General features: G+C 66.6%; 36 protein-coding genes. 23 read left to right on the forward strand and 13 right to left on the reverse strand.

The window, feature by feature from the left end; translation table 11 throughout:
* Positions 1-632 (reverse strand): GntR family transcriptional regulator (locus ASE31_RS23855; protein ID WP_057204360.1); only part of this gene is annotated, 632 nt, incomplete at its 3' end.
* A 118-nt stretch (positions 633-750) separates the two neighbouring features.
* Between ASE31_RS23855 and scpA the strand changes: the two genes are divergently transcribed.
* The 12 genes from scpA (at position 751) to ASE31_RS31905 (ending at position 12,752) form a co-directional block, all read left to right on the forward strand.
* Positions 751-2,922 (forward strand): methylmalonyl-CoA mutase, encoded by a 2,172-nt coding sequence (scpA, locus tag ASE31_RS23860; protein WP_057204362.1) that lies wholly within the window; start codon positions 751-753, stop codon positions 2,920-2,922.
* A gap of 37 nt (positions 2,923-2,959) precedes the next feature.
* Positions 2,960-3,424, forward strand: a complete 465-nt coding sequence (locus tag ASE31_RS23865) for a GNAT family N-acetyltransferase (RefSeq protein WP_057204364.1) — start codon at positions 2,960-2,962, stop codon at positions 3,422-3,424.
* Positions 3,421-4,467, forward strand: coding sequence for a methylmalonyl Co-A mutase-associated GTPase MeaB (meaB, locus tag ASE31_RS23870; RefSeq protein ID WP_057204366.1), 1,047 nt, complete (start codon positions 3,421-3,423; stop codon positions 4,465-4,467). The genes ASE31_RS23865 and meaB overlap by 4 nt, the downstream gene beginning before the upstream one ends.
* Positions 4,468-4,503: 36 nt before the next feature.
* The gene (locus tag ASE31_RS23875) at positions 4,504-6,036 is read left to right on the forward strand and encodes an acyl-CoA carboxylase subunit beta (RefSeq protein ID WP_057204367.1); all 1,533 of its coding nucleotides are present in this window, start codon (positions 4,504-4,506) and stop codon (positions 6,034-6,036) included.
* 155 nt (positions 6,037-6,191) lie between these two features.
* Complete coding sequence (locus ASE31_RS23880) at positions 6,192-8,240, forward strand: acetyl/propionyl/methylcrotonyl-CoA carboxylase subunit alpha (protein WP_057204369.1); 2,049 nt, start codon at positions 6,192-6,194, stop codon at positions 8,238-8,240.
* Positions 8,241-8,259: 19 nt separating this feature from the next.
* A complete protein-coding gene (locus tag ASE31_RS33175; protein WP_369819488.1) occupies positions 8,260-8,409 on the forward strand; it encodes a hypothetical protein in 150 nt (49 codons plus the stop codon).
* Positions 8,388-9,059, forward strand: coding sequence for a YdcF family protein (locus tag ASE31_RS23885; protein WP_369819489.1), 672 nt, complete (start codon positions 8,388-8,390; stop codon positions 9,057-9,059). The genes ASE31_RS33175 and ASE31_RS23885 overlap by 22 nt, the downstream gene beginning before the upstream one ends.
* A 30-nt stretch (positions 9,060-9,089) precedes the next feature.
* Positions 9,090-9,563 carry a VOC family protein gene (locus tag ASE31_RS23890; RefSeq protein WP_057204372.1) on the forward strand — a complete coding sequence of 158 codons (474 nt, stop codon included), beginning with the start codon at positions 9,090-9,092 and terminating at the stop codon, positions 9,561-9,563.
* Between the two features lie 23 nt (positions 9,564-9,586).
* On the forward strand, positions 9,587-9,931 hold the full coding sequence (locus ASE31_RS23895; RefSeq protein WP_235514745.1) for a hypothetical protein: 345 nt from the start codon (positions 9,587-9,589) through the stop codon (positions 9,929-9,931).
* A gap of 94 nt (positions 9,932-10,025) precedes the next feature.
* Positions 10,026-10,415: a hypothetical protein gene (locus ASE31_RS23900; protein ID WP_057204375.1), complete on the forward strand. Its 390-nt coding sequence runs from the start codon at positions 10,026-10,028 to the stop codon at positions 10,413-10,415.
* Positions 10,416-10,746: 331 nt separating this feature from the next.
* Complete coding sequence (bioB, locus tag ASE31_RS23905; protein WP_057204377.1) at positions 10,747-11,781, forward strand: biotin synthase BioB; 1,035 nt, start codon at positions 10,747-10,749, stop codon at positions 11,779-11,781.
* 329 nt (positions 11,782-12,110) lie between these two features.
* Positions 12,111-12,752 (forward strand): hypothetical protein, encoded by a 642-nt coding sequence (locus ASE31_RS31905; RefSeq protein ID WP_157412634.1) that lies wholly within the window; start codon positions 12,111-12,113, stop codon positions 12,750-12,752.
* Positions 12,753-12,877: 125 nt separating this feature from the next.
* On the opposite strand, the gene ASE31_RS23910 is transcribed toward ASE31_RS31905, so the two are convergent.
* The 7 genes from ASE31_RS23910 to ASE31_RS23940 all read right to left on the reverse strand — a co-directional run bounded on the left by ASE31_RS23910 (position 12,878) and on the right by ASE31_RS23940 (position 21,798).
* Positions 12,878-13,810, reverse strand: a complete 933-nt coding sequence (locus ASE31_RS23910; protein ID WP_057204379.1) for a response regulator — start codon at positions 13,808-13,810, stop codon at positions 12,878-12,880.
* Positions 13,811-13,813: 3 nt separating this feature from the next.
* Entirely contained in the window at positions 13,814-15,004 is a 1,191-nt protein-coding gene (locus tag ASE31_RS23915; RefSeq protein WP_057204381.1) for a two-component system response regulator, read from the reverse strand.
* A complete protein-coding gene (locus ASE31_RS23920) occupies positions 15,001-18,027 on the reverse strand; it encodes a response regulator (protein ID WP_082604337.1) in 3,027 nt (1,008 codons plus the stop codon). The genes ASE31_RS23915 and ASE31_RS23920 overlap by 4 nt, the downstream gene beginning before the upstream one ends.
* Positions 18,028-18,200: 173 nt before the next feature.
* Positions 18,201-18,551 (reverse strand): molybdopterin-dependent oxidoreductase, encoded by a 351-nt coding sequence (locus tag ASE31_RS23925; RefSeq protein WP_369819490.1) that lies wholly within the window; start codon positions 18,549-18,551, stop codon positions 18,201-18,203.
* A 297-nt stretch (positions 18,552-18,848) separates the two neighbouring features.
* Complete coding sequence (locus tag ASE31_RS23930; RefSeq protein ID WP_057204385.1) at positions 18,849-20,051, reverse strand: CaiB/BaiF CoA-transferase family protein; 1,203 nt, start codon at positions 20,049-20,051, stop codon at positions 18,849-18,851.
* Positions 20,044-20,979 (reverse strand): hydroxymethylglutaryl-CoA lyase, encoded by a 936-nt coding sequence (locus ASE31_RS23935; protein ID WP_057204387.1) that lies wholly within the window; start codon positions 20,977-20,979, stop codon positions 20,044-20,046. Before ASE31_RS23935 ends, ASE31_RS23930 begins: the two co-directional genes overlap by 8 nt.
* Before the next feature lie 156 nt (positions 20,980-21,135).
* Positions 21,136-21,798: a TetR/AcrR family transcriptional regulator gene (locus ASE31_RS23940; RefSeq protein ID WP_200961161.1), complete on the reverse strand. Its 663-nt coding sequence runs from the start codon at positions 21,796-21,798 to the stop codon at positions 21,136-21,138.
* Between the two features lie 195 nt (positions 21,799-21,993).
* On the opposite strand from ASE31_RS23940, the gene ASE31_RS23945 reads away from it, so the two are divergent.
* From ASE31_RS23945 to ASE31_RS23960, 4 genes are read left to right on the forward strand one after another with little or no spacing between them, the layout of a single operon-like run.
* Positions 21,994-22,800 (forward strand): SDR family NAD(P)-dependent oxidoreductase, encoded by an 807-nt coding sequence (locus ASE31_RS23945; RefSeq protein ID WP_057204391.1) that lies wholly within the window; start codon positions 21,994-21,996, stop codon positions 22,798-22,800.
* Positions 22,801-22,823: 23 nt separating this feature from the next.
* Positions 22,824-23,960, forward strand: a complete 1,137-nt coding sequence (locus ASE31_RS23950; RefSeq protein WP_057204393.1) for a DUF5938 domain-containing protein — start codon at positions 22,824-22,826, stop codon at positions 23,958-23,960.
* Between the two features lie 12 nt (positions 23,961-23,972).
* Positions 23,973-25,517, forward strand: a complete 1,545-nt coding sequence (locus ASE31_RS23955) for an AMP-binding protein (RefSeq protein WP_057204395.1) — start codon at positions 23,973-23,975, stop codon at positions 25,515-25,517.
* Positions 25,518-25,528: 11 nt separating this feature from the next.
* The gene (locus ASE31_RS23960) at positions 25,529-26,713 is read left to right on the forward strand and encodes a lipid-transfer protein (RefSeq protein WP_057204397.1); all 1,185 of its coding nucleotides are present in this window, start codon (positions 25,529-25,531) and stop codon (positions 26,711-26,713) included.
* Positions 26,714-26,719: 6 nt separating this feature from the next.
* Here ASE31_RS23960 and ASE31_RS23965 read toward each other — a convergent pair whose 3' ends face one another.
* On the reverse strand, positions 26,720-27,142 hold the full coding sequence (locus ASE31_RS23965) for a Fur family transcriptional regulator (RefSeq protein WP_057204399.1): 423 nt from the start codon (positions 27,140-27,142) through the stop codon (positions 26,720-26,722).
* A 311-nt stretch (positions 27,143-27,453) separates the two neighbouring features.
* On the opposite strand from ASE31_RS23965, the gene ASE31_RS23970 reads away from it, so the two are divergent.
* Complete coding sequence (locus ASE31_RS23970; RefSeq protein WP_057204401.1) at positions 27,454-27,669, forward strand: hypothetical protein; 216 nt, start codon at positions 27,454-27,456, stop codon at positions 27,667-27,669.
* 12 nt (positions 27,670-27,681) lie between these two features.
* On the forward strand, positions 27,682-28,713 hold the full coding sequence (locus ASE31_RS23975; protein WP_057204403.1) for an SDR family oxidoreductase: 1,032 nt from the start codon (positions 27,682-27,684) through the stop codon (positions 28,711-28,713).
* A gap of 8 nt (positions 28,714-28,721) precedes the next feature.
* Here ASE31_RS23975 and ASE31_RS23980 read toward each other — a convergent pair whose 3' ends face one another.
* The 4 genes from ASE31_RS23980 to msrB form a co-directional block, all read right to left on the reverse strand.
* Positions 28,722-29,702 carry a tripartite tricarboxylate transporter substrate binding protein gene (locus ASE31_RS23980; protein ID WP_082604338.1) on the reverse strand — a complete coding sequence of 327 codons (981 nt, stop codon included), beginning with the start codon at positions 29,700-29,702 and terminating at the stop codon, positions 28,722-28,724.
* A gap of 131 nt (positions 29,703-29,833) precedes the next feature.
* Positions 29,834-30,571 carry a peptide-methionine (S)-S-oxide reductase MsrA gene (gene msrA / locus ASE31_RS23985; RefSeq protein ID WP_057204407.1) on the reverse strand — a complete coding sequence of 246 codons (738 nt, stop codon included), beginning with the start codon at positions 30,569-30,571 and terminating at the stop codon, positions 29,834-29,836.
* A gap of 59 nt (positions 30,572-30,630) precedes the next feature.
* Positions 30,631-32,460 (reverse strand): cytochrome c biogenesis protein DipZ, encoded by a 1,830-nt coding sequence (locus tag ASE31_RS23990; protein ID WP_057204408.1) that lies wholly within the window; start codon positions 32,458-32,460, stop codon positions 30,631-30,633.
* Between the two features lie 11 nt (positions 32,461-32,471).
* Complete coding sequence (msrB, locus tag ASE31_RS23995) at positions 32,472-32,975, reverse strand: peptide-methionine (R)-S-oxide reductase MsrB (protein ID WP_057204410.1); 504 nt, start codon at positions 32,973-32,975, stop codon at positions 32,472-32,474.
* Positions 32,976-33,118: 143 nt separating this feature from the next.
* Here msrB and ASE31_RS24000 point away from each other — a divergent pair, with 143 nt between their 5' ends.
* The 5 genes from ASE31_RS24000 (at position 33,119) to ASE31_RS24020 (ending at position 41,017) form a co-directional block, all read left to right on the forward strand.
* A complete protein-coding gene (locus ASE31_RS24000; protein ID WP_057204412.1) occupies positions 33,119-33,844 on the forward strand; it encodes a response regulator transcription factor in 726 nt (241 codons plus the stop codon).
* Positions 33,841-35,373, forward strand: a complete 1,533-nt coding sequence (locus ASE31_RS24005; protein ID WP_057204414.1) for a HAMP domain-containing sensor histidine kinase — start codon at positions 33,841-33,843, stop codon at positions 35,371-35,373. Before ASE31_RS24000 ends, ASE31_RS24005 begins: the two co-directional genes overlap by 4 nt.
* Positions 35,374-35,508: 135 nt before the next feature.
* Positions 35,509-38,892, forward strand: a complete 3,384-nt coding sequence (locus ASE31_RS24010) for an EAL domain-containing protein (RefSeq protein WP_057204416.1) — start codon at positions 35,509-35,511, stop codon at positions 38,890-38,892.
* A 186-nt stretch (positions 38,893-39,078) separates the two neighbouring features.
* Positions 39,079-40,263: a DUF3182 family protein gene (locus ASE31_RS24015; RefSeq protein ID WP_057204418.1), complete on the forward strand. Its 1,185-nt coding sequence runs from the start codon at positions 39,079-39,081 to the stop codon at positions 40,261-40,263.
* Positions 40,247-41,017 carry a S9 family peptidase gene (locus ASE31_RS24020; RefSeq protein ID WP_057204420.1) on the forward strand — a complete coding sequence of 257 codons (771 nt, stop codon included), beginning with the start codon at positions 40,247-40,249 and terminating at the stop codon, positions 41,015-41,017. Before ASE31_RS24015 ends, ASE31_RS24020 begins: the two co-directional genes overlap by 17 nt.
* Positions 41,018-41,062: the final 45 nt, after the last annotated feature.

Below are 41,062 nucleotides of genomic sequence, written 5' to 3' on the forward strand. Positions count from 1 at the left end.
GCCGCTGCTTCCAGCCCCTGGGCGAAGTGGGCCTGCATGGCCTGGGCCGTGGCGGCGCCATCGCGCCGGGCCAGGGCGGCCATTACCGCACGGTGTTCGCTCAGCGAATCCTCGATGCGCCCCTGCTTGAGCAGCGAGTTGTGGCGGTTGAGCTTCATCACCTTGCGCAGGTCGGCCACCATCTGGCTGCGCCAGCGGTTGTCGGCCAGCTCCAGCACCCGCATGTGAAAGCGCTCGTTCACGGCAAAGAAGCGCTCGCGCTCGCCGGCTGCGGCCTCCAGCTCGGCATGCAGAGCCTGCAACTCGTGCAACTGGGCCGGGGTGGCGGTGGTGGCTACCACCGCAGCGGCGTCGCTCTCCAGCAGGCTGAGCAGGTGGTAGACGTCGCGCAGGTCCTTGTCCGACATCTCGGTCACATAGGCGCCACGGCGCACCTTCATCGTGACCAGGCCTTCGGCGGCCAGCACCTTGAGCGCCTCGCGCAGGGGCGTGCGGCTGATGCCGAATTCCTCGGCGATCTTGAGCTCATCGATCCAGCTGCCGGGCTCCAGCTCGCGGCGGAAGATGCGCTGGCGCAGTTGCTCAGCCACTTCTTCGTACAGGGCGCGGGGCGTGAGGGTCAATGCAGACATGGGTGGATTGTAAGCTGCGAAGAATATTTTGAATCAATAATTATGAATGATGTAAACTTGCCGCCACATCGGGAACAGCCCTGACAACGTCCAACGCTTCCTCGGAGACCGCTTCGCCATGAGTGCCACGCCCCCCAACAGCCCCCCTGAATTCGCTGCCTCCTCGCTCGAGGACTGGGCGAAAGCCGCTGCCAAGTCGGCGCCGGGTGGCGATGTCAATGCGCTGAACTGGGTCACCCCCGACGGCATCACCGTCAAGCCGCTGTACACGGCGGCCGATACGGCCGACCTGCAGTACGCCAACACCTTGCCGGGCTTCGAGCCCTACCTGCGCGGCCCCCAGGCCACCATGTACGCGGTGCGGCCCTGGACCATCCGCCAGTACGCGGGCTTTTCCACGGCCGAGGAATCCAACGCCTTCTACCGCAAGGCGCTGGCCGCCGGCGGGCAGGGCGTGAGCGTGGCCTTCGACCTGGCCACCCACCGCGGCTACGACAGCGACCACCCGCGCGTCACCGGCGACGTGGGCAAGGCCGGCGTGGCCATCGATTCGGTGGAGGACATGAAGATCCTGTTCGACCAGATCCCGCTGGACAAGGTGTCCGTCTCGATGACCATGAACGGCGCCGTGCTGCCGGTGCTGGCCGGCTATGTGGTGGCGGCGGAAGAGCAGGGTGTGTCGCAGGACCAACTGAGCGGAACCATTCAGAACGACATTCTGAAAGAGTTCATGGTGCGCAACACCTACATCTACCCGCCCAAGCCGAGCATGCGCATCATCGGCGACATCATCGGCTACACGGCACGCAACATGCCGAAGTTCAACTCCATCTCCATCTCCGGCTACCACATGCAGGAGGCGGGCGCCAACCAGGCGCTGGAGCTGGCCTTCACGCTGGCCGATGGCAAGGAGTACGTGAAGACGGCCATCGCCTCGGGCCTGGACGTGGACGAGTTCGCCGGCCGGCTGTCGTTCTTCTGGGCCATCGGCATGAACTTCTACCTCGAAGTGGCCAAGATGCGCGCGGCGCGCCTGCTGTGGTGCCGCATCATGAAGGAGACGGGCGCCAAGAACCCCAAGAGCCTGATGCTGCGCACCCACTGCCAGACCAGCGGCTGGAGCCTGACCGAGCAGGACCCCTACAACAACATCGTGCGCACCACCATCGAGGCCATGGCGGCGGTGTTCGGCGGCACGCAGAGCCTGCACACCAATGCGCTCGACGAGGCCATAGCGCTGCCCACCGAGTTCTCCTCGCGCATCGCGCGCAACACGCAGCTCATCATCCAGGAAGAGACGCACATCACCAACGTGGTCGACCCCTGGGCCGGCAGCTACATGATGGAAAAGCTCACGCAGGACATGATGGATGCCGCCTGGAAGATCATCGAAGAGGTCGAGGCCATGGGCGGCATGACGCAGGCCGTGGACAGCGGCTGGGCCAAGCTCAAGATCGAGGCCGCCGCCGCCGAGAAGCAGGCGCGCATCGACAGCGGCAAGGACGTGATCGTCGGCGTCAACAAGTACAAGCTCAAGAAGGAAGACCCGGTCGACATCCTGCAGATCGACAACGTGATGGTGCGCGACGGCCAGATCGCGCGCCTCAAGGACATCCGCGCCAAGCGCGACACGGCCAAGGTGCAGGAGGCGCTCGACGTGCTCACCTCGGCTGCCGAAACCGGCGAGGGCAACCTGCTGGACCTGGCCATCAAGGCCGTGCGCCTGCGCGCCACGGTGGGCGAGGTGTCGGACGCGCTCGAAAAGATCTACGGGCGCCACCGCGCCGATACGCAAAAGGTGACCGGTGTGTACGCTGCCGCCTATGACTCGGCCGAGGGCTGGGACAAGCTCAAGAGCGAGATCAGCGATTTTGCCGAGGCCGAAGGCCGCCGCCCGCGCGTGATGATCGCCAAGCTCGGCCAGGACGGCCACGACCGCGGCGCCAAGGTGGTGGCCACGGCCTTTGCCGACCTGGGCTTCGACGTGGACATGGGCCCGCTGTTCCAGACCCCCGAGGAATGCGCGCGCCAGGCCATCGAGAACGACGTGCACGCCGTGGGCGTGAGCACGCTGGCCGCCGGCCACAAGACCCTGGTGCCGGCCATCATCCAGTCGCTCAAGGACCAGGGGGCGGACGACATCATCGTCTTCGTCGGCGGCGTGATCCCGGCGCAGGACTACGATTTTCTGTACGAGGCAGGCGTCAAGGGCGTCTACGGACCGGGCACGCCCATCCCGGCCAGCGCCAAGGACGTGCTCGAACAGATCCGCAAGGCCATTGCCGCATGAGCGTGCGCCAGACCAGGGGCCGTACGGAGATCGACCGATGAGCGCGTCCGTGTTCGTGCTGCACCCCGTTGCCGAAGACGACTTCGAGCCCATGCTGGCGCTGCGCACCGCCGCCATGCGTGAAAGCCTGGAGCGCGTGGGCCGCTACACGCCCGAGCGCTCGCGTGAGCGCCTGCGCGCTGCCTTCACCCCGGAGCACATGCAGCATCTGGCCTCGCCCGGTGGCCAGCGCATGGGCTTTGTCACCGTGCTGCCCGAGGGGGCGGGAACCCTGCGGCTGCAGCATCTGTACCTGCACCCCGACTGGCAGGGCAGCGGCATCGGCGCGGCGGTGCTGGCCAGCGTGCAAGACCGTGCGCGCCGCGAAGGCGCCGTGCTGCGCGTGACGGCGCTCAAGCACAGCAATGCCAACCGCTTCTACCTGCGCCACGGCTTCGTGCAGACCGGCGACGAGGATGTGGACGTGCACTACGAGTGGCGGGCCGGGGAGGCTGTGGAATGAACGTGCCCCTGCCTTTGGCCGACCTGAAGCCTCCTTCCAGCACATGGTTCGATGGCATTCTGCACGGCACCCAGCCCGTGCAGCGCCGCGCCATGGCCAAGGCCATCACCCTGCTCGAATCCACCCGTGCCGACCACCGCGCGCAGGGAGACGAATTGCTCACCGCTCTGCTGCCGTACACGGGCAAGGCCTTCCGCCTGGGCATCAGCGGCGTGCCGGGGGTGGGCAAGTCCACCTTCATCGAGGCGCTGGGGCTGTTCCTCATCGGCCGGGGCCACCGCGTGGCGGTGCTCACCATCGACCCGTCGAGCACCGTCTCGGGCGGCTCCATTCTGGGCGACAAGACGCGCATGGAGCAGTTGTCGATGCGCGAGGAGGCCTACATCCGCCCCAGCCCGTCGAGCGGCACGCTGGGCGGCGTGGCCGAAAAGACGCGCGAGGCCATGCTGGTCTGCGAGGCCGCAGGCTACGACGTGGTGATGGTCGAGACCGTGGGCGTGGGCCAGAGCGAGATCGCCGTGGCCGGCATGACCGACATGTTCGTGCTGCTGCAGTTGCCCAATGCGGGCGACGACCTGCAGGCCATCAAGAAGGGGGTGATGGAAATCGCCGACCTGGTGGCCATCAACAAGGCCGACATCGACAAGAATGCCGCCACCCGGGCCCAGGCGCAGATCACCTCCAGCCTACGCCTCCTGGGCATGCACGGCAACCCCGACCATGCCACGCACGGGGCCCTGTGGCAGCCGCGCGTGGTGCAGATCAGCGCGCTGCTGGGGCAGGGCGTGGACGGCTTCTGGGATGCCGTCACCCAGTTCCGCACCCAGCAGACCGACAACGGCCGCCTGGCCCTGCGCCGCGAAAAGCAGTCGCTGGCCTGGATGTGGGAGCGCATCGACGCCGGGCTCAAGCAGGCGTTTCGCCAGCATCCGCAGGTGCGCGGCCTGCTGCCCGCGCTGCAGACCGACGTGGCCGCGGGGCGCATCGCGGCATCCACTGCTGCGCGCACCCTGCTGGCAGCATCCCATACCCCTACACCCTAGATAGACAACCACAGCCATTTCACCGAAAGAGCGACCATGCAAGACATCCTGGAGCAACTGGAGAAGAAGCGCGCCCTGGCGCGCCTGGGCGGCGGGCAAAAGCGCATCGATGCGCAGCACGCCAAGGGCAAGCTCACGGCGCGCGAGCGCATTGAGCTGCTGCTGGACGACAACACCTTCGAAGAGTGGGACATGTTCGTCGAGCACCGCTGCACCGACTTCGGCATGGAGGACAACAAGATCCCCGGCGACGGCGTGGTCACCGGCTACGGCATGATCAATGGCCGCCTGGTGTTCGTCTTCAGCCAGGACTTCACCGTCTTCGGCGGCGCGCTGAGCGAGACGCATGCCGAAAAGATCTGCAAGGTGATGGACCAGGCCATGAAGGTCGGCGCCCCGGTGATCGGCATCAACGACTCGGGCGGCGCGCGCATCCAGGAGGGCGTGGCCTCCCTGGGCGGCTATGCCGACGTGTTCCAGAAGAACGTGCTGGCCAGCGGCGTGATCCCGCAGATCAGCATGATCATGGGCCCCTGCGCCGGCGGCGCCGTGTACTCGCCGGCCATGACGGACTTCATCTTCATGGTCAAGGATTCGAGCTACATGTTCGTGACCGGCCCCGAGGTGGTCAAGACCGTGACGCACGAGGAAGTCACCGCCGAGGAATTGGGCGGCGCCGGCACCCACACCACGCGCAGCGGCGTGGCCGACATGGCCTTCGAGAACGACGTGGAGGCGCTGATGATGCTGCGCCGCCTTTACAACTACCTGCCGCTGAACAACCGCGAAAAGGCGCCCGTGCGCCCGAGCAACGACCCGGCCGACCGCATGGACCGCAGCCTGGACACCCTGGTGCCCGAGAACGCCAACAAGCCCTACGACATGAAGGAGCTGATCGCCAAGGTGGTGGACGACGGCGACTTCTTCGAGCTGCAGCCCGACTACGCCAAGAACATCGTGATCGGCCTGGCGCGCATGGAAGGCCAGACCGTGGGCATCGTCGCCAACCAGCCGCTGGTGCTGGCAGGCTGCCTGGACATCAAGAGCTCCATCAAGGCCGCGCGCTTCGTGCGCTTTTGCGATGCCTTCAACATCCCCGTGGTCACCTTCGTGGACGTGCCCGGCTTCATGCCCGGCACCAGCCAGGAGTACGGCGGCATCATCAAGCACGGCGCCAAGCTGCTGTATGCGTATGCCGAGTGCACCGTGCCCAAGATCACCGTCATCACGCGCAAGGCCTATGGCGGCGCCTACGACGTGATGAGCTCCAAGCACCTGCGCGGCGACGTGAACCTGGCCTGGCCCAACGCCGAAATCGCCGTGATGGGCGCCAAGGGCGCGGTGGAGATCATCTTCCGCGAGGACAAGAACGACCCGGTGAAGCTGGCTGCGCGCGAAGCCGAGTACAAGGAGCGCTTTGCCAACCCCTTCGTGGCCAGCGCGCGCGGCTTCATCGACGACGTGATCCTGCCGCACGAAACGCGCAAGCGCATCTGCCGCAGCCTGGTCATGCTGCGCGACAAGAAGCTTGAGAACCCATGGCGCAAGCACGGCAACATTCCTCTCTGAGCGGCACTGCCACAGCCCTTGAGGCGTCGTTGCCGAGCCTGGTCGTAGCGCTGCTACTGCCTGCGGCCCGGCGCCTCTCCTCAACCGCTTCGCTGGGCTGTGCCAGCACCTAACCCAACCAGTTCCGGGTCGTACTTTTAGAAAAGAAGATCGCTATGTTTACCAAAATATTGATCGCCAACCGGGGCGAAATCGCGTGCCGGGTCATTGCCACCGCGAAGAAAATCGGCATCGCCACCGTGGCCGTGTACTCCGACGCCGACAAGGAGGCCCGCCACGTGAAGCTGGCCGACGAGGCCGTGCACATCGGCGCGGCACCAAGCCGCGAGAGCTACCTGCTGGCCGACAGGATCATTGCGGCGGCCAAACAGACCGGCGCGCAGGCCATCCACCCGGGCTACGGTTTCCTGTCGGAGAACGAGGCCTTCGCCAAGCGCTGCGAGGACGAGGGCATCGCCTTCATCGGCCCGAAGGCGCATTCGATTGCGGCCATGGGCGACAAGATTGCCTCCAAGAAGTTGGCCAACGAGGCCAAGGTCAACACCATCCCGGGCTACAACGACGCCATCAGCGGCCCCGAGCAGGCGGTGGAGATCGCCAAGGGCATCGGCTACCCCGTCATGATCAAGGCCTCGGCCGGCGGCGGCGGCAAGGGCCTGCGCGTGGCCTTCAACGACAAGGAGGCCTTCGAAGGCTTCACCAGCTGCCAGAACGAGGCACGCAACAGCTTTGGCGACGACCGCATCTTCATCGAGAAGTTCGTGCAGCAGCCGCGCCACATCGAGATCCAGGTGCTGGGCGACAGCCAGGGCAACGTGATCTACCTGAATGAGCGCGAGTGCTCCATCCAGCGCCGCCACCAGAAGGTGATCGAAGAGGCGCCATCGCCCTTCATCACCGATGCCACGCGCAAGGCCATGGGCGAGCAAGCGGTGCAGCTGGCCAAGGCCGTGAAGTACCAGAGCGCCGGCACGGTGGAGTTCGTGGTCGGCAAGGACCAGGACTTCTACTTTTTGGAGATGAACACCCGCCTGCAGGTGGAGCACCCGGTGACCGAGTGCATCACCGGCCTGGACCTGGTGGAGCTGATGATCCGCGTGGCCGCTGGCGAGCCGCTGCCGCTGACCCAGGCCGACGTGAAGCGCGACGGCTGGGCCATCGAGTGCCGCATCAACGCCGAAGACCCGTTCCGCAACTTCCTGCCCAGCACGGGGCGCCTGGTGCGCTTTCAGCCGCCGGAAGAATCGATGTTCCAGTCCGACACGGCCAAAAAGCTGGGCGTGCGCGTAGACACCGGCGTGTACGAGGGCGGCGAGATCCCGATGTTCTACGACTCGATGATCGCCAAGCTCATCGTGCACGGCACCGACCGCGACGATGCCATCCACAAGATGCGCGCGGCGCTCAACGGCTTCGTGATCCGCGGCATCAGCAGCAACATCCCCTTCCAGGCAGCGCTGCTGGCGCACCCCAAATTCGTCTCGGGCGACTTCAACACCGGCTTCATCGCCGAGAACTACAGCCAGGGCTTTGCGGCGGAAGACGTGCCGCACGAAGACCCGCTGTTCCTGGTGGCGCTGGCTGCCTACATGAACCGCCGCTACCGCGCGCGCGCCTCGGGCATCAGCGGCCAACTGGCGGGCCACGAGGTGAAGGTGGGCGAGCAGTTCGTCGTGGTCACGCTGGGCGCCGAAGGCAAGAACATCCACCACGAAGTGTCGGTGACGGACTTCGAGGACAAGTCCGGCTCCAGCGCGGTGATGGTGGAAGACAAGAGCTACAAGATCAGCAGCTCGGCCACGCTGGGCCAGGTGCGCGTGCAGGGGCAGTGCAATGGCCTGGGCTTCACCGCCCAGGTCGAGCGCGGCCCGGGCAAGAACCCGCTGGCGCTGCGCATCGCGCACAACGGCACGCAGATCGATGCACTGGTGCTTTCGCCTCTGGGTGCGCGCCTGCACCAGCTCATGCCCTTCAAGGCGCCGCCGGACCTGAGCCGCTTCTTGCTCTCGCCCATGCCCGGCCTGCTGGTGGACGTGGCCGTGCAGCCCGGCCAGAAGGTGCAGGCCGGCGAGAAGCTGGCCGTGATCGAGGCCATGAAGATGGAGAACATCCTCTTTGCCGCGCAGGATGGCGTGGTGGGCAAGATCGTCGCCGGCAAGGGCGAATCGCTGGCCGTGGACCAGGTCATCCTGGAATTCGTGTGAACCCAGGGCGCGCATAACCGTGTTCGTGACGGTGGATGAGTGGTCGAGCAGACCACGCGAGCGCTGGCCGCTGCTGCGCCTGGCCTGCCTGCTGGCGGGCGCCGTGCTGCTGGCCGATGGCCTGGTGCTGATGTCCATGGGCTTGCATTGGGGCTGGCCCTGTGCCTGATCGCCTGGGGCTGGCACCCGCTGCAGGCCCGATTGGGTCGGGCAGGGTGGACGCGGCGCGCGTGGCGCGCGGGCTGGCTGCTGTTTCTGGCCTGGGTTGCCAGCGTCGCCCTGTTCTGGAATGCGCTGGCCGGCCAAGTGCAGGCTTTCAACGCTGCGGCGGGCGATGTGCCCCTGAAGGCTATCATCGTGCTGGGCAGCGGCACGCCCAACGGCCAGCCCTCGCCGGCCTTGCGGGCGCGGCTGGACAAGGCGCGCGAGCTGGCCGCCGCCCATCCCGCCGCCTGGGTCGTGGTGTCGGGCGGGGTGGATTTCGGCGAAACCGCGAGCGAAGGCCGCATCATGGGCGACTACCTGCGCGCCCAGGGCATGGCCGCCGAGCGCATCCTGCAGGAAGAGCGCAGTACCAGCACCGAGCTGAACCTGCGCTACAGCCTGCCGCTGCTGCAGGCCAAGGGCCTGGGACTCACCAGCCCCATGGCCGTGGTCACCAGCGACTTCCACACCGTGCGTGCCCAGCGCATCGCCCGCAAGATCGGTTACACGCAATCCGTGGTGGCGGGGGCCCCCACGCCGCTCTACCTGCGCTACAACGCCTGGCTGCGCGAATACTTTGCCACGGCCAGCAGCTGGATCCTCGGTGAAGTCTGAAACCATTCCCTTGTTCTTGAAAGATCTGCCATGAATACCGCCGTCTCCCGCCCCTTCAAAGTCCTGGGCATCCAGCAGGTCGCCATCGGCGGCACCGACAAGGCGCGCATGAAGACCCTGTGGGTTGACATGCTGGGCCTCACGCAGACGGGCACCTTCCAGAGCGAGCGCGAGAACGTGGACGAGGACATTCTGGCCATGGGGCAGGGCGCCTGGAAGGTCGAGGTGGACCTCATGCAACCGCTCGACATCGACAAGAAGCCCGCCGTGCACACCACGCCGCTCAACCACATCGGTCTGTGGATCGACGACCTGCCAAAAGCGGTGGAATGGCTCACCGCCAAGGGCGTGCGCTTTGCGCCGGGCGGCATCCGCAAGGGGGCTGCGGGCTTTGACATCACCTTCTTGCACCCCAAGAGCAACGACGAGTTCCCGATTGCGGGCGAGGGCGTGCTGATCGAGCTGGTGCAGGCGCCGGCCGAAGTGATCGCCGCACTGGGCTGAGCCCGCTGCAGCCGATGGCCTTCATGGGGCGAGCCCGGAGCGCAGCAGCGCTGCTGTTTGCGCTGGCAAGTCCCACCCTCTGGGCCTCAGGTGGCACAGGCACCTCCCCACTCGACTGGGGGCACGCTGGCGAAACGCTGGAATACCGCTCCTGCGGCTGCGCCGACAGCTGCTGGGTGGCCGAGGTGAAGAACCGCCGCACCCGGCAGACCCTGGCGCGGCTGCGCTGCGACTGCGAACGCCTGTTCTCGCAGACGGGCGCACGCGGCCCCGAGGTGGAGCGCGCCCCGAGCTGCGCTGCCTTCGAGGGCACGGCGGACAAGCCGGGCGCCATCCGCCAGGCGCTGGAGAAACTGCTCAAGCGCTGACCCAGCAGTGCGCCCATGACCTGGCGGGTCATGGATCCACATGCCGATGAGGGATACAACGGGGACATTCCGTCCCTTTCTGGAGTTGTGCCCCATGCGTATCCTCACCACCTTGGCCTTGCTGGTCGTGGGCGTCATCCATCTGATCCCCTTGTCGGGCGTACTCGGGCATGAACACCTCGCCCGTCTGTATGGGGCCGCGCCCTCCGACCCCAGCGCCCTGATCCTGATGCGCCACCGTGCCGTGCTGTTCGGCATCGTGGGTGGCGTGTGCGTGCTGGCCGCGTTCAAGCCCGCTTTGCAGTGGCTGGCGCTGGTCCTCGGGGGCTTCAGCGTCGTTTCCTTTCTCTGGCTGGCCTGGTCCACCGGCGGGTTCAACGCCCACCTGCAGCGCGTGGTCCTGGCCGATGTGCTGGCTTTGCTGTGCCTGGTGGCCGGTGCGGGCGCTCTGGCGCTGGCCGAACGTGCGCCAGGAACGCGCTAACTTGCACTAACGTCGAGGCACGCGGCGTGCCCTGCCATGGGTGTTGGATGCCGAAGCTGAACATAGGCGGCAAGTTCTGACAACGCATTTCCGAGTGCCTTCAATATGCAACCTACATCTGCCAATTGCTGGCTTCGCCGCTCTTCATGCATGGGTAAATGAGCGAGGTTGTTCGCGAGAATTCAGTGGCACTTTTTGTGACCCATGAGGGTGCATTTGAACCAAAACCTCATTCAAAATCATGGTGATAGCAACATGAGGCTTCGCTCCCGCAGGTACAGGGGTGGCGCCTTGTGTGGCATCTGATCCGCTTGATGAAAGGACCGAACCCATGGTGAACACCGCACTTTCCACCCCCCAGCCGATCCAGCTGCACCGACCCGTCTCCGCACCGGTGGTGCGTGGCGAATGGACAGTCGCGGCCATCCAGGCACTGCTCGACAAACCCTTGATGGACCTGCTGTTCGAGGCCCAGACCGTGCACCGCCAGCACTGGCCCCAGGGCGACATCGAGCTGGCCACGCTGCTCTCGGTAAAAACCGGCGGCTGCCCCGAAAACTGCGGCTACTGCCCGCAGGCGGCCGAGTTCGACACCGGCGTGAAGGCCGAGAAGCTGATGGCGGTGGACGAAGTGCTGCGCGCCGCCCAGGCCGCCAAGGACGCGGGCGCCACGCGCTTTTGCATGGGGGCCGCCTGGCGCGCCCCCAAGGACCGCGACATCGAAAAGGTGAGCGAGCTGATCGGCGCCGTCAAGGGCCTGGGCCTGCAGACCTGCGCCACCCTGGGCATGCTCGAATCGCACCAGGCCCTGGCGCTCAAGGACGCGGGGCTGGACTACTACAACCATAACCTCGACACCGCCCCCGAGTACTACACCGACGTGGTCAGTACCCGCGCCTACCAAGACCGGCTCGATACCTTGCAGCATGTGCGCAGTGCCGGCATCAGCGTGTGCTGCGGCGGCATCGTGGGCATGGGCGAGGCGCCCGTTCACCGCGCCGGGCTCATTGCCCAGTTGGCCAACCTCAACCCCTACCCCGAGTCCGTGCCCATCAACAGCCTGGTGCGCGTGCCCGGCACGCCGCTGGCCGACAGCGAGCCCATCGACCCGCTCGATTTCGTGCGCATGATCGCCGTGGCCCGCATCACCATGCCCCGGGCCCGCGTGCGCCTGTCGGCCGGGCGCCAACAGATGGGCGAGGCGGTGCAGGCGATGTGCTTCCTGGCGGGGGCCAATTCGATCTTCTATGGCGACAAGCTGCTGGTGACGGGGAACCCGGATGTGGAGGCTGATGAGCAGTTGCTGCGCAAGCTGGGCCTTTGCGCAACCGGCCAAGCATGCGCCAGGGAGCTGGAGCTCAACTGAATTTGAAGTCTGGCGACGGCGCGAGAGCGGAATCGTTTGGTTTCAAACTCACCCGTTTAGGTGAACCTCTGAAGCACCTGCTTCAACCCGTAGACAGCTAGCATCTCCCTAATAAGAGCGACTGTCGTGAGGGAGCGTGATGGACGAATTTCGGGAGGATACTGCGCACGCGGCTGGCGAGCCTCTACATAAGGCAGTGCATCCGCGAGACCGCAACCGCCATGCCGAAGTGCCCATCGCGCAAGTCATGATCGTCTCCAAACAGCGCGAACATGATGTTGAAGCCGTCTGAGATTATTATGACTCCAACCTTTTCTGATCGGTGCTACATGAGTCTTAAGATCAAAGTGGTATTTTCCAATTTTTTAATTTTCATATCGGCGTTTTGCTGCTTTCATATCGAGACAAGATCCGTACACGCTGGAATTCCGACATCCCCGCAAATCACTATCGAAGAAAGTTTGAGAAATGACACTGATTTCATTTTTCAGGGGCATTTCAAGCGCATTGTTTGGATAGACAAAAGTTTATACTACAAACTTTGGAAAAGAGGTGAGCCTATACCTATGGAGGAATTGGTCTTGCATGAGGAAAACGACGACGGTAGATCTGGCGCCTCCTTTGTCGAGGTGGTTGGGGTTAAATTGCTGTCCGTTCATCCAAATAACAAAAATGCCAAATCATATCAATGCGACCATGAGAAAATATACATACTCCGATCATTAGATGATGAACCGGTGGGACGATATCTTAGAAAACTCATAGGCAAGGATGTTATTTTGCGTCTGTCGCCAGAAACAAGTTACGCGGTTGGTTCTGCCAATTTCCCACAGCCATTTTTTCGAACAGCCGGTCGACAATTCAATTGGTTTGATGGAATGCCTCTGCCTATCGAGGAAAAGCCGACGATTGAAAGTATTTATAAAAAACTTGGCTACATTTCATCGGCAAATATCACTTGCAGCAAATAGGATTTTTTGCCATTGCGCCCATGCAATGCATGGCACTATGCCCAGCTCATGAAATAGTGCATGCACCACGCATGTTGGTCTTCGCCGCCTTTGAAGGGGGCAGTTGAGCATCTATTTCATTACCTTCACCCGCCCCGCAGGCCTTTTACCTCCGCCCGCAACCGCTCCACCTCCGCCTGCAGCCGGCTGTTCTCGTGCATCTGGTCAAAATCCTTCTGCAGCTGCTTGCGGTGCTCCACGTAGTACATGAGGTTGCTGACCCGCAGGCGCAGCAGCTCGGGCTCGATGGGCTTGAAGACGTAGTCGATGGCGCCCAGGCTCAGGCCCTGGTGGCGTGAGGCTTCGTCGGTCATCGCGGTGACGAAGATGATGGGCGTGCATTCCGAGGCATGGTGTTCGCGCAGGCGGCGCGCCACCTCGAAGCCGTCCATGCCGGGCATCATCACGTCGAGCAATATCAGGTCCGGCGGCGCGTCGGACTGGCAGATGGACAGGGCCTTCTCGCCGTTGTGCGCGATCTTGACCTTGAAGCGGTCGCGGAACAGGCCGGCGATCAGCTGCAGGTTGTCGGGCGTATCGTCCACCACCAGGATGGTCGCGCGCTCGGGTTCAGTGGAAAGTTCGGGGGGGGACTCCAGTGCAGGCGGGGGCGCCAGCGCGGAGACCAGGGATTGGGCGTCACGCTGCATCACGCGCTGCATGCGCTCGATGAGCCGGCGCACGGTAAAGGGCTTGACCAGCAGGTCGCCAATGCCCAGGCGGATGGCTCGGGCGGCCGAATCCCGGTCCAGCCCGCCCGACATCAGGATGAAGGGCAGGCCCGCCAGCTTGGGGTCGGCGCGCATGGCTTCGAGCACGGTGAGGCCGTCCATGCCCTGCATGTCCAGGTCGCAGATCACCACGTGCACGGGTTCGGCACGCAGCATCTGCAGGGCGCGTGTGCCGTCACGGGCCTGCAGTACCTGGCCGAAACCGAAAGTCTGCAGCTGGCTGGCCAGGGCCTGGCGCATGGCGCTGGCGCCTTCGGCCAGCAGCACGGTGGTCTTGGAAGGATGCATGTCTCAGGATGGGGTGTCTTGTGCGGTCAGTTCGATGTGCTCGGCGGGCAGATCCGTGGCCATGCGGTCTACCTGGGCGTGCAGTGCCTGCTCGCCATCGGCAAAGCGCTGGGCGATTTGTCGGAACTCTTCGGACAGCGCCAGGAAGGCGTCCACCATGTCGGGGTCGAAATGGCTGCCTCGGCCGTCGCGGATGATTTCCACGGCCACCTCGTGGGGAAACGCCTCCTTGTAGACGCGCACGGAGATCAGCGCGTCGTACACATCGGCCACGGCCATCAAGCGTGCGGACAGGGGAATGGTGTTGCCCACCAGCCCCTCGGGGTAGCCCGAGCCGTCCCACTTTTCCTGGTGGCTGTAGGCGATCTCCTTGGCGTAGCGGAAGAAGGGGTTGGTCTGCGAAGCCTCGCGCTCCGCAGCCACGATGGCGTCGCGTCCCAGCGTGGTGTGGGTCTTCATGATTTCGAACTCTTCGGGCGTGAGCTTGCCCGGTTTGAGCAGAATGCGGTCCGGGATGCCCACCTTGCCGATGTCGTGCAGCGGCGCCGACTTGAAGATCATCTCGATGGCCGCCTCGGTGAGCTCGTCCTGGAAGCGCGGGTGGTGCTGCAGCTTGCGTGCCAGCACTTCCACGTAGTGCTGGGTGCGGCGGATGTGGTTGCCGGTCTCATTGTCGCGCGTTTCCGCCAGCGAGGCCATGGCGCGAATGGTGCCGTCCTGCAGCTCCACTACCTCGCGCGTGCGCCGGGCCACTTCTTCCTCCAGGTACTGGTTCTGGCGCGCCAGCAGGTCGCGGGCGCGCTTGAGCAGCAGGTGGTTGCGCACCCGCGCCAGGGTGATGGCCGGGTTGATGGGCTTGGTGATGTAGTCCACCGCACCGAGCTCCAGGCCCACCGTCTCGTCGTCCGACGCGCTCATGGCCGTGAGGAAGATCACCGGGATGTCCTCGGTCTCGGGGTTGAACTGCAGGCGGCGCAGCACCTCGTAGCCATCCATCTCGGGCATCATGATGTCCAGCAGGATCAGGTCGGGCTTGCCGTCGCCCGCGACGATCTGCAGGGCCCGCTCGCCGCTGTTGGCCAGCTTGACCTTGTAGTCCGGGCGCAGCAGGCCGCTCATCACCGACAGGTTGTCGGGCATGTCGTCCACCACCAGCACGGTGCATTTGCCGCTCGTTTCCATGGGATTGCTCATGACGTGGGTCCTCCTTGTATCGCGGGGCGGGGCAGCGGGGCTGCACGCAGCAGCGCCAGTGCGTCGGTGAAGATGTAGCTGTCCAGCGCGCGCTTCATCTCGCCGTAGACGGGGCCAAGCAAGGCCTTGAGGGCGGGGCCCGAGTCCTTGAACAGTTCCACGGCGTCCGAATCGTCGTCCGCCAGCAGTGCCTCCAGGCGCGCGAGCAATTGCTGCGCCTCTGCGGCGTCCACCGGTGCCTGCTGGGCCGCGGCCTCCTCCGTGGGCAGTGCGCTGCGCAACGCTGCCACCAGGGCCTGACAGGCCGTGTCCACCGGCTCCAGCAGCGTGCTCACCACCTGGACATCGGCATCGGCCGCAATCGCGTGCTCCACCGCCTCGGCCAATTGGGCCAGGGGCGCGGCGCCGATGGTGCCCGCAGTCCCCTTGAGGGTGTGCATGGAGCGCAAGGCATCCTGCCGCTGGCCGGCAGCAAGGAGGGCGCTGGTGTTCTGCGCTGCGGCCGCCTGGCCGGCCACGAACTTGCGCAACAGGCTTTCGTAGGCAGCGGGCTTGCCCAGCACCCGGCGCAGGCCGGCGGCCGCGTCCAGCCCCTCGATGCGGGCCAGGGCTTCAAGGGCGAGCGCAGGCTCCGCCGCCGATATGGACGCAGCAGGAGCCAGGGCCGGGGCCCCGGCACGCGCAGGCACCCACTGCAGGAGCTGCGAAAACAGCTCATCGGGGTCGATGGGCTTGGCCACATGGCCGTTCATGCCGGCGGCCAGGCAGCTGTCGCGGTCGCCGCTCATGGCATTGGCCGTCATGGCCAGCACGGGCAGCTTGTGCCAGTCGGGGTTCTCGCGGATGTGGCGCGTGGCAGTCAGACCATCCATCACCGGCATCTGCATGTCCATGAGCACGATGTCGTAGGCGGCGCGCTGCTGCAGCATGTCCAGCGCCACCTGGCCATTCTCGGCCACCTCCACCACCAGCCCGGCGTCGCCCAGCAGGTCGGCGCCCACCTGCTGGTTCAGGTCGTTGTCGTCCACCAGCAGGACCCGGGCGCCACGTATGGGGCCGAGGTCGGGCGCAGTGGTCCGCCGCGTTGCTGCGTAGCCTGCCAGGCCAGCATCCTGCACCCCTCCCAGCGCGCGGATGGCGGTGTCGAACAGCTGGGATGGGCTGACCGGCTTGGTCAGCATCAGGGCGATGCCGGCCTTCTCCAACTCGCGGAACACCTCCTCGCGGCCATGCGCGGTGACGATCACCGGTACCGGCGGGTGGGGCAGCAGGGCCAGTTGGGCGGCTGTCTGAAAGCCATCCAGCCCCGGCATTCTCCAGTCGAGAAACGCGATCTCGCAGGGCAGGCCGGCCGCGTCGGCATCGCGTGCCGCAACAATGGCTTCTTCGCCCGAGGCGGCCGTGGTCACGGCAAAGCTCATGCTGGCCAGCAGGCCCGAGAGGATCTGGCGTGCCTGTTCGCTGTCGTCCACCACCAGCACGCGGCGCCCGCGCAGGTCGGGCTCGGGCATGAGCGGGCGCCCCGAGGGCGTGCCCAGGCCCACCCGGGCGGTGAACCAGAAGCTGCTGCCCTGGCCGGGCGTGCTGTCCACGCCCACCTCGCCGCCCATCAGGCCCGCCAGCTTCTTGGAGATGGCCAGCCCCAGCCCGGTGCCGCCGTACTTGCGGGTGGTGGAGGTGTCGGCCTGCTCGAACGAGCGGAACAGCCGCGACTGCTGCTCGGGCGTGAGGCCGATGCCCGTGTCCTGCACCTCGAAGCGCAGCAGCAGGCCCTCGGCATCGCGTGCCACCTCCAGCACGCGCACAACGATCTCGCCGGTGTCGGTGAACTTCACGGCATTGTTGCCATAGTTCACGAGGATCTGCCCAAGGCGCAGCGGGTCGCCCAGCAGGTCATCGGGCAGGGCAGGGTCCACGTCGAACATCAGCTCCAGGCCCTTGGCCGAGCACTTGTCGCCGATCAGGTTGGCCACGTTGTCCAGCACCCCGCGCAGTCCGAAATCGACGGTTTCCACTTCCAGCTTGCCGGCCTCTATCTTGCTGAAATCGAGAATGTCATTGATCAGCCCCAGCAGGTGCTGGCCCGAGCGCTGGATCTTCTCGACATAGTCGCGCTGGCGCGGCGAGAGGTCGGTGGTGAGCGCCAGGTGGCTCATGCCGATCACGGCGTTCATGGGGGTGCGGATCTCGTGGCTCATGTTGGCCAGAAAGTCCGACTTCATCTGCGATGCGTCTTCGGCACGGGCGCGGGCCACCTCCAGCTCGTCCTCGTGCTCGCGCAGGGTGGCGTTGGCCTGCTCCAGCTCCTCGGTGCGCTGGACCACCCGGGCTTCGAGCACCTCTTCGCTGCGCTTCAAGGCCTCCACCAGCTCGGCCTGCGCGGCCAGGGCCAGCGACTTGGCCTTTTCGCGTTTCAAGAACTGCCGGCCCATGGCCACGGCCAGCAGAAAAGTCAAAAGCGCCTGGAACGCCGTAAGCCCCGTGGTCAAAAGGGTCTGGTACTGCACCTCGGCGTTGCGCTGGTCTCCCAGCAAGGCCGAGATGCGCGAGGCGTTGAGCGACAGCTCCTGCACCGTCGCGCGCAGATCGACCAGGCGCTCGCGCAACAGCCGCATGTTGGCCTGGCTGGTTCGCACGTCGGCTGCCAAACCAAAATAGCTGTCGCCGGCTTCGACGAATTCCTGCAGCTCTGCCAGGGCCTTGGCGTAGATCGGCTCGTGCTGCATGAGGGTGCGCGCAGTGCCGCTCTCCAGTGCACTGAAGCGGCTCAGGAACAGGTCGTAGCGCAGCTGCAGCGCGTCCATCGAGGTGCTTTCGGGGTCTAACTCGTACTGGTGCAGGGCGTGGTCCAGCCGTTCGTGCTCCACATTGAGCTGCAGGAAGGACCACAGGGCGTTCACGTCGCCCCGGCGCATCACGGCTTCGACGCTGCGGTACTGGTGGTACTGGACGGCCGCAATGGACACGTAGACCACCACCAGGCTGGCGATGATCAGGGGCAGGAGGTGCTTGCTGCGCAGCATGGGGAGCCCACTAGTGCGCTGTCCGGCAAATAGATGACCGCGATAAAACCGATGGATTTCGCGCCAGGGCAAGGCGCAAACCGCATCGATAGCCGCAGCTATCGAGAGGATTTGCAACGCAGCCCTGGTGTGAAAGACGCGGTTTTATGGGCATTTATTTGCCGGACAGCACACTATCTGATCTGCAGGGTGCTGAGCTGCCAGGCAGAACGGTTGTAGTACAGCTCGGTACGCAATTCGGCCTTGGTATCGAAGGGGAAGACGATGAAGAGGGGGCCCTTCTCCCGGATCGGCATGGAGCGGTCGTTCATGAGCCGGGCCACGATCACATCGTGGCGCGTGGCATCGTCGAAAGGGATCTCGGTCTTGTAGTCGTTGAGCGCCACTGCCGTGATCTTGCTGCCCTTGGCACCCGCAGCCGCGAGCACATCGCGCAGCAGCGGCCCGGTGAAGGTGACGGGCTGGGGGTACCAGGGGGTCTGGGTGGTGAAGCTCTTCTGGGGCAGCTTTTCGAGCATCTTCATGTCGAACTGTGCCTTCTCCCCCTGATTCGTTTTGCTGACGCCCCCCTGGAGGGTCAACACCACAGGCCCTGCGGGCTTCTCCAGCGTCTGCGCCTGGGCTTGAAAAAGCATGCACGCCGCCACCAGAACGCCTGCTGCCAGGCGTGACAACGGGCCAGTGGCCCCCTTCGCATCGGTCATGGTGTTCCCCCTCGCCAGCCTTTGCGGCCGTTTCTAGGTGGAGTTATAACAGCCGGCGCGCATTCATGCACTCCCAAAATGACCGCCGGCAACGCCCGCGTGCCGTGGCCCTGTCCGTCAGTCGCCGGCCACGGCACCCTGCGCCCGCAGGGCGGCCACCTCGACGTCCGAGTAGCCCACCTCCTGCAGCAGCGCAGCCGTGTGCTCGCCCGCGCGCGGCGGCTGCAAACGCACGCCGGGGCGCATGCCGCTCAGCGTGAGGGGCAGCAGCGGCACCTTGGATTCAGTGCCGTTGTTCAGGCGGATGGGCGCCAGGCCCCCGCTTTGGTTGAGGTGCGGGTCGTCGAACAGCTCCTCGGGCCTGGTGATCGGGGCGAATGGCAGTTCGTTCGCCTCGAAGATGGCCGCCAGTTCACCTGCGCTGCGCCCTGACAGGTGCGAGCGCAACTGGGGCATCAGCCAGTCGCGCGCCTGCACACGCTCGTTGTTGGTTTTCAGGCGCGGGTCGGCCAGCAGGTCAGCCAGGCCCAGCGCCTCGCAGAAGATGGCCCACTGCTTGTCGCTCACGGCGGCCAGGAAGATCTGCGCGCCGTCCTTCACGGTGAACACGTCGTAGATGGCCCAGGCCGAGATGCGGCTGGGCATGGGGTTGGCCGCCTTGCCGGTGCTGGCGAACTGCATCATGTGCTGCGCCACCAGGAAGACGTTGTTCTCGAACAGCGCTGACTGCACCTCCGAGCCCTCGCCGGTCAGCTCGCGCTGGCGCAGTGCGGCCATGGCACCGATGGCACCGAACATGCCGCCCATGATGTCGTTCACGCTGGTGCCCGCGCGCAGCGGGTCGCCCGGGCGTCCGGTCATGTAGGCCAGGCCGCCCATCATCTGCACCACCTCGTCGAGCGCGGTGCGCTGCTCGTAGGGGCCGGGCAGAAAGCCCTTGTGGCTCACGTAGATCAGGCGCGGGTTGAGCTTTCGGAGCGAGGCATGGTCCAGCCCCAGCTTGGCCATGGTGCCGGGCTTGAAGTTCTCGCTCACGATGTCGGCCGTGGCAATCAGGCGCAGCGCGGCCTCAACGCCCTCGGGCTTCTTGAGGTCGAGCGCGATGCTCTTCTTGTTGCGGTTGAAGGTCGGGAAGAACCCCGCGCCCGAGCCCAGCAGGTGGCGCGTGCTGTCGCCCTCGATGGGCTCGACCTTGATCACCTCGGCGCCCAGGTCGGCCAGTACCATGCCGCAGGTGGGGCCCATGACCATGTGGGTGAACTCCACCACGCGGATGCCGGCGTAGGGCAGGGGCTTGTCGTTCTGCACGGCCTCAGACATGGCGGGCTCCCTGCACAAAGCCCTTGGGCAGGCCGGCTTCGGGTGTCATTCCATAGACAGGCTCGCCAGGCAGGCCGGCCACCAGCGGTGCGCGGGCGTCCATCAGCCGCTGCAGGTCGATGCCGGTGGTGATGCCGCTGGCCTCGAACATGAACACCAGATCTTCGGTGACCACATTGCCCGAAGCGCCTGGCGCATAGGGGCAGCCGCCCAGGCCGCCCAGGGAGGCATCGAAGGTGCGCACGCCTTCCTCATACGCCGCCAGGCAGTTCGCCAGGCCCAGGCCGCGGGTGTTGTGCATGTGCGCGGCGCCGGCCTTGTCACCCAGTTCGGCACGCAGGCGCTTGAACAGCCGGCGCACCTGCGCCGGGTTGGCATAGCCCACGGTGTCCGACAGGCCCGACTCGTCGGCACCGGCCTCGACGCACTGGGCCGCCAGCCAGATCACCTCGTCCTCGGGCACCAGGCCTTGCAGGGTGCAGCCGAAGGCGGTGGAAATGCCGGCTTCCAGCTTCACATGCGGGGCGATGTCGCGGCGCAGGTCGGCAATGGCGCGCACTTCCTCGACCATCTCCTCGCGCGTCTTGCGCACATTGGCCAGCGAATGGGCCGCACTCGCCGACACGGGCATGGTGAGCTTGTGTACCCCCGCGTCCAGTGCCGCCTGCGCGCCCTTGCGGTTGGGCACCAAGGCCATCACCGTGAGGCCGGGCAGGGTGATGGCGTGGCGCACCACCTCGGCCGCGTCGGCCATCTGCGGCAGCAGCCGGGCGGGCACAAAGGACGCCACTTCGATCTCGCGCACGCCTGCGGCGTAGAGCGCGTCGATCCAGCGCAGCTTGTCGGCCGTGGCCATGGTCGCCTTCACGGACTGCAGGCCATCGCGCGGGCCGACCTCGCTGATCAGAACATCGAAAGCATGGGGCACCGGGGTCTCCTGTAGTGTTCTATAAGAAAGAACTTCAATCTGTCTTATGAAATTATGGAGACCATCAACGAGAGGGTCAAGCATTGGCCGGCCAATAAAAAAAGCCGTTCTGCATAACAGAACGGCATGGCAGTCGACCCGTAACTGGTAAAGGTGCTACGCAGCGAGTGCCGCCGGCTTGCGCTTGCGTGTGGCCTTGGCGGGTGCCGCAGCGGCCGGCATGCCGATCAGTTGCTCCACCAGCAGGCGCACATGGCCCTGCATGGCCGGTATGGCCTTGGCGTCGCCGGCCATGTGCCGCAGCAGGCACTGCTGGAAGACGCCGTCGAACATGGCGTAGGTGAGGTCGATGGGCGCGCGCACCGGCAGCCCGGCCAGTTCGGACATGCGCGTGAGCACGCGCCAGACCATGTTCGCCAGGCTCTTGTCGATGGCTTCCACATCGGCGCGCAGCGCGTCCTCGAACAGCGACTGCGAACGGATGTCGTACCAGAGCCGGTGCATGGGCGCTTCGCTGCGCACCGTCTCGCCCAGCACCGCCACGAAGCCATCGACCAGCTCACCGAAGGTCGTGGAGTTGTTCGTCACCTCGTCATAGCGCGTCACGCAGCGCGCCTTGTACTGGCGCACGCTGCACAGGATGAGGTCGAGCTTGTCGGTGAAGTAGTAGTGCAGCACACCGTGCGAGAACGCGGAGTTCTGTGCGATCTCGCGCAGGCTGGTGCGCGCATAGCCCAGTTCGGCCAGCGTCTGCAGCGCGGCCTCGCCCAGTTCGGCGCGGCGTTCGGCGTATTTGTCACGGCGGGGTGCTCTTTCCATCGCGCCATTGTAGGCAGCGCCGGGCACTACGCCATGTCTTTTCATGCATGGGCTGCGGCAGGGCGATTGAATTTATGACAACTGTCAAGAAAATGTCTTGACAGTTGTCAAGTCGATTCCCAGAATCAATCCCGTTCCTCGAAGAACACGATCTGCGAATCAGCGATCTCTACCTATCCATCAGGAGACAAGACAATGACGAAGTTCGATTTGACCGGCCGCAAGGCCCTGGTCACCGGCGGCGCGCGCGGCCTCGGTGAAGGCATGGCCCAGGCACTCGCTGCCGCCGGGGCCTCGGTGATGATTGGCGACGTGCTCACGTCGCTGGGCCAGGAGGCGGCAGGCAAGCTGCCGGTGACCGGCGGGGCCAAGGCCGGCTTCGTGAAGCTCGACGTGACGCAGGAGGCCGACTGGGCCGCCGCCGTGCAGGCCACGGTCGATACATTGGGCGGCTTCGACATCCTCATCAACAACGCCGGCATCGAGGTCACGGCCCTGGTGACCGAGATCGAGCCCGATGCGTTGCGCCGCATGCTCGACGTGAACATCGTGGGCACGGCACTGGGCCTCAAGCACGCCTTCCGGACCATGCGCCCGGACGGCGCTGCAGGCAAGGGCGGGGCGGTGGTCAACATCTCTTCGGTCGCCGCCACCATTGCCTTCCCGGCGATCGCCGGCTACTCGGCCACCAAGTCGGCCGTCGACCGGCTGACCCGCGTGGCCGCCATGGAGTCGGGCAAGCTCGGCTACGGCGTGCGTGTGAACTGCATCTACCCCGGCCTGGTGCCCACCGAGATGGGCATGAAGCTGGCCGCCGACGTGGTCGCCGCCGGCCTGTTCGCGTCGCCCGAGGCCGCCGTGGGCGCCATCATCGAGCAGACGCCCTCGGGCCGCCTGGGCGAGGTGGCCGACATGGCCGATGCCGTGGTCTTCCTGTGTTCCGACGCTGCGCGCTTCATCAACGGCGCCGGCTTGCCGGTCGACGGCGGCATGGGCATGTGAGCAGCACTACAGGAGACAACAACATGGCCAACAACACCAAGAAACCCGTCGTGGTCTACGGCGCCTCCGGCTACACCGGCCGGCTGGTCTGCGAATACCTGCGCGAGTACAACATCCCCTTCATCGCCGCCGGCCGCAGCAAGGACAAGCTCGACGAGGCGATGCAATCGCATGTGCCCGGCATCGAAACCGCCAGCTACGAGGTGGTCGAGGTGGCGCATACGCGGGAGGCGCTCACGGCGCTGTTCGAGGGCGCCTCGGTCGTGCTCAACACCGTGGGGCCGTTCGCCAAGTTCGGCCATGAGGTGGTGCAGGCCTGCCTGGCCGCGAAATGCCACTACACCGACACCACGGGCGAGCAGGACTGGTTGATCACGCTGGATGCCGAGTACGGTGCACAGTTCGCCGCCGCCGGCCTGCTGCTGTCGCCGGGCCTGGCGCAGATGTACACCACGGGCGAGATCGCTGCGCAGCTGTGCCTGGAGACCCCTGGGCTCGATACCCTGGACATCGCGGTGTTCTGGGGCGGCAGTCCCACGGTGGCCTCCACCCAGACCATCCTGGTCAACGCCGCCACGTCCAAGGCCTACTACCTGGAGCAAAACCAGTATGTGGAGTGGCAGCCCGACGCCGGCCTCTACAGTCTGGCCATCCCCGGCCAGCACGAGGCGGCGCTGGCGCTGCCCTGGGGCGGCACCTCGCACCCGGTGTGGTTCAAGAAGGACCCGCGCGTGGCCAACGTCAAGGTGCTGGGCGGCGTGTTCAACAAGCCGCTGATGCTGGGCGTGCCGCAGATCGTGGCCGCCGCGCTCAAGGCCACCGAGGGCATGAACGAAGAGGACCGCTACGCCGCCCTGGCACAGACGGCGGCCGCCGTCATGGGCTCCATGCCGCCGCGCGAGAACCCCCGCATCAACAAGTCGGTGGATTCGGTGCATGCCTCGGGGCCGCTGGCGCGGGCGCACTGCGTGATCTTCGGCAACTGCAACTACAAGCAGACCGGGCTGATGCAGGCCTTTGCCGCCGCCTCGCTGCTGCAGCAGGCGCCCCGGCGCGTGGGCTTCGCCTCGGGCTGCCAAGCGTTTGGCCACCATGAGCTGCTGGGCGCGCTGCGCAGCTTCGGCCTGGTGCAGCCGCCCGTGCTCACGGTGCACCGCTGAGCGGGCCCCGCCATGCGCCTGATCGACTACCTCGACAAGGGGGCCATGCTGGGCGAAGGGTCGCCGTGCCTGACCTTGGGCACGGCCGACCTCTCGTACGGCGACGTGCAGCGCACCAGCCACAGCGTGGCGCGGGCGCTGCAGCGCTCGGGCATCGCGCCGGGCGACAAGGTGGCGGTGCTCTCCAGCAACGACGCCCTGGCCTTTGCCTGCGTGTTCGGCATCTCGCGCGCAGGTGCCGTGTGGTGCCCGGTGAACCCGCGCAACGAGGCGTCCGAAAACCGCTTTGTGCTCGACGCCTTCGACTGCAGTTGCCTCATCTTCCACAGCGCCTATGCGCCGATGGTGGAGCAGATGCGCGCGCAACTGCCCAAGGTGCGCCAGTTGGTCTGCCTGGATGCGGCATTCGGGTGGGCACCCTCCTGGGCGCAGTGGGTGGAGGGCGTGGGCGACGAACCCATCGCCATCGCCCCCGTGGACGACCTGGCGATGATCGCCGGCACCGGCGGCACCACAGGCCAGCCCAAGGGCGTCATGCTCTCGGGCCGCAACCTGGAGACCATGTCTGCGCTGACCCTGATGGGCTACCCGTTCGATGGCCGGCCGGTCTACCTGGCGCTGGCACCGCTGACCCACGCGGCCGGGGTGCTGTGCCTGCCGGTGATGGCTCTGGGTGGGCGTGTGGTCATCATGCCCAAGCCCGACCTGGGCGACTTCCTCGCATTGATCGAACGGCATCGGGTGACGCACACCTTCCTGCCGCCCACGCTGATCTACATGCTGCTGCAGCACGAGAAGCTGGCCAGCACGAAGCTCGATTCGCTGCAGTGCTTCTGGTACGGGGCGGCACCGATCTCGGCGGCGCGGCTCGAAGAAGCGCTCACGGCCATCGGCCCGGTGATGGCCCAGCTCTTTGGGCAGACCGAGGCGCCGATGATGATCTCCATGATGGCACCGCGCGAGCATTTCCACGCGGACGGCTCGGTGGCGCGTGAGAGACTGTCCAGTGCCGGCCGGCCCGGCCCGCTGGTGCAGGTGGCGACCATGGATGCCGACGGCAAGCTGCTTGCTGCAGGCGAGACCGGCGAGATCGTGGTGCGCAGCTCGCTGGTGATGATGGGCTACTACCAGGACGCCAAGGCCACCGCCGAAGCAGGCAAGGGCGGCTGGCACCACACGGGCGACATCGGACGGGTGGATGCCGACGGCTACTTGTTCATCGTCGATCGCGCCAAGGACATGATCATCACCGGCGGCTTCAACGTCTACTCGGTCGAGGTAGAGCAGGCCCTGATGCAGCACCCCGACGTGCAGGACAGCGCCGTCATCGGCCTGCCCGACGACAAGTGGGGCGAGAAGGTGGTGGCCGTGCTGCAGCTGCATGCCGGCCGTGCGGTGCAGCCCGAGGACATCATGGCCTTCGTCAAGGCGCGCATCGGCAGCGTGAAGGCGCCCAAGCTGGTGGAGATCTGGCCAGACCTGCCGCGCTCCAAGGTGGGCAAGGTGATGAAGAAGGACATCCGCGCCACGATGCTGGCGCGGCCAGCGCTAACCTGAGGAACGCCAACATGTCACACAAGGCATTCATCGCGGGCGTGGGCATGATCCCGTTCGTCAAACCGGGCGCCAACGAGCCCTATCCCGTGATGGCGGGGCGGGCCGGCCGGCTCGCGCTGGAAGACGCGGGCATCGCCTACGGCGCCATCGAACAGGCTTATGTCGGCTACGTCTACGGCGATTCCACCAGCGGCCAGAAGGCCGTCTATGGCCTGGGCATGACCGGCATTCCGGTCTTCAACGTCAACAACAACTGCTCGACCGGCTCCACGGCACTGTTCCTCGCGCGCCAGGCCATAGCGAGCGGCGCGGCCGACTGCGTGCTGGCACTGGGCTTCGAGCAGATGAGCCCGGGCGCCCTCGGCGCCGTGTTCAATGACCGGCCCAGCCCCTTCGAGGACTTCGACCGCGAGGCTGCCGAGCTGGTCGGCATGCCCGAGTTGCCCCTGGCGCTGCGCTACTTTGGCGGGGCAGGGCAGAGCCATATGCACAAGTACGGCACGCCGCTCGAATCTTTTGCCAAGGTGCGCGCCAAGGCCAGCCGCCACGCCGCGCGCAACCCGCTGGCGCTGTTGCGCAAGGAGCTGTCGGTGCAGGACGTGATGAACGCGCCCATGCTCTGGCCCGGCGTGCTCACCCGGCTCATGGCCTGCCCGCCGACCTGCGGCGCGGCGGCAACGGTGCTGGTTTCCGAAGCCTTTGCCAGACGCCACGGCTTGCGCTCCGACGTGTTCATTGCCGCCCAGGCCATGACCACCGACCGGCCCGATGCCTTCGACAGCCACGACATGATGAACCTGGTGGGCTACGGCATGACGGCAGCGGCAGCGCACAAGGTATATGAGCAGGCCGGCATCGGCCCCGAAGACCTGGACGTGGTGGAACTGCACGACTGCTTTGCGCAGAACGAGCTCATCAGCTACGAGGCCCTGGGCCTGTGCCCGCCGGGCGGTGCAGCCGCCTTCATCGATGCGGGCGACAACACCTATGGCGGCAGGGTGGTCACCAACCCTTCGGGTGGGCTGCTATCCAAGGGCCATCCGCTCGGTGCCACGGGACTGGCCCAGTGCTATGAGCTCACACACCAGTTGCGCGGCACGGCCGAGGACCGCCAGGTGCCCGGCGCACGCACCGCACTGCAGCACAACCTGGGCCTGGGCGGGGCCTGCGTGGTCACGCTCTACCAGTCCGCCTGAAGCCGGTCAGGCCGTAGCGGCGGCCTTGCCCCGGGGCTTCGGGGCGGCTGCTGCCTTTGCGCAATCGGCGCAGCGGCCGTACAAGGTCAGTTCGTGCCGCTCCACCGTGAAACCCTTGGGCGCCAGGTCACGCAGGTCGCCGGGGCAGTTGTGCACGTCGAACACGCGCGAGCACGCCGTGCACTGAAAGTGGTGGTGGTGGCCATGGTCGTGCTCGGCGGCTTCGTACCTCGGGCTTTCGCCCGGCAGGTGCACGGCCTGCAGCGATCCATCCTCCAGCAGCGCCTTGATGTTGCGGTAGACCGTGGCCATGCCCAGCCCCTGCACGGCTTCGCGTGCGCTGTCCAGCACCTCCTGCGGCGTGAGCGGGCGCTGGGCATCTGCAATGGCCGCCAGGATGGCGGTGCGTTGCCGGGTGGATCGTTCCATGGGGTGGGGTCGGTGCTGCAGGGCTTGTTGTTGATAACCAATTATCAGGGAAACCTCAGGTGCACGCCTGAGCCACGCACGGCAACTCCCTGAATACAAGGCAGCAGCATATTTCCGCTCGGTCACTATTAATAATGAAGAAAATTCATTATCTTTTGTGAGTGTCGAATTTTGACTGGGTCTTCCAGTGCCTGCTCATCGATTTCTGAAGCGCTGGTGTCGGCATAGAAAGGCGGCCCATCGTCGGCAATGGATGACAGGCGGGCGGCGGTGGGCTGGCAAGAATGGTGCATTCCCCTTAGGAGTAGCCCATGCGCACCACACCGCTCCCCAAAGCCGAAGTCGACAAGGCCGAACGCAAGATCGACAACATCCTGGAAGACCTGGAGGATGAGACCCACTCGGAAGTGCAGGACATCGATCTCGAAGACGTTGTCGAAACCGACCCTGCCACCGGTCAACCAGGCGTGCACAAGACCGTCGAGGTGACTGTACAGCCCCGGCCACAGCGCAAGTGGCTCAAGTAGGCAGGCGGTGCCATGAAAAAAGCCCCCGCATCCCCGCGCAATAGCGCCGCTACAGAGCAGACCGCCAAGAAGCAAAAGCGCATCCAGGCCGAGCAGGACGCCAAGGACGCTTCGAAAACGAAGGCATCTACAAGCAAGAAGCTGGCTCAACCGAAGAAGAAAGCCCTGGCTCCGGGCCCTGGTCGCACTGAACCAGGCAGTCCGTTGCCCAGCCAGCCGCTGGCCAAGCCCGGCATCGAGGCGCGCATGGCGCTGCCTCCGCGCTTCGAGGCCCCGCACTACAAGGGCAGTGGCAAGCTCGAAGGCATGTCGGCCCTCATCACCGGCGGCGACTCGGGCATCGGTCGGGCCGTGGCCGTGCTGTTCGCGCGCGAGGGCGCCGACGTGGCCATCGTCTACCTCAACGAGCACGAAGATGCGAAGCGCACCATCGAACTGGTGAAGGCGGAAGGCCGGCGCTGCGTCGCCATCTCCGGCGACGTGAAAAGCGCACGCTTTTGCAAAGGTGCCGTTGCCAAGACCGTCAAGGCCTTTGGCAAGCTCAACCTGTTGGTGAACAATGCGGCCTTCCAGGAGCATGTCGGCTCGCTCGAAGACCTGACCGAAGAGCGTTTCGACGAGACCTTCAGGACCAACATCTACGGCTACTTCCATATGGCCAAGGCTGCGCTGCCGCACCTCAACCGGGGCGATGCCATCATCAACACAGGTTCCGTCACAGGCCTGCGCGGCAGCAAGGAACTGCTCGACTATTCGGCCACCAAGGGCGCCATCCACGCCTTCACCAAAGCCCTGGCGCACAACCTGGCCGACAAGGGCATCCGCGTGAACGCCGTAGCCCCAGGGCCGGTATGGACACCGCTGAACCCGGCCGACAAGACGCCCGAAGACATCGCCCAGTTCGGCGCCAGCACGCAGATGGGGCGGCCGGCCCAGCCCGAGGAGATTTCGCCGGCCTATGTGTTCCTGGCCGCGCCGTGCTGCACGAGTTACATCACCGGCATCGTTTTGCCCATCACCGGCAATGCAGGCGACGGGGGCTAAGGCTCCGCTCAATTGCGGATGTTCGCGAACTCCACCACCCGCCTGAACTTCTGGATCTCAGCCTGCAGGAAGGGCACGAAATCCGTGCCTTCCATCATGGTCAGGCCTGCGGCTTCGAGCGTCTTGCGCAGTTCGGGCTCCTTGAGCAACTGCTGCAGTCCCTCGCGCAGCCGGGTGGTGATGGCCGGCGGCAGCTTGCCGGGGCCCAGCAGGCCGAACCAGACACCTGCATCGACCCCCTTGAACCGCGCATTCTCTGCCAGGGCCGGGATCTGGGGCGCCGCCGCAGAGCGCTCCAGCTTTGTCACGCCAATGGCCTTGACCTTGCCGTCCTTGATATGGGGCAGGGCGCTGGAAAGCACCATCACCGCAAAGTCCACGTCGCCGCTGTCCAGATTCGCGAGCATGGCACCGGCACCGCGCGAAGGCACATGCGCCATGCGCACCCCTGATTGCTGGCGAATGGTCTCGCCCGCCAGGTGCAGCGGTGTACCCATGCCCGACGAGGCATAGCGCATGGGCGCGGGCGCCTCGGCCGTGGCGCGCAGGAATTCGTCGATGCTGGCCACCGGCGTCTTCCTGCCGGCCACCAGCACCAGCGGCTGGCTGCCGACCAGGCCGATGGGGGTGGAGTCCTTGAGCGGGTTGTAGCCGTCGCGCCGGCGGCTCACCAGGTGGTTGATGCCCACCTCGGCGGGCGAGCCCAGCAGCAGTGTGTGCCCGTCCGGCTCGGCCAGGGCCACCCGGGCCGCGGCCAGCGCTCCGCTGGTGCCAGGGATGTTCTCCACGTTCACCGGCTGGCCCAGCCGGCGCGACAGGCCGGGCGCAATGGCCCGTGCCACCAGGTCCACGCTGCCGCCTGCCGGGTAGCCCACCACCAGGGTGATGGCCTTCCACGGGTAGTCCTGAGCCCAGGCCGCCATGCTGGACAGGGCCAGCACATGCACTGAAACAACGGTCCGGACCTTCTTCAAAATCATCGTGTCCATGGTATCCCTGTGGGTGAATTGGGTTACCCATGGTTACATTCGATGCAAAGGTGCGAGGTGCCGCTTTGGCACCGGTTGGTGCCGAATGGCTCCATTGCGAGCCGCTGTCCGCAAGGGGCGATGCGGCGCGACTACGCCGCGCGCTTGACCAGCGCGGGCTCAGCGCGGTAACGCGCAGCAAACAAGCGCTTGAGATGGGCCACCTTGGGCAGGTCGTTGACCACGATGTAGGGGTGGCGCGGGTTCTCGGTCAGAAAATCCTGGTGGTAGGCCTCGGCCGCGAAGAAGCTCGGGCCGCTTTCCACGCGCGTGGCGATGGGTTTCTTGAACACCTTGAGCGCATCGAGCTGGGCGATGTAGGCGCGCGCCACCTTTTCCTGCTCGGGGCTGGCGGCAAAGATAGCCGAGCGGTACTGGGTGCCCGAATCCGGCCCCTGGCGGTTGAGCTGGGTCGGGTCGTGCACCACCGAAAAGAAGATCTGCAGCAGGGCGCCGTAGCTCACCTGTGCGGGGTCGTAACTGATCTCCACCGATTCGGCGTGCGCCGTGCGCCCGCTGCTCACCAGGCTGTAGGTGGCGGTGGCGGCCGAGCCGCCGCTGTAGCCCGACACGGCTTTCTGCACCCCCTGGACATGCTGGAACACGCCCTGCACGCCCCAGAAGCAGCCGCCTGCGAAGATGGCCTTTTCCACCTTGGCATTGCCGGCGGGCAGGTCCTGCGCGGGAGGCGGGATCACCACGGCCTCTTCGGCGGAGTGGGCCAGGTTCTGGAACAGCAGGGCGCCGCCGGCCAGCGTGGCGCCACCGGCCAGAAGCTGCAGCAGGCCGCGCCGGCTGGGAGTGGATGCCGTGGAAGGGGTCGTTTTCATGGTGAGAGCGCCTTTATGGAAGGGGGTGGGAGTGTGATGCGGGTTCGCAGGAAATGTGCTCAACCGAAGGTAAAGGCGTAGGCGTCGACAGGGGCATCCAGGAATTCGATGCTGAAGGTGCGTTCGCGCACCTCGCCGCCCTGGCGCACCAGCTGGTACAGGCGCTGGTCGGTCACCGTGCCTATGCCGTCGGCGGCCACGTCGATGCCACGCGATTCGCCAGGGGCCTGGCCATCGACCGTGACCTTGAAGCGCACGGGCTTGCCGCCGGTGCCCGGCCCCAGCACCAGGTGCAGGTCCCGCGCCTGGAAGCGGTAGACGATGCGGCCGCTGCCGGCAGCCAGGGTGGCACGCTCGGCGCCCACCGTCCACTGGCCGGCCAGGCCCCAGGCATTGAGCGCCGGGCGGGCGGGGGCGGTATAGGTGGCCGCCCGGTCGCGCACCGCAGGCTCGGCCGAGGCGAAATGCTCGGCCCGCTCATAGCCCAGGTAGGTTTCGTGCGAGCGCACCGTGCCCAGGTCGGCCGGCTGGTGCACGCCCTGGGCGGCCACCTGGGCCAGGCTGTCCTGGGCCGGTGCTGTGGAGCCGGCCTCGCGCAGCAGTTGCTGGATGGCGCGCTCCGACTCGGCGTAGTTGCCCTCGCCGAAGTGGTGGTAGCGCATGCGGCCCTGGGCGTCGATCAGGTAGTGCGCGGGCCAGTAGCGGTTCTGGAAGGCGCGCCAGATGGCGTAGTTGTTGTCGATGGCCACGGGGTAGGTGATGCCAAGGTCGCGCACGGCCTTGGCCACATTGGCGGCGTCGCGCTCGAAGGCGAACTCGGGCGCATGCACGCCGACCACCACCAGGCCCTGGTCCTTGTACTTCTCGGCCCAGGCCTTCACATAAGGCATGGCGCGCAGGCAGTTGATGCACGAATAGGTCCAGAAATCCACCAACACCACTTTGCCGCGCAGGCCGGCCGTGGTGAGCGCGGGCGAGTTGAGCCACTGCACGGCACCGTCGAGCGAGGGCACCTCGCCCTGGTCCGGCAAGCGCCCGGCCGCGGCGTTGCCGGCAGCCATCATGGAAGGCCCGGCCCCTTCGGCGCCAGCGGCTGCCATCATGGCACCGCCGCCTTGCATCATCATCGACGGGCCGCCGCTCATGGCCATGGCGCCGCCCTGGGGTTCACCACCCAGCCGGTTCACCAGGGCCTGCTCGATGCCGCCGGTGGATGCGGTGGACAACCGGGCCAGCACGCCCGTGTCCAGCCCCAGCGCAATCGCCGCCACGCCGGCCAGCATGGCGGCGCCCAGGCCGCGTCGCACCCATTCGCCCACGCCCAGCGAGCGCTTGAGCGCGGCAAACACCCGGCCGCCGAGCAGCAGGGCCGCCGCCATCGACGTGGCCGCACCGGCCGCATAGGCCAGCAGCAGCAGGCTGGTGCCCACGCTGGCACCCTGCAATGCGGCGCCGGTCAGGATCAGGCCGAGCACCGGCCCGGCGCAGGGGGCCCACAGCAGGCCCGTGGCCACGCCGAGCAACAGCGAAGCGCCCACGCGCGGCTGGCCATCGCCCTGGGCCGTCTGCGACAGGCGGTCGCCCGCAGCGACCAGCGGGCGCGCCATGCGGTCGGCGAGGCCCGGCCACACCAGGGCCAGGCCGAACACCGCCACCAGCACCAGTGCTGCCCAGCGGCCATACTGGTTGGCGGCCACCACCCAGCCGCCGCCCACGGCGGCCAGCGTGGCCACGGCCGCGAAGGTCAGCGCCATGCCGGCCAGCAAGGGCAGGCCGCTGCGCACGAACGGCTGGCTGGCGCGCGAGAAGACAAACGGCAGCACGGGCAGGATGCAGGGGCTGACGATGGTCAGCACCCCGCCCAGGTAGGCCAAAAGGATGAGCAGCATGGCGAAGGTCCTCAGGCAGCGCCGGCCGCGAATGTGAGTGACAGGCCGTTCATGCAGTAGCGCAGGCCGGTGGGCTGGGGGCCGTCGTTGAACACATGGCCCAGGTGGCCGCCGCAGCGGCGGCAGTGCGCCTCGGTGCGCGCCATGCCCAGGGTGCGGTCCGTGCGCGTGGCCACGGCATTGTCCAGCGGCTTCCAGAAGCTGGGCCAGCCGGTGCCGCTGTCGAACTTGGTCTTGGAAGAAAACAGCGGCAGGGCGCAGCCCGCGCAGGCGAAGGTGCCGGCGCGGTGCTCCTGGTTGAGCGGGCTGCTGCCGGGCCGCTCGGTGTTTTCGTGGCGCAGCACGGCGTATTGCGCGGGCGTGAGCTTGGCGCGCCACTGGGCGTCGGTGAGGGTCACCTCGAAAACCTCGCTGGTGGCGGCTGCTGCCGGGGCGCGGCGCGGCGAGAACCAGGCGGCCAGGGCCAGTGCGCTGGCGCTGCCGGTGAACAGGAGATGGCGGCGGGTGGTGGTCATGGGGTCCTCGGTCGGTAGGGGGTTGGCCGGAGCTTAGGCCGGGCTCCATCGCGAAGTCCTCACGCAAACTTCAATAATTCGTGATAACTCGGCAGGCTGCGATTGCGCACAATGCTGGGCATCCCTCGCTTACCTGCCTTTTCATGTCCATACCTCCCTCCAAACGCGTGCTGCTGGTCGAAGACGATGCCCATATCGCCGACCTGCTGACCATGCACCTGCGCGACGAAGGGCTGCAGGTCGTGCATTGCGCGCGGGGCGACGAGGGCCTGGAGCAGCTCACGCAGGGCGGCGACTGGGACGCGCTGGTGCTGGACCTGATGCTGCCCGGGGTGGACGGCCTGGAAATCTGCCGCCGCGCCCGCGCCATGCCGCGCTACGTGCCCATCATCATCATCAGCGCGCGGGCCAGCGAGGTGCACCGCATCATGGGCCTGGAGATCGGTGCCGACGACTACCTTCCCAAGCCGTTCTCGGTGCTCGAACTCGTGGCCCGCGTGCGCGCCTTGCTGCGCCGGGCCGAGGCCATGGCCCAGAACGCGCGCCAGCAGGCGGGCAGCCTGTCGGTGGCCGGCCTGGCCATGGACCCGGTGGCGCGCGACGCGCGGCTCGCGGGCCAGCGGCTCGATCTGACGCCGCGCGAGTTCGACCTGCTGTACTTCTTCGCCCGCCAGCCGGGCAAGGTGTTCTCGCGCATGGACCTGCTCAATGCCGTGTGGGGCTACCAGCACGAGGGCTATGAGCACACGGTCAACACCCACATCAACCGCCTGCGAGCCAAGATCGAGGCCGACCCGGCCCAGCCCGCGCGCATCCTCACCGTCTGGGGGCGCGGCTACAAGTTCGCCAGCCCCGAGGGCACGCCATGAGACTCACCCTGACGCAGCGGCTGTCGCTGGTTTTCGCCGGGCTGCTGCTGGTGTGCAGCGGCACCTCGGCCTGGATGCAGGTGCGCTCCAACCGCATGCACGAGCTGGAGGTGGTGCAGGGCCTCTCGCGCGACCTGGCCGAAAGCATTGCCCGCGACGCCCAGCTCACCGATGCGAATGGCCTGATGCCCGGCGCCGTGCGCAAGCTGTTCAGCCAGCTCATGGTGGTCAACCCGAGTGTGGAGGTGTACCTGCTCGAACCCGATGGCCGCATTGCCGGCCACGCCGCACCCGAGGGCCGGCTGCGCCGCGACCGCATCGATCTGGCGCCCGTGCGCCGAATGATCGATGGTGCGCCGCTGCCCATCCTGGCCGACGACCCACGCAGCAACGTTGGGCGCAAGGTGTTCAGCGCCGCGCCGCTGCGCGTGCATGGGCGCGACGTGGGCTTCATCTACGTGGTGCTGCTCGGTGAGGCGCACGACCTGGTGGCGGCGCAGGGCTCCACCAACGCGGTGCTCACCACAGCGCTGTGGTCCATCGCCATGGTGGCGCTGCTGTGCCTGGCGGCGGGCCTCGTGGCCTTCACCCTGATCACGCGGCCGCTGCGCCGCCTGACCGAGACCGTGCGCCATTTCGACATGACCGGCGCGCCGCCGCCCCTGCCGGCCCTGGCGCCACCATCACCACCAACGCCGGACAGCCGCGACGAGATCGCCGTGCTCGGCGCCGCCTACCGCCAGATGGTGGCGCGCATCGGCGAGCAATGGCAGGTGCTCAGCCGCCAGGACCAGGAGCGCCGTGAGCTCATCGCCAATGTCTCGCACGACCTGCGCACGCCGCTGTCCTCGCTGCACGGCTACCTGGAGACCCTGCTGCTCAAGGACGCCACGCTGCAGCCCGCCGAGCGCCGGCGCTACCTGGGCATCGCCCTGGACCAGAGCCGCAAGGTGGGCGCGCTGGCGCAAAGCCTGTTCGAGCTGGCGCGGCTCGAATACGGCTTTGTCCAGCCAGAGGCGGAGCCCTTTGCCATGGCCGACCTGGTGCAGGACGTGTTCCAGAAGTTCGAGCTGGCAGCGCAGGAGCGCCAGGTGGCCCTGCAGGCGGACATCGCGCCGCAACTGCCACCGGTGCACGCCGACCTGGGCCTGGTCGAGCGGGTGCTGACGAACCTGCTGGACAACGCTCTGCGCCACACGCCGCCAGGCGGTACCGTGACGGTGGTGCTGGCGCGCGAGGGCGATGCCCTGGCCGTGCAGGTGCAGGACACCGGGCCGGGCATTGCTGCGGAGCTGCGCGAGGGTCTCTTCGAGCGCCCTTTCACCGTCGGCGGATCGCGGCGCGGCGGAGGCCTGGGGCTGCGCATTGCGCACCGCATCCTGGCGCTGCATGGCAGCCGGATCGCATTGGTGGAAATGCAGACGCCCGGGGCGGCATTCCGGTTCACCTTGCCCTGGGCCGCCGGGCCAACCGGCAGGCCCCTGCACATCGAAGAGAGAGATGTGGCCCCTCCAGCGCTGCCGCGCTAAGCGTTTTCACCTAGGGCCGGCCCTGTAGGACAACACCGCTAGCGGTCTGCGCAATGTAATTTTTTGCTACCGCCAACCGCCTGTCGGGTGTAAGAATGGGTCATCCTGACATAACAGGGTTTGGGGGGAGGCCCATTGCTGCTGCGCTCGAGCTTCGAATCGAAGGTTCTGGCGGCGTTCATCGCTGCCGCCGTAGTGGTGGCCGGCGTCACGGTGATGGGCTGGAAGCTGGCCGATGACGCCGAAGAGGCGACCCATTGGGTGGCCCACACGCACCAGGTGCTGGGCAACGTGGCCCATATCCGTGCCAACACCCTGCAGATCGAGCTGAGCACGCAGAGCTTTCGCATCACCGGAGACCCCGCGCACATCGCCGAGCGCGATGCCACGGCCGAGGCCCGCGAGGCCATGCTGTCGCAACTGCGCCAGCTCACCGCAGACAACCCGCTGCAGCAGGAGCGCTGGACCCTTTTGCGCCAGATGGTGGACGAGCGGCTGGCCATCTCCCGCCGGGTGGAAATGCTGCGCAAGACCCAGGGGCCTGAGGCCGCCAATGCCTATGTGGCCACGGCCCCCCTGCAGAAGACGCGCGACCGCATCCACGAGTTGCTGCGCGGCCTGGAGTTCGAAGAGGCCGCGCTGCTGCGTCAGCGCACCGAAGCGCAGCTGCATACCCGGCGCCTGCTGCTGCTGGCCAACGGGGTGGTGGCGCTGTTGCTGGTGGGGCTGCTGGGGGGCGCCTATGCGCTGATCAGGCGCCAGTTGGGCGAAACCCGCCAGACCCAGCGCGCCCTGGAAGACAGCGAGGAAAGCCTGGCCACCACCATGCACTCCATAGGCGATGCCGTGCTGGCCACCGACACCGAAGGCCGCATCACCCGGATGAACCCGGTGGCCGAGCAGTTGACCGGCTGGACTTTCGAGATGGCGCGCGGCCTACCCATCGACGTGGTGTTCTGCATCATCAACGAGATCACCCGCGAGCCTGCGGTGGTGCCCGTGGCCCAGGTGCTGGCCACCGGCGTGGTGCATGAGCTGGCCAACCACACCACGCTGATCGCGCGCGATGGGCGCGAGTGCCCGATCGCGGACAGCGCCGCCCCCATACGCTCCAGCGACGCAGAGGTGGTGGGCGTCGTCCTGGTGTTCCGCGACGAGACCCTGGCGCGCCAGGCCCAGCGCACGATCGTGCAGCACAACGCGCTGCTGGAGCAGCGGGTACAGGAGCGCACCGCGCAGCTGCGCGCCAGCGAAGACCACCTCTTCAGCGTGATCAACAGCGTGCCGGCCGTGCTGGCCTACGTCAATGCCGAGCAGCGCTACGTGTATGTCAACGCGCAACACAAGGCGCTCTATGCGCCGGGTCGCGAGGACGTGCCAGGGCACACGGTGCGCGAGATCCTCGGCGAGGAACGCTATGCCCAGGCCGCCCCGATGATCGAGCGGGTGCTGCAGGGAGAGCGCCAGAGCTACGACTGGCAGCCGTTTCCCGGCATGTGGCAGGCCATCGACTGCATACCCAAGTGCGATGACAGCGGGCAGGTGCTGGGCTACTACGTGCTCGGGTCCGACATCACGGTGCGCAAGCACGCCGAGGAGAAGGTGCTGGCGCTCAACACCGCCCTCGAAGACCATGTGCTGCGGCTGGAGCACACCACCCGGGCCCTGAAGACCCTGAGTGCCGGCAACCGCACCATGCTGCGCGCCGTGGACGAGCAGGGCCTGCTCTCCAGCATGTGCGAGGCCATCGTCACGGCGGGCGGTTACGCCATGGCCATGGTGTGGTGCCACGCCGCCGAGGGCACCGGCGGCCTTCTGGCGCCTGTGGCCGAAAGCACCGCCGCCCTGGCGCAGCCCTGGCTGCGCGCCCTGAATACCCGCTGGGAGGCGGGCGATACCGGCCAGGGCGTGCTGGGTGATGCCGTGCGTTCGGGTCTGGCCAGCGTGGGCCGGGGAGGGGAGCCGCCCGGCCCCGATGGCCCCGCCTGGCTGGCCGGCATGCCGGCGGCGGCCTCGGTACTGGCATGCCCGCTGCGGGTGGACGGCGTGGTGATCGGCGCCCTGGCGATCTACAGCAGCCGCCCGAGGATCTTCGAGCCCGACGAGATCACCTTCCTCGTCGAGTCGGCCGATGACCTGGCCTTTGGCGTGGCAACGCTGCGCCATCGCGGCGAGCAGGCCCGGGTGCAGGAGGCCATGCAGCAGATGCGCCGCTACGACACCCTCACCGGCCTGCCCAACGAGGCGCAGTTCACCGAGACCCTGGTGTCCGCCATCGACGCTGGCCAGCCGTTTGCGGTACTGCAGGCCAATGTGGAGCGGCTCAGCGAAATCAACGATGCCCTGGGTTTCTGCTACGGAGACCAGATCCTCAAGGAAGTCGGGGCCCGCCTCGTCCAGGCCGTTCCCGCTTCTGCCACGGTGGGACGGCTGCGCGGCGACGAGTTTGCCATCCTGCTGCCGCAGTGCGATGCGCAGGCCGCGGTGGCCATGGTACGAACCGTTGACGGCGTGCTGGCCCAGCCGTTTCCGATTGCCGACATCTCGATGGAAGTCTCCGTGACGGCCGGGGTGGCCCTGTTCCCCGCGCACGGAGAAACCCCGCACGACCTGTACCGCCACATGGACACGGCGGTGCACCAGGCCAAGAAGGCCGGGCTCGGGCATGTGGTGTTCGACCCGGCGCAGAGCCACCACCGCAACCAGGCGCACCACCTGCAAATGGCCGGTGAGCTCAGGCGTGCCATCGAGAACGGTGACCTGTCGCTGTACCTGCAGCCCAAGATCGACATGGCCGCAGGCCGGGTGTGCGGGGCCGAGGGCTTGGTGCGCTGGCGGCATGCAGAGCGCGGCCTGCTGATGCCGGGCGACTTCATCGGCCTGGCCGAACACACGGGGCTGATCAAACCGCTGACCGAGTGGGTGATCGAGGCCGCCTTGCGGCTCAACCACGGCTGGGCTGCCAGCGGGGCCGTGCTGCCCATCGCCGTGAACCTGTCCGCGCGCAACCTGCGTGACGACTCCCTGCTGCAGACCATCCGCCAGCTGCAGACCGCCTGGCCCCTGGCGCCGGGGCTGCTGGAGCTGGAGATCACCGAAACCACCGTCATGGAAGACCCCGAGCGTGCCCTGCGCGTGCTGCAGGCCCTGCGCGACCTGGGCATTGCGCTGTACATCGACGACTTCGGTACTGGCTACTCGTCGCTCAGCTACCTGCAGCAGTTGCCCGTGGAGTTCATCAAGATTGACCAGTCCTTCGTGTACAACATGTCGGTGAGCAAGGCATCGGCCGTGATCGTGCGTTCCACCATCGATCTGGCCCACGACCTGGGCCGCAAGGTGGTGGCCGAAGGCATCGAAACCCAGGCGCACTGGGATCAGCTGGCCGCCCTGGGCTGCGACATCGGACAGGGCTATTTTCTGGCACGGCCCATGCCGGCGCAGGACCTGCCGGGCTGGGTTGCGGGCTTTGTTGCGCCCGTGGCCCGTACCCAGCCAGAGACCATGTTCGTGATTTGATTCGTGAGCGCTGTAGCCCGTGTCCTACACCGTGTTGCGGCGCACAAGAAGCGCCCGTAGCTCCCTCCAAAAATAGCATGTAGCCATGGTCATGCAGGGCAGGGCCCTGGTGTACCGAATATGTGCCAATGGCGGGTCTGCGAATCTTCTTGCAGTGCGCGCCCACCCATTCTGGAGGGCCCCGCCATGACATCCCAACCATCGGAGTTTCCGCTCGGTCTGGAAGCCGCCCACAGCGCGCTGGCCATGCGGCGGCGCGAGGCCCAGGAAACCGTCATGCCATTCACGCGGGGACTGCGCGGGCACGCCAGCACCCATGAGCAGATCACCCGCGAAGAACTGGTGCGCAGGCTGGCCGACATCAAGGGCTGTGCCTACAGCACCGACGAGCTGCCACAGCCCATCTGGCAGGGCCGCACCTACTTGGTGCCCAGCGACACGCTGGTGGGCATGGCCACCGCACACGCACTCGGCGTGCATGGGCCGGACGACCTGTTCGGCGGCGTCGTGCCGCAGGCCTTCATTGCCACCAAGGCCATCACCCATCCCCTGGTGTCGTTCGAGGCCGCCGCGCCGGAAGGCTGGAACCCCGAGTTCTCCCGGCTCGTCAAGCGCTCGGTGCTGCCCGGCTACACCGCGTTCTCTCGTGCGGATGCGCTGCGCGCTGGCGAGGCGCTGTTCGCGCTTGGACCGCTGCGCGTCAAGCCGGTGGGTGAGACGGGTGGGCGGGGGCAGACCGTCGTCACCACCATGGAGGCCTTGGCCAACAGCCTGAACAGTTTGGGGGACAGCCTGCTGGAGAGGGACGGCGTGGTGCTGGAGCACAACCTGACCGAGGTGGAAACGCTGAGCATCGGTCAGGTGCGCGTGGCTGGGCTGCAGGCTTCGTACTACGGCTCGCAACGCCTCACACCTGACAACAGCGGGGCCCTGGTCTATGGCGGCTCGGACCTCACGGTGGTGCGGGGTGATTTCAATGCGCTGCTGGCCAGCACACCCTCGGGCCCGCTGCACGACGCGGTGACCCAGGCACTGGCCTATGACGAAGCGGTGCGCACCTGCTACCCGGGATTTTTCGCATCGCGCATCAACTACGACGTAGCCCAGGGCCTGAATGCGGCGGGCCAATGGTGCTCTGGGGTGCTGGAGCAGTCCTGGCGCGTGGGCGGGGCCAGCGGTGCCGAGGTGGCGGCGCTGGAAGCCTTCCACCAGAACCCGGGCCTGCGCAAGGTGCGCGCCAGCTGCGTCGAGAAGTTCGGCACGCCCCAGCCGATTCCGGTCGGGGCCACGCTGTACTACCAGGGTGTCGATCCCGAGGCCGGGGCGCTGACCAAGTACACCACGCTGGAGATCCATGACCACACGGCATAGAAGCATCCACATCCCTCTGGGTGACCGCAGCATCGCCGGTACCCTGGTGGCCCCTGATGTGCTGGTGCCTGGCGTGATGCTGGTGCATGGCTGGGACGGCAGCCAGACGCAGTACATCGAGCGGGCGCACCAGATCGCCGCCCTGGGCTGCATCTGCCTGACCTTCGACCTGCGCGGCCATGCCAACGACCGGGCCGAGCGCGAAACCGTGACCCGCGAAGACAGCCTGAACGACATGCTCGCGGCCTACGACCTGTTGGTGGGGCATCCGGCGGTGGACCCGGCCTCGGTGCTGGTGGTGGGCACCAGCTACGGCGCCTACCTGGCCGCAGTGCTCAGCGCCCTGCGCCCCGTGCGCTGGATGGCGCTCAGGGCGCCGGCGCTGTACAAGGACGAGGACTGGATGGTCTCCAAGATCAAGCTCAACCGCGCGGAGGTGGCCGCCTACCGCAGCCGTGCCATCGCACCGCAGAGCAACCGGGCCCTGGCGGCCAGCGCGCAGTTCAAAGGGGATGTGTTGCTGGTCGAATCGGAGAAAGACGATGTCGTGCCCCACCCGGTGCTGGAGAACTACCGCGCGGCCTTCCTGCAGACCCGCTCCATGACCTACCGGGTGATCGGTGGCGCCGACCATGCGCTGACCCGCCCCGAATGGAAAGAGGAATACACCGGCATGCTGGTGCACTGGGTGCAGGAAATGGTCAATGGGGCCCGGAAGAAGGCCAGGCCCGTTACCGGGCGGATTCAAAACTGAAGTGCAACACCTGCCACCCTGTAAGGTCCGCAGATGCACAACCCC

The organism is Acidovorax sp. Root217, from assembly GCF_001428645.1.
Classification (GTDB): Bacteria; Pseudomonadota; Gammaproteobacteria; order Burkholderiales; family Burkholderiaceae_C; genus Acidovorax.

Bases quoted from the DNA above. Each gene is read 5' to 3' on its own strand.
- scpA (WP_057204362.1), top strand. From the start codon at position 751: ATGAGTGCCACGCCCCCCAACAGCCCCCCTGAATTCGCTGCCTCCTCG.
- ASE31_RS23865 (WP_057204364.1), top strand. From the start codon at position 2,960: ATGAGCGCGTCCGTGTTCGTGCTGCACCCCGTTGCCGAAGACGACTTC.
- meaB (WP_057204366.1), top strand. From the start codon at position 3,421: ATGAACGTGCCCCTGCCTTTGGCCGACCTGAAGCCTCCTTCCAGCACA.
- ASE31_RS23875 (WP_057204367.1), top strand. From the start codon at position 4,504: ATGCAAGACATCCTGGAGCAACTGGAGAAGAAGCGCGCCCTGGCGCGC.
- ASE31_RS23880 (WP_057204369.1), top strand. From the start codon at position 6,192: ATGTTTACCAAAATATTGATCGCCAACCGGGGCGAAATCGCGTGCCGG.
- ASE31_RS23890 (WP_057204372.1), top strand. From the start codon at position 9,090: ATGAATACCGCCGTCTCCCGCCCCTTCAAAGTCCTGGGCATCCAGCAG.
- ASE31_RS23895 (WP_235514745.1), top strand. From the start codon at position 9,587: ATGGGGCGAGCCCGGAGCGCAGCAGCGCTGCTGTTTGCGCTGGCAAGT.
- ASE31_RS23900 (WP_057204375.1), top strand. From the start codon at position 10,026: ATGCGTATCCTCACCACCTTGGCCTTGCTGGTCGTGGGCGTCATCCAT.
- bioB (WP_057204377.1), top strand. From the start codon at position 10,747: ATGGTGAACACCGCACTTTCCACCCCCCAGCCGATCCAGCTGCACCGA.
- ASE31_RS31905 (WP_157412634.1), top strand. From the start codon at position 12,111: ATGAGTCTTAAGATCAAAGTGGTATTTTCCAATTTTTTAATTTTCATA.
- ASE31_RS23910 (WP_057204379.1), bottom strand. From the start codon at position 13,810: ATGCATCCTTCCAAGACCACCGTGCTGCTGGCCGAAGGCGCCAGCGCC.
- ASE31_RS23915 (WP_057204381.1), bottom strand. From the start codon at position 15,004: ATGAGCAATCCCATGGAAACGAGCGGCAAATGCACCGTGCTGGTGGTG.
- ASE31_RS23920 (WP_082604337.1), bottom strand. From the start codon at position 18,027: ATGCTGCGCAGCAAGCACCTCCTGCCCCTGATCATCGCCAGCCTGGTG.
- ASE31_RS23925 (WP_369819490.1), bottom strand. From the start codon at position 18,551: ATGAAGATGCTCGAAAAGCTGCCCCAGAAGAGCTTCACCACCCAGACC.
- ASE31_RS23930 (WP_057204385.1), bottom strand. From the start codon at position 20,051: ATGTCTGAGGCCGTGCAGAACGACAAGCCCCTGCCCTACGCCGGCATC.
- ASE31_RS23940 (WP_200961161.1), bottom strand. From the start codon at position 21,798: ATGGAAAGAGCACCCCGCCGTGACAAATACGCCGAACGCCGCGCCGAA.
- ASE31_RS23945 (WP_057204391.1), top strand. From the start codon at position 21,994: ATGACGAAGTTCGATTTGACCGGCCGCAAGGCCCTGGTCACCGGCGGC.
- ASE31_RS23950 (WP_057204393.1), top strand. From the start codon at position 22,824: ATGGCCAACAACACCAAGAAACCCGTCGTGGTCTACGGCGCCTCCGGC.
- ASE31_RS23955 (WP_057204395.1), top strand. From the start codon at position 23,973: ATGCGCCTGATCGACTACCTCGACAAGGGGGCCATGCTGGGCGAAGGG.
- ASE31_RS23960 (WP_057204397.1), top strand. From the start codon at position 25,529: ATGTCACACAAGGCATTCATCGCGGGCGTGGGCATGATCCCGTTCGTC.
- ASE31_RS23965 (WP_057204399.1), bottom strand. From the start codon at position 27,142: ATGGAACGATCCACCCGGCAACGCACCGCCATCCTGGCGGCCATTGCA.
- ASE31_RS23970 (WP_057204401.1), top strand. From the start codon at position 27,454: ATGCGCACCACACCGCTCCCCAAAGCCGAAGTCGACAAGGCCGAACGC.
- ASE31_RS23975 (WP_057204403.1), top strand. From the start codon at position 27,682: ATGAAAAAAGCCCCCGCATCCCCGCGCAATAGCGCCGCTACAGAGCAG.
- ASE31_RS23980 (WP_082604338.1), bottom strand. From the start codon at position 29,702: ATGGACACGATGATTTTGAAGAAGGTCCGGACCGTTGTTTCAGTGCAT.
- msrA (WP_057204407.1), bottom strand. From the start codon at position 30,571: ATGAAAACGACCCCTTCCACGGCATCCACTCCCAGCCGGCGCGGCCTG.
- ASE31_RS23990 (WP_057204408.1), bottom strand. From the start codon at position 32,460: ATGCTGCTCATCCTTTTGGCCTACCTGGGCGGGGTGCTGACCATCGTC.
- msrB (WP_057204410.1), bottom strand. From the start codon at position 32,975: ATGACCACCACCCGCCGCCATCTCCTGTTCACCGGCAGCGCCAGCGCA.
- ASE31_RS24000 (WP_057204412.1), top strand. From the start codon at position 33,119: ATGTCCATACCTCCCTCCAAACGCGTGCTGCTGGTCGAAGACGATGCC.
- ASE31_RS24005 (WP_057204414.1), top strand. From the start codon at position 33,841: ATGAGACTCACCCTGACGCAGCGGCTGTCGCTGGTTTTCGCCGGGCTG.
- ASE31_RS24015 (WP_057204418.1), top strand. From the start codon at position 39,079: ATGACATCCCAACCATCGGAGTTTCCGCTCGGTCTGGAAGCCGCCCAC.
- ASE31_RS24020 (WP_057204420.1), top strand. From the start codon at position 40,247: ATGACCACACGGCATAGAAGCATCCACATCCCTCTGGGTGACCGCAGC.